The sequence below is a fragment of the Rhizobacter sp. genome, assembly GCA_019635355.1.
Classification (GTDB): Bacteria; Pseudomonadota; Gammaproteobacteria; order Burkholderiales; family Burkholderiaceae_C; genus Rhizobacter.
Window position 1 is genome coordinate 4,539,545 of sequence record JAHBZQ010000001.1, and the last position, 55,278, is coordinate 4,594,822.

The following is a 55,278-nucleotide window of genomic DNA, read 5'->3' on the forward strand; positions in this document are numbered from 1 at the left end:
AGTCGATGCCGAGGTCCTTCACCAGGAAGCTCGCCACCACCATGCGCAGGCGGTTGTGCATGTAGCCGGTCTGGTTGATCTGCGCCATCGCGGCGTCGACCAGCGGGTAGCCGGTGCGGCCTTCGCACCAGGCGGTGAAGAGGGCATCGGCGTGCTTGCCGTGCTCCCACTTGATGGCGTCGTACTCGGGCTTGAAGCTCGCGCCGACGACGTGCGGGTGGTGGTGCAGCACCTGGTGGTAGAAGTCGCGCCAGATCAGCTCCGAGAGCCACACCGCCGCGCCGCGCGAGCCGTGGTGCATGCGGCTTGCCGCTTCACGCGCCAGCTGGCGGATCGACACGGTGCCGAAGCGCAGGTGCGTCGACAGGTAGCTCGGCCCTTTCACAGCAGGGAAGTCGCGCGTGGTGTCGTAGCGGTCCATGCGCGGCAGGAAGTCGGCCAGCATCGCCTGCGCGCCGGTCTCGCCCACGCCCAGCTTCATCTCGTGCAGGTTGGTCGGCTCGAAGCCGATCTGCCGGAGCGAGGGCACGCCGGCCTCGATGCCCTCGGGCAGTAGTGCCAGGCTGTCGGCATATCTTTCGACGGGGTAGGCGCTCACGTAAAAGGGCTCGACCTTCTTGAGCCATGCGTTCTTGTACGGGGTGAACACGCTGTAGGGCGAGCCGCTGCCGGTGAGGACTTCCTGGCGCTCGAAGACCACGTGGTCCTTGCTGGTGTGCAGCGAGATGCCGAGGTCGGCGAGCGCACCGCGCACGCGTGCATCGCGGGCCAGGGCGGCGGGCTCGTCGTCGTGGTTGGCGTACACCGCCTGCACGCGCAGCCGGTCGGCGAGGCGGGGCAACTCGTCCACCGCCAGGCCGTGGCGCACGATCAGGCCACCGTGCGGCTGCCATTGCCGCAAGGCCTCGTCGAGCCCCTGCAGGCTGTCGCGGATGAACTCCACCCGCCGATCCGCGCGGGGCAGCGGGTCGAGGATGGCGGTGTCGAAGACGAACACGCACCACACCTTGCGGGCGGCTTTGAGCGCGTGGAAGAGCGCGGCATGGTCGCTGCTGCGCAAGTCGCGGCGAAACCAGACGAGGGCGGTGTCCAAGACCTTTTCCATCGGCGCGAGTGTGCCGCAGGAATAAAATCGCGCCCATGCCCGGCTCGTCCATCGACCTCACCAACCAGTTCCTCATCGCCATGCCCGGCATGGCCGACGAGACCTTTGCGGGCGCGGTGGTCTACATGTGCGAGCACACCGACAAGGGCGCGTTGGGCCTGGTCATCAACAAGCCCATCGACATCAAGCTCAAGAACCTCTTCGAGAAGGTCGAGCTCACGCTCGACCGGGCCGACCTCGCCGACGAGCCGGTGTATTTCGGCGGCCCGGTGCAGACCGAACGCGGCTTCGTGCTGCACGAGCGGCTGGGCAGCGGGGAGGGTGGCGAAGGCGGGCACTACAACTCCTCGCTGCAGATCCCCGGCGGACTGGAGATGACCACCAGCAAGGACGTGCTGGAAGCGCTCTCCCACGGCGCCGGCCCGAAGAAGATCCTGGTCACGCTCGGCTACAGCGGCTGGAGCGCCGGCCAGCTCGAAGAAGAGATCGGCCGCAATGGCTGGATCACCGTCAGCGCCGAGCCCGGCATCATCTTCGACACGCCGGTCGAGCAGCGCTACGACAAGGCGCTGTCGCTCTTGGGCATCGATCCGCGCATGCTGAGCCAAGAGGCGGGGCACGCATGAGCCTGTCGGCTCTGCCGCCCAATTCCCCTCGCTCCTTCCTCGCATTCGATTTCGGAACCAAGCGCGTGGGTGTGGCCAGCGGCAACACCCTCACGCGCACGGCCACGCCCCTGAAAACCATCGCCGCCGAAGGCGACGCGCGTTTTGCCGCGCTGGGTGTGCTCATCAAAGAGTGGCAGCCCGAAGCCCTGGTGGTGGGCGTGCCCTATCACCCCGACGGCGCCCCGCACGACAATACGGCCCGCGCACAGCGATTCGCCCGCCAGCTGCACGGCCGCTTCGGGTTGCCGGTGCACGAGGTGGACGAGCGCTACACGACCACCGAAGCCCATTCACATGGCGCGTCTGACGTCGATGCGGCCTCGGCCGCGATCATCCTGGAGCAATTCTTGAAAGCATTGCCATGAGCACGCTGCACCTCGACGCTGAAGCGCTGTACACCGACCTGCTGAGTGGCGTGCGCAGCTTGCTGCGACCTGAATCCGTGCTGGTCGGCATCTGGTCGGGCGGCGCGTGGCTGGCCGAGCGCCTGCAGCGTGACCTGAAGCTCGCCGGCGAGCACGGCGTGATTTCGAGCGCGCTGCACCGCGACGACTTCTCCTCGCGCGGCATGTCGTCCGCCGACCCCACGAAGCTGCCCTTCGAGATCGAAGGCTCGCACATCGTGCTGGTCGACGACGTGCTCTACACCGGCCGCACCACGCGCGCCGTGATCAACGAACTCTTCGACTTCGGCCGCCCTGGGAGCGTGACGCTCGCGGTGCTGGTCGACCGCGGCGGGCGCGAGCTGCCGATCCAGCCGGCCTATGCGGCTGCACGCATCACCCTGCCCAAGGCGTCCCGCCTGCGCCTCGCGCGTGGCGACGATGGCCGCTTCAGTTTCGACATCCAAGAAAAAGGAGAGGGTTCGTGACACGAAACCCCCAACTCAACAAGCACGGCGAGCTGATCCACCTGCTCTCCATCGAGGGCCTGCCGCGCGCGGTGATCCACCACATCCTCGACACGGCTGGGACCTTCCTGAGCGTGAACGACCGCGAGGTGAAGAAGGTGCCGCTCCTGCGCGGCAAGAGCGTGTTCAACCTCTTCTTCGAGAACAGCACGCGCACCCGCACCACCTTCGAGATCGCGGCCAAGCGCCTGAGCGCCGACGTGATCAACCTCGACATCGCGAAGTCGAGCGCCGCCAAGGGCGAGAGCCTGCTCGACACCATCGCCAACCTCTCGGCCATGCACGCCGACATGTTCGTGGTGCGCCACAGCGAGAGCGGGGCGCCGTACCTCATCGCCCAGCACTGCGCGCCGCACGTGCACGTGGTCAACGCGGGCGACGGCCGGCATGCGCACCCGACGCAGGGCCTGCTCGACATGTACACCATCCGCCACTTCAAGCACGACTTCACGAACCTGAGCGTGGCCATCGTCGGCGACATCGTGCATTCGCGCGTGGCCCGCTCCGACATCACGGCACTCGCCACGCTGGGCGTGCCCGACATCCGAGCCGTCGGCCCGAAGACGCTGGTGCCCGGCGACCTGAAGGAGATGGGCGTGCGCGTGTGCCACGACATGATCGAGGGGATCCGCGGCGCCGACGTGATCATCATGTTGCGCCTGCAGAACGAGCGCATGAGCGGCGCCATGCTGCCGAGCGCCGGCGAGTTCTTCAAGAACTACGGCCTCACGCTTGAGAAGCTGGCCCACGCCAAGCCCGATGCGATCGTGATGCACCCGGGGCCGATCAACCGCGGCGTGGAGATCGACTCGTCGGTGGCCGATGGCAAGCAGAGCGTGATCCTGCCGCAGGTCACGTTCGGCATTGCGGTGCGCATGGCGGTGATGTCGACCATCGCCGGCAACAACGCCTGACCGGAGCCAGAGACCCTCATGAAACTGCTGATCAAGAACGGACGGTTGATCGACCCGGCTTCCGGCCGCGATGAAGTGGCCGACGTGGCCATCGCCGCCGGCCGCATCGTGACCCTCGGGAAGGTGAACCCCGACTTCAAGCCCTCGCGCACGATCGATGCGCAGGGGCTCATCGTGGTGCCGGGTCTGGTCGACCTCGCCGCACGCCTGCGCGAGCCGGGCCACGAGCACGAAGGCATGCTCGAGTCGGAGATGGCCGCCGCGGTGGCCGGGGGCGTGACGAGCCTCGTCTGCCCGCCCGACACCGACCCCGCGCTCGACGAGCCGGGTCTCGTCGAGATGCTCAAGTTCCGCGCGCGCAACCTCAACCAGTCGCACCTCTACCCGCTGGGCGCACTCACCCGCGGCCTGGCCGGCGAGGTGCTGACCGAAATGGCCGAGCTGACCGAAGCCGGCTGCGTGGGTTTCTCGCAGGCCGACGTGGCGCTCGCCGACACCATGGTGCTGCAGCGCGCGCTGCAATACGCGTCGACCTTCGGCTACTGCGTGTGGCTGCGCCCGCAAGACGCCTACCTCGGCAAGGGCGTGGCCGCCAGCGGCCCGCTGGCCACGCGCCTGGGCCTGTCGGGCGTGCCGGTGATCGCCGAGACCATCGCGCTGCACACCATCTTCGAGCTGATGCGCGTGACGGGCGCACGGGTGCACCTGTGCCGCCTGAGCAGCGCGGCCGGCATCGCGCTCGTGCGCACCGCGAAGGCCGAGGGCCTGCCGGTCACTTGTGACGTGAGCGTGAACCACCTGCACCTCATCGACGTCGACATCGGCTACTTCAACGCCGCCATGCGCCTCACGCCGCCGCTGCGCCAGCAGCGCGACCGCGATGCGATCCGTGCCGGTCTGGCCGACGGGACCATCGACGCGCTCGTCAGCGACCACACGCCGGTCGACGAAGACGCGAAGAACCTGCCCTTCGCAGAAGCCGAACCGGGGGCGACCGGGCTGGAGCTGCTCTTGAGCCTCGCGCTCAAGTGGGGCACCGAACACAAGCTCGGGCTGGCGCAGTCGCTCGCCAAGGTGACCTGCGAGCCGGTGCGCGTGCTGGGCGAGGCTTTGGGCTCGCTGGCGTCGAGTGCGGGGCGCCTCGTGGAAGGCGGCGTGGCCGACGTCTGCATCTTCGACCCGACCACCCACTGGACGGTGCGGCCGCAGGCGCTCAAGAGCCAGGGCAAGCACTCGCCGTTCGCGGGCTACGAAGTGCCGGGCACCGTGAAGTACACGCTCGTGGCCGGCAACGTCGCCCACGAAGCAGCCTGAAACGGATTCGAGCAGCGTGCGCAGCCTCATCGCGTTGTGGCGGCTGGCCTGCGTGGGCTGGCTGATCGTCGCGGGTCTGCTGCGCTGCGCGTTCATCTTCCCGTTCATCACCCCGGCGAAGCGCCTGCAGCAGACCGGTCGCTGGTGCGGCCGGGTGGCACGCGCGCTGGGCGTTGCGATCGAAAGCGAAGGCCGCTCGCATGACGGCCCGGCCTTGCTGGTCGCCAACCACATCTCCTGGCTCGACATCCTGGCCATCAACGCCGTCCACCCGGCGCGCTTCGTCTCCAAGGCCGACGTGAAGCACTGGCCGGTGCTGGGCTGGATGGTCGGCAGCGGCGGCACGCTCTTCATCGAGCGCGAGCGCAAGCGCGATGCGCTGCGCGTGGTGCACCAGATCGCCGCGGCGCTGAAGCAGGGCGACACCATCGCGATGTTTCCCGAAGGCACCACCGGCGACGGCAGCACGCTGCTGCCCTTCCACGCCAACCTGATGCAGGCGGCGATCTCGACCGATGCCCTGCTGCAGCCCATCGCGCTGCGCTATGCCGACGACGACGGCTCGCCCAGCCAGGCGGTGGTGTGGGTCGGCAACTCGACGCTCGCCGAGTCGCTGTGGAAGGTGGCCACGGCGCGCGGCCTGCGGGTGCGGGTCACCCAGCTGGCCACGGTGGCGTCGGCTGAACAGGACCGCCGGGAACTGGCGTCAAGGGTGCGTGGCCAGATCGGCGCTGCGCTGGGGATCGAGGTGTCGGCGCTCGAGGCCGGGCACTGAACGCCCTCGGCTAGAGGCAATTCACCGGGAGATGCTGGCGCTCGATGTCGGTGCGGTTGGCACCGAAGGGCTTCATCTGATCGGGCGCCTTGGCGAAGGCGCAGACCCAGGCCACGGGCACCACAGGCGCGTCTTCCACCACGGCGGGGCGCAGCGTGAGGGTCTTGCCTTGCAGGGCGCCGTTGGCCCGGTTGCCGAACACGATGTGGATGGCGCCGCCTTCGACGGTGATCGACTTGACCACGTTGTTGACGATCTTCTCGGGTGCGGGCAGGCCCGCTTCGGCGTTGTCGGCCGGCAGGGCCTTGGTGGTGGCCCACACGGCGGCCACGTGGTCCTTGGCCAGCTTGGCGAGCGTCACGCCTTCGGCGATGTTCTCGCGGATGTACTTGCCCTGCAGACTGGGGACGGCCATCAGGGCCAGGATGGCGAGGATGGCCATCACGACCAGGACCTCGATGAGCGTGAAGCCGCGGCGGCAGGCAGAGGTTTTCATGGCGGCGTGCAGTGTGTCACAGCTCGCGGGGCGTTCCGCACGGTTCGCATCCCCCAGGTGACAGCGCTGTCATCGGTGCGGCGCTATGGTGCTTGTGCACAGGTCGTGTCAGCCCTTTGAGCCTCTCCTCCATTTCCACCAGCCACCGTTGGCGCTGGATCCGCTTCCAGGTGCGGCGCCGCTTTGCGCGGCCGCGCGGGGTGTGGTCGCTGGCCGGGCCGGTGCTGCTGCAGGAGTTTGCGCTGGTGCTCACCGGCACGGTGGTGATGGCGATGGCCAGCCACCTGGGTCCGGCCTCCGTGGCGGCCATCGGCATGATGGACGCGCTCAACTTCCTGCTGATCGCGATCTACGGCGGCCTGGCCATCGGTGCCACGGTGACGGTGGCGCATTGCGTGGGCGCCGGCCGGCGCGACGACCTGCGTTCCGTGGCCTTCAGCGCCCTGGCGCTCGCGCTGTGTGCCGGTGTGCTGGTGGCGCTGCTGCTGTGGAACACCCGCGGCCTCTGGATCGCGATGGTCCTACCCGGCGCCGAAGAGGCGGTGAAGGTGCAGGCCGACCGCTACTTCCGCTGGGTGATCGTGGCCGGCATGGCCACCTCGATCGTGCTCACCAGCTGCGGCGTGCTGCGCGGCATGGCGCGCACCGACACCGCCATGCGGGTGCAAGTGGTGATGGCGGTGTCGCAGATCGTCATGGCGGCCATCTTCATGCGCGGCGCGGACGGTAGCGTCAACGGCGCCGGCGCGGCGCTGCTGCTGGCGCGCTGTGGTGGTGTGGCGCTCGTGCTGCTGGCGCTGTGGCCCACGCTGCGGCAAGGGGTGGAGCACGCGGGCGGCTGGCCGGTGCGCAAGGCCTTCATGCAATCCATCCTCAAGGTGGGTTGGCCGGCGGCGCTCGAATCGTCGTTCTTCCACCTCGGCAAGATCGTCACGCAGACCATCGTGGTGGGCCTGGGCACCACCGCGATGGCGGCGAACTTCATCGCGTTCTACGTCAGCAACTTCGTCAACACCCCGGGCACGGCGCTCGGCGTGGCGGCCACCACCCTCGTGGGCATGCGCCTCGGGGCCGGGCGGGTGAAGGCAGCGCAACTCGTGCTGCGGCGGGTGATCCGCAGCGCCAACTGGTCGCTGTCGACGATGGCGGCCATCGTGCTGCCGTTCTCGTGGTGGCTGGCCGGGCTCTTCGGCAACAACGCCGAGGTGACGGCGCAGGCCGCCTGGCTGATCGCGCTCAGCTGCGTCTTCATGCCGGCCTGGGCGGGCTCGTGGGTGCTGCCGGCCGGCCTGCGCGGAGCCGGCGACACCCGCTACGGCCTGGTGGTCGGCAGCTCCACCATGTGGGGGCTGCGCATCGGCGCGGGCTACCTGCTCGGCATCGTGTGCGGGCTGGGCGTGATCGGCGTGTGGCTGGGCATGTTTGCCGACTGGATCGTGCGCAACATCCTCTTCCGCAAGCGCATGCGCGGCACGGCATGGACACGCCATCGCCTGCTCGGTTGATCTGCTGAAAAAATAGGCAGAAAAACGCTCCTTTTGCACTGTGCACCCCGCCGGGCTCGGCTTACATTGGGCCATTGAAGCTGCGGAGGTTCGTCATGGCCTGGGTCAAGATGGATCGACATCTGGTGCAGTTCGGCGTGCCCTCTCCGCTGGAGGTGCGAGATGCCGAGGGGCACCTCCTGCTCGCCAAGGGCGCCATCGTCGAAAACGACGAGCAGCTCGGCGCCTTGCTTGCGCATGGCGCGATGGTCGAGTCCGACGAAGCCAAGGCCGTGCTCGCCGCGCAAAACGGTGGCCGCGCTCCTGAGCCTGAAACCCGCCCGACCAGCGTCTTCGGCCTGTGGGACCAACTGCGCTGGCGCCTGGAGCGCATCGTCAAGGGCCTGGCCGACGACCCGGCGCATTTCGCCGCCCGCATCGACGAGCTGGCCCAGCACTTGGTCCTGCTCACCGAGAAAGACGCCGACGTGGGCATCTTCCTCGCCGTGCGGCAAGACACCCGCAAGCTCTCGATCTACGGCCTGAGCCACGCCGTCTACACCGGGATGATCTGCTTCCTGATGGCGCAGCGCATGGGCTGGCCGCGCGAGCGTTGCCTCACGCTCGTGAAGGCGGCGCTGACGATGAACATGTCGGTCTTCGAGCTGCAGGGCCGGCTCGCCGCGCAGGGCGTGCCCATGCTGGCCGAGCAACGCGTGGTGCTGCACGAGCACCCGCTGGAGAGCGCCCGCATGCTGCGCGAAGCCGGCGTCACCGATGAAGAGTGGCTCACCGCAGTGGAACAGCACCACGAATGGACCGACGGCAAAGGCTATCCGCGCGGGCTCACCGAGATGAGCGAGATGGCCAAGGCCCTGAAATACGCCGACAACTTCATGGCCAAGATCAGCCCCAAGGCGATCCGCAAGCCGCTGCATGCGCAAGAGGCCGCCCGAGACCTCTTCAAGACCGACGGCGGCGGGCCGATGGCGATGGCGATCATCAAGGAGTTCGGCATCTACCCGCCGGGCGAGCTGGTGAAGCTCAAGACCGGCGAGCTGGCGGTGGTGATCCGCCGTACCGCGAGTGCCAGCACGCCGATGGCCGCGAGCATCACCGACCGCACCGGCGTGCCGGTGCTCAACATCGTGCGCCGCGACACCAGCCGCCCCGAGCACGCCATCGTCGGCTTCGTGGCCGACAAGTCGCTGCTCGACCGCGTGCCGCCGGAGCGGCTCTACGGCCTGCCCGGCTGAGCCGGTCAGGCCTTCTTCTCTTCGAGGTAGTAGTACGGCTTGATCGGCTTGAGGTCGGCGTCGAGCTCGTACACGAGCGGCGTGCCGTTGGGGATGTTGACGCCCACGATCTCATCGTCGCCGATGTTGCTCAGGTACTTCACGAGCGCGCGGATGCTGTTGCCATGCGCCGCGATCACCACGCGCTTGCCCGACTTGATGGCCGGTGCGATGGTGTCGTTCCACGCCGGCAGCACGCGGGCCACGGTGTCCTTCAGGCACTCGGTCAGCGGGATGTCTTCCGGCTTGAGCTTGGCGTAGCGGATGTCGTTGCGCTGGCTCAGCGGCGCGTCGGCGGCCAGCGGCGGCGGCGGCGTGTCGTAGCTGCGGCGCCAGATCAGCACCTGCTCGTCGCCATATTGCTTGGCGGTCTCGGCCTTGTTGAGGCCTTGCAGGCCGCCGTAGTGGCGCTCGTTGAGGCGCCACTGGTGCACCACCGGCAGCCAGGTGCGGTCCATCTGGTCGAGCGTGTGCCAGAGCGTCCAGATGGCGCGCTTGAGCACCGAGGTGTAGGCCACGTCGAAGTCGTAGCCGTGGGCCTTCAGCGTGCGGCCGGCTTGCTGTGCCTGCGCCACGCCCGTGGGGGTGAGGTCCACGTCGACCCATCCGGTGAAGCGGTTTTCCAGGTTCCAGGTCGATTCGCCGTGGCGGATGAGCACGAGTTTGTACATGGCGCGAGCAGAGGGGATGAAGAAGTGGGGCCGGTCGGCAAAGGGTCGAATTCTATAATTCGCGTTTGCCTTCCCCAGCCGGGCCTTCGGCCCGCACACACCCCGTGAACTTCTTCACCAACCCCGAAAACCTGCTCCTGATCGCGATGGCGATCGTCTCCGGCGGCCTGCTGGTCTGGCCGCGCTTGCGAGGTGGCGGTGGCAACGGCGCCGTGACCGCCGCCGAAGCGGTGCAGCTCATCAACCGCGAGCGTGCCGTGCTGGTCGACGTGAGCGAGCCTGCCGAGTTCGCGGCCGGCCATGCCGGCGGCTCGAAGAACATCCCCTTCGGCAGCCTGGAAACGAGCACCGACCTGCCGAAGAACAAGGCCTTGCCGGTGGTGGTGGTGTGCCCGAGCGGCGCACGCGCCTCGCGCGCAGCGGGTATCTTGCGCAAGCTGGGTTTCGAGAAGGCCCGGCCACTCGCCGGGGGCCTGCGCGCATGGCGCGAGGCCAACCTGCCGGTCGAGAAATCCGCCTGACGACAGGAGGTTCCGTTCATGCAGCCGGTCAAGATGTACACGACCCTGGTGTGCCCGTTTTGCATTCGCGCCAAGGCCCTGCTCAAGCAGCGCGGGGTGAACGACATCGATGAAGTGCGGGTCGACCTCGACCCGTCGCAACGCACCACGATGATGGAGATCACCGGCCGCCGCACGGTGCCGCAGATCTTCATTGGCGACACGCACGTGGGCGGCTGCGACGACCTGATCGCGCTCGACCAGCGCGGCGGGCTCATGCCCTTGCTGCAGGGCAGCTGAAAACCGTCATCGTCACTGGCACATAATCCCCGGCCCGCACCACTCGAGGTGGCGGGCCTTCTTTCTTCTTCCATCAGCGAGACTTCCATGGCCGACGACAACAACGCTCCCGTGTTCCAGATCCAGCGCGTGTACCTGAAGGACTTGTCGCTCGAGCAACCGAACTCGCCGCAGATCCTGCTCGAGCAGGCGCAGCCGCAGGTCGACATCAACCTCAACCTCGCCGCCCAGCCGGTGGCCGACGGTGTCTACGAAGTCTCGGTCACCGCCACCGTGACCACCAAGGTCAACGACAAGACCCTGTTCCTGGTCGAGGCCAAGCAGGCCGGCATCTTCGAGATCCGCAACATCCCCGACGAGCAGCTGCAGCCCATCATCGGCATCGCCTGCCCGCAGATCGTCTACCCCTACCTGCGCGCCATCGTCTCCGACGTCTGCACACGCGCGGGCTTCCCGCCGGTGGTGCTGGCCGAGGTGAACTTCCAGGCGATGTACGAAGCCCAGCAGCAACAGCAGGCTGCCGGCGGTGCCAACCTCAACTGATCGTTCGTCGACCACGATGAACCTGACCGTGCTCGGCGCAGGGGCGTGGGGCACGGCCGTGGCCGCGAGCACGGCCGCGCGGCACAGCACGGTGCTGTGGGCACGCGACGCCGCGCAGTGCCGGCAGATGCAGGCCGCGCGCGAGAACCTGCGCTACCTGCCCGGCGTGCCGCTGCCCGCCGCGCTGGCGCTGACCGACGACTTCGATGCCGCGCTGGCGCACGCGCGTGGCGACGGCCTGATCGTGCTGGCCACGCCGATGGCCGGCCTGCGCGAGATGCTGCAGCGCCTGCCGGCCGATGCACCCGGCGTGCTGTGGCTGTGCAAGGGTTTCGAAGAAGGCACGGGCCTCCTGGGCCACGAGATCGCGCGGGCCGTGCGGCCGGACGCGGTGCAGGTCGGCATTCTCTCCGGCCCAAGCTTCGCGCTCGAAGTGGCGCGCGGCCAGCCGGTGGCGCTCGTCGTCGCCAGCCAGGACGACGCGCTGTGCCGTCGCGCCGTCGACGCCTTCCATTCCGACGCGATGCGCATCTACGCGTCGAACGACCCGGTGGGTGTGGAGGTCGGCGGTGCGGTGAAGAACGTGATGGCGATCGCCACCGGCATCGCCGATGGCCTGCAGCTCGGCCTCAACGCGCGCGCCGCGCTCATCACGCGCGGCCTGGCCGAAATGACGCGCCTGGGCCTGGCGCTCGGCGCACGCGTCGAAACCTTCATGGGCTTGAGCGGGCTTGGCGATCTGGTGCTCACCGCCACCGGCGACCTGTCGCGCAACCGCAAGGTGGGGCTGTTGCTGGCCCAGGGCCTGCCGTTGCCGCGCATCCTGCAGGAGCTGGGCCATGTGGCCGAAGGCGTGGCCTGTGCGGCCACGGTGCTCAAGCGTGCGCAGGCAAGTGGGGTCGACATGCCGATCACCGAGGCGGTGGTGCGGGTGCTCGAAGGCCGTCTGCAGCCGCCGCAGGCGATCCAGGAACTGATGTCGCGCGACGCGCGGCGCGAAGGCGCCTGACCCGGATCAGGCGCCGCCCTGGTAGCCGTTCTGCCGCCAGGCTTCGAAGACGGTGACCGCCACGGCATTGCTCAGGTTGAGGCTGCGCTGTTCGGGCTTCATGGGCAGCCGCACCCGCTGGGGGAGCGGAAAGCTTTCGCGCAGCTCGGGTGCGAGGCCTGCCGTTTCCGACCCGAAGACAAACCAGTCTCCTGGCTGCCACGACACCTGCGAAAAGGGCTGGCTGCCGCGTGTGGTGAAGGCGAAGAGCCGCTGCGGGGCAGGGCGCGCCGTGTCGAGAAAGGCCTGCCACGACGTATGGCGCTGAACGGGCGCGTACTCGTGGTAGTCGAGGCCCGCGCGCCGCAGCAGGCGGTCGTCCATCGAGAAGCCGAGCGGCTCGATGAGGTGCAAGGCGCAGCCGGTGTTGGCCGCGAGGCGGATCACGTTGCCGGTGTTGGGGGGAATCTCCGGCTGCACGAGGACGATGTTGAACATGGCGAAGGGGGTCAGGAGGCGTCGCGCGGCGTGCGGGCCAGGGCCCAGGCCGACACGCGTGTCGCGCCCGCCTGCTTGAGCACGCGGGCGAGTTCGGCGCAGGTGGCGCCGGTGGTCATCACGTCGTCGATCACGGCTACGTGCAAACCCTGCAGCTGTGCGCGGCGCAAGGGCTCGACGGCGAAGACGCCGCGCACGTTGGCGGCGCGCTCCTCGGGCGGCAGGTCGAGCTGGTGGGGGCTGTCCTTCACGCGCAGCAGCAGGTAGGCGTCGCAGCGGATCGCCAAATCGCGCGCGAGCCGGCGGGCGGCCTCCCAAGCCTGGTTGTAGCCACGTTCGCGCAGTCGCTCGCGGCTCAGCGGAACCGGCACCAGCAGGTCGGGCGGGGGGGCGCTGTCGTGTTGAAGCGCGGTGCGAAGCGGCGCGACCAGCGCATCGGCGAGTTCCAGCGCGTCACGAAACTTGAAGCGGGCGATGAGTGTGGACCAGGGGTAGGCGTAGTCGAGTCCGGTGCGTGCGGCATCGAAATCGGGCGGGTGCGTCAGGCACTGCCCGCAGACCGCCACCCCTTCCGGTACCTGCAAGGCGCAGCGTTCGCAACGTGGCACCACGCTCGCGTAGCGCTGCTGGCAATGGCCGCACAGCGCGCCGTCTCCCCACCCCCGGCACACGGCGCAGAGGCTGGGCAAGGGCTGAAGCAGACGGCTGAACAACATCGGCTCAATATACTGCCCCACCTCATGAGCACGCCCTCTGCATCGACCGCTCGACAACTCGACCCGGCGAGCGTGCAAGCCTGGTTGCGCCGCTTGGCACGCGCGCCCGAAGCGCCCTGGCTGCATGCCGAAGTGGCGAGGCGCATGGCCGATCGGCTCGCGTTCATCCGTGTGCAGCCGCAGGTCGTGCTGGACTGGTGGGCGTTCGGCGGCGCCAGCACGGAGCTGTTGCTGAAGACCTACCCGCAGGCGCGCCATCTGGCGGTGGAACCGACCCAGGCCTTGCAGGCACGCAGCCAGCAGGCGATGGCGGCGCCGTGGTGGTCACCCCGTCGCTGGCGCGGGGCGCCGGTCTCCGTGATGGCGCCCGAGGCGGTGGCGCCGGCCAGCGTGCACCTGCTCTGGGCCAACATGATGCTGCACGCAGTGGTCGACCCCGCCCGGCTGGTGGCCCAGTGGCAGCAGTTGCTCGCGGTCGATGGCTTCGTCATGTTCTCGGGTCTCGGGCCTGGCAGCCTGCGAGCGCTGAACGAGATCTACGCCCGCATGGGCTGGGGTGCGCCGCTGGCCGACTTCGTCGACATGCACGACCTGGGCGACATGCTGGTGCAGGCGGGCTTTGCCGACCCGGTGATGGACCAGGAGGTCCTCACCCTGAGCTGGGACAGCGCCGAGGCACTCTTGAAGGAGCTGCGCACCCTGGGTCCGAACGCGTCGCCGCAGCGCTTCGCCGGGCTGCGCACGCCGCGTTGGCGCCAATGCCTCCTGGCGGAACTCGAAAGCCTGGCTCGACCCGACGGCCGCATCCACCTCGACTTCGAGATCGCCTACGGGCATGCCTTCAAGGCCACGCCGCGCGCGCCGCTGGCGGCCGAGACCCGCGTCTCGGTCGACGACATGCGTGCCATGGTGCGCAACAGGCCGCCCAGAGGGTGAGCCCGGTTTGAGGCACCTCAATCGGGTGCGCTAAACTTGTGGGCTTGAAAAATGCAGGTCCGCCCGGGGGTGCTTGCGTGTCGTAGGTCGCTCGGGGTCTCACGGAAACGGGGACAACGGCCCGTTTCGACTTCCACCCCATGCGATGCCTCGACGACCCAGGCAAGTCGTCGATGCGATGGCTCGATGTGATTCTTGAAAACTGAAACGACCATGATGAAGACGACGAAATCACTGTGGCAGTCTTTTGCCCGGAGGGCGGGGCAGACCTGTGTGGCGGCGTGCACCGCGCTGGCCGGCACGGCCGCGATGGCCGTCAACAGCCTGCCGGGTGGCCCGGCGGTGAACCAGCTGGACCTGCATCCCCCGGTCACCAAGATCGCCGCCGAACAGCAGTGGTTGCACAACTTCATGCTGATCGTCTGCCTGGTGATCTTCGTCGCCGTCTTCGGCGTCATGTTCTATTCCATCTTCAAGCACCGCAAGTCCAAGGGTGCCAAGGCCTCGAACTTCCATGAAAGCGTGAAGGTCGAGATTGCCTGGACGGTGGTGCCCTTCATCATCGTGATCCTGATGGCGCTGCCCGCCACCAAAGCCGTGGTCGCCATGAAGGACACCAGCTCCGCCGACATCACCATCAAGGCCACCGGCATCCAGTGGAAGTGGGGCTACGACTACCTGAAGGGCGAAGGCGAGGGCATCGGCTTCCTCTCCACGCTCGACGTCGCCCAGCGCGAGATGTCCGACTCCGGCAAGCCCTCCGGCGACGACTACCTGCTCAAGGTCGACAACCCGCTCGTGGTGCCGGTCGACAAGAAGATCCGCATCATCACGACCGCTTCCGACGTGATCCACGCCTTCATGGTGCCGGCCTTCGGCATCAAGCAGGACGCGATCCCCGGTTTCGTGCGCGACACCTGGTTCCGTGCCGAGAAGACCGGCGACTTCTACGGCCAGTGCGCCGAGCTGTGCGGCAAGGAACACGCCTACATGCCGATCCACGTGAAGGTGCTGTCGCAGGCCGACTACACCAAGTGGGTCGAAGGCAAGCAGAAGGAAATGGCCGCCAAGGCCGACGATCCGACCAAGGTCTGGGCTCAGCCCGAACTGGCCGCGCGCGGCGAGAAGGTCTACGCCGCCAACTGCGTGGCCTGCCACGGTGCCCAAGGGCAGGGTGGCGCAGGCAAGAAGCTCGACGGTTCGCCCATCGTGCTCGACGCCGACAAAGGCAAGCAGGTCGCCATCCTGCTGAACGGTGCGGCCAACGGCGCCATGCCCGCGTGGAAGCAGCTCAGCGACACCGAGATCGCCGCGGTCATCACCTACACGAAGAACGCCTGGTCCAACAAGACCGGCCAGCTCGTGCAGCCGGCTGACATCGCCGCCGCCCGCAAGTAATTCCCAGAACACCGCGCCCCAAAGGAACACACATGAGTGCTGTACTCGATCCCCACGGCCACGCGGCCGGCGACCACGGCCATGACCACGCGCATGACGACCACCACCCGCATGGCTGGCGTCGCTGGGTGTTTGCCACCAACCACAAGGACATCGGCACGCTGTACCTGCTGTTCAGCTTCACGATGTTCCTGTTCGGTGGCGTGCTCGCACTGCTGATCCGAGCCGAGCTGTTCCAGCCTGGCCTGCAGATCGTGAACCCGCAGCTGTTCAACCAGCTGACCACCATGCACGGCCTGATCATGGTGTTCGGCGCGATCATGCCGGCCTTCGTCGGCTTCGCGAACTGGATGATCCCGCTGCAGATCGGCGCCGCCGACATGGCCTTCGCGCGGATGAACAACCTGAGCTTCTGGCTGCTCATCCCCGCCGGCATCATGCTCGTGGCCTCGTTCTTCATGCCTGGTGGCGCCCCCGCCGCCGGCTGGACGTTGTATGCGCCGCTCACGCTGCAGATGGGCCCATCGATGGACGCCGGCATCTTCGCGATGCACATCCTCGGCGCCTCGTCGATCATGGGCTCGATCAACATCATCGTGACCATCCTCAACATGCGCGCCCCCGGCATGACGCTGATGAAGATGCCGATGTTCTGCTGGACCTGGCTGATCACGGCCTACCTGCTGATCGCCGTGATGCCGGTGCTCGCTGGCGCCATCACGATGACGCTGACCGACCGCCACTTCGGCACCGCCTTCTTCAACCCCGCAGGCGGCGGCGACCCGATCATGTACCAGCACATCTTCTGGTTCTTCGGTCACCCCGAGGTGTACATCATGATCCTGCCGGCCTTCGGCATCGTGAGCCACATCGTGCCGGCCTTCGCCCGCAAGCGCCTCTTCGGCTACACCTCGATGGTGTACGCCACCTCGTCGATCGCCATCCTGTCGTTCATCGTGTGGGCCCACCACATGTTCACGACCGGCATGCCGGTGACGGGCCAGCTCTTCTTCATGTACGCGACGATGCTGATCGCGATCCCGACGGGCGTGAAGGTGTTCAACTGGATCGCGACCATGTGGCGCGGCTCGATGACCTTCGAGACGCCGATGCTCTTCGCGGTCGGCTTCATCTTCGTGTTCACGATGGGTGGCTTCACCGGCCTGATCCTCTCGGTGGCGCCGATCGACATCCAGCTGCAAGACACCTATTACGTCGTGGCGCACTTCCACTACGTGCTGGTGGCCGGCTCGCTGTACGCCATGTTCGCCGGCTACTACTACTGGGCGCCCAAGTGGACAGGCGTGATGTATTCCGAGACGCGCGGCAAGATCCACTTCTGGGGCTCGTTGATCTTCTTCAACGTCACCTTCTTCCCGATGCACTTCCTCGGCCTGGCCGGCATGCCGCGTCGTTATGCCGACTACCCGATGCAGTTCGCCGACTTCAACGCCTTGGCGACCGTGGGTGCCTTCGGCTTCGGTCTGATGCAGGTGTACTTCCTGCTCTTCGTCGTGCTGCCGGCCATGCGCGGCAAGGGCGAGAAGGCCCCGCAGAAGCCGTGGGAAGCCGCTGAAGGCCTGGAGTGGGAAGTGCCGTCGCCGGCCCCCTTCCATACCTTCGAGACGCCCCCGAAGCTGAACGCGTCGGCCACCAAGGTGATCGGCTGATCGCCACCGCGTTGTTGAGCTGAGTCCTCCGCCATGACGCCAGAGCAGAAGAAGAGCAACCGCAAGCTGGGTCTGATCCTGGCCTCGGTGGTGCTCGTGTTCTTTCTCGGTTTCATGGCGCGCATGGTCTTCCTGGGCCATTGAGATGAGCCACGGCCGCCGCGCTTCGCTGCTGCTCGACAACCGCCGCATGGTGGGCAAGCTGGCCGTGGTCGCGGTGCTGATGTTCGGCTTCGGCTATGCGCTGGTGCCGATGTACCGCGCGATCTGCACAGCGCTCGGCATCAACGTGCTGTCGGTCAGCGAGAAGGCCGTGCCCGGCAACTCGAAGGCCACGCCGGCCAACACGCAGGTCGACACCTCGCGCACCGTCACGGTCGAGTTCGATGCCAACGCGCGTGGCCCCTGGGACTTCAAGCCCGCCAAGCGTTATGTGGATGTGCACCCCGGTGAATTGACCACCGTGATGTACGAGTTCAAGAACATCCAGAACCGCACGATGGCGGCGCAGGCCATCCCGAGCTATGCGCCCAAGCAGGCCACGCCGCACTTCAACAAGCTCGAGTGCTTCTGCTTCAACGAATACACCCTCAAGCCGGGCGAGTCGCGCCAGTGGCCAGTGGTGTTCGTGATCGACCCGAAGCTGCCGAAGGACGTGAAGACCATCACCTTGTCGTACACCTTCTTCGAGGTCGGCGGCAAGGTGGCGGGGCAGGTGAAGGCACAAGCGAAGGAGCCGCAGTCATGACGTCCGACGGACTGAAAGACGCGGTCAAGCGAAAAGGTTCGTTCGGCCAGACGCTGCGTGCGGTGGGCTGGTCGTTTTTCGGCGTTCGCAAGTCCGCCGAGCATGAGAAGGACATGGCGCAGTTGAACCCAGTGCACGTCATCATCGCGGGCGTGATCGCCGCGGTGGTGTTCATCGTGGCACTGGTGTTGATCGTGCGTTGGGTGCTGTCGAGCGGGGTCGCTGCCTAGTCGGCGCCGTGCTCAAGAAGAGTCAAGATTCACAAGAGATCCGATCCGTAGGAGAAAACATGTCGGCAGCGACAACCCCCGGGCAAGCCCCTCACTACTTCGTTCCCGCCCCCTCGCGGCACCCCGTGATGGCCTCGATCGGCCTGTTCATGGTGATCCTCGGCGCGGGCCAGTGGATCAACGGCCACGGCTGGGCTGCCTACGTGCTGCTGTTCGGCTTGCTGTGGTGGGCCTTCGTGCTCAAGCAGTGGTTCGGTGACGCCATCCGCGAAAGCGAAGGCGGCCTCTACAGCGACCGCATCGACGTGTCGTACCGCTGGAGCATGAGCTGGTTCATCTTCTCGGAAGTGATGTTCTTCGGCGCCTTCTTCGGCGCGCTGTACTGGGCCCGAATCCACTCGGTGCCGAGCCTGGGCAGCCTCGAGAACGCGCTGCTGTGGCCTGACTTCAAGGCCTTCTGGCCGAGCAGCGTGGCGGGTGCCACCGCGGCGCCGGCCGGCACGGTCGAACCCTTCTCGGTGATGGGCCCGTGGCCGATCCCGACGATCAACACCGCGCTGCTGCTGACCTCGGGTGTCACGCTTACGATCGCGCACCACGCGCTGATCGCCGGCAACCGTGGCAAGACCATCGTGTGGATGTGGATCACCGTGCTCCTGGGCGCCACCTTCCTCGGCTTCCAGGCCTACGAGTACATGCACGCGTACAAGGACCTGAACCTCAAGCTCAACTCGGGCGTCTACGGTTCGACCTTCTACATGCTGACTGGCTTCCACGGCTTCCACGTGTGCGTGGGTGCCCTGATGCTGCTCTTCATCACACTGCGCCTGCACAAGGGGCACTTCACGCCGCAGCGCCACTTCGGCTTCGAAGGCGCCGCGTGGTACTGGCACTTCGTGGACGTGGTGTGGCTCGGCCTGTACATCGTGGTGTACTGGCTCTGAGCCCAGAGTCCATCCCGATGCGAAAAGAGCGCCTCGCGGCGCTCTTTTGCTTTGTCTGGAACCGAAGCGCTCAGCGTTCGATCGGAATGCCGGTGGGCTTGATCCAGCCCATCTTGTAGGCGAGCAGGATGCACAGGAACAGCAGGACCGAGAGCCCGACACGCACCGCCAGCGCGCGCATCATGTTCGAGGTCTTGGGTTTGCCATCCCGCCCGTCGCGCATCATGAACACGCCCGCTGATGCGAGCGCAGCGACGATGAACACCAGGGCTGCCGCAATGAAGTACTTCATGGTCGACGATTATTCCACCCGGTGCTGCGGCGATGGCCCGATGGCTGGCTGACCCCCGACGCCGCGCGGCGATCGTGCTGGTGGCCACGCTGGTCGGCATGGCCGTGACGGCGCGCCTGGGTGTGTGGCAGTTGAGCCGTGCATCGCAGAAGGAAGCGCTGCAGGCCTCGCTCGACACACGCGGCACGCTGCCGCCCTTGCGCGTGGACTCGCTGCCGCAAAGCGATGTGCAGGTCGAGGCCGCGCTGCATCGGCCCGTGGCGCTGCGTGGCGAGTGGCTGCCCCAAGCGACCGTCTTCCTCGACAACCGCCAGATGAACGGCCGGCCCGGCTTCTTCGTGATGACGCCGCTGCTGCTCGCGCCGGGCGATGCGGTGCTCGTGCAGCGAGGCTGGGTGCCCCGCGATGTGAAGGACCGTACCAAGGTCCCGGCGGTGCCCACGCCGCCCGGCCCGGTCGAGCTCAACGGTTGGCTCGCCCCGGCGCCGGGCCGTCTCTTCGACTTTGCCCCTGGGGCGCCGGCCTCGGGGCCGATCCGGCAAAATCTCGTGCTCGCCGATCACTCGCGCGAGATCGGCGTGACGCTGCGTCCCTGGACGGTCTTGCAGAGCGGCGAGGGCGCATCCCCGAGCGACGGCCTCTTGCGCCAATGGCCGCGGCCCGCGGCCGATGTTCACAAGCACTACGGCTACGCCTTCCAGTGGTTCTGTCTGTGCGCCTTGATGGCAGGTTTGTATGTCTGGTTCCAACTCCTCCGCCCCCGCTTCCAGCGACGCCGGTGAAGCCTTCAGCTTCACCGTGCACTCGATGCCCACGCCCTCGCTCGACGAGAAGCGCACGTCGAGCGGCCGGCTCAAGATGCTGCTGGTGCTGCTGGTGTGTGCGGCGCCGGTGATCGCGTCGTACTTCACCTATTTCGTGATCCGCCCCGAGGGCCGCACCAACTACAGCGAGCTCATCCAGCCGCAACGTTCCATCCCGGCCGATCTGCCCTTGACCGACGCGCAGGGCAAGGCGGTCTTGCCGGCCTCGCTGAAAGGGCAGTGGCTGCTCGTGACGGTGGCCGGTGGCGCATGCGACGACGCCTGCGAGAAGCGGCTGTGGTTGCAGCGCCAGCTGCGCGAAGCGCTCGGCCGCGAGAAAGACCGGCTCGACAAGGTCTGGCTCGTGCCCGACGGTGTGCCACCGCGTGCGCAGACCGTGCAGGCGATGCAGGCCGCCGGCGCCGCCACGGTGTTGGCCGTGCCTGCCGAGGCGCTCTCGAAGTGGCTGGAACCGGCCGCGGGCCAGCGGCTGGAAGATCACTTCTACATCGTCGACCCGCTCGGCAACTGGATGATGCGCGTGCCGCCGAACCCCGACGCCGCCAAGCTCAAGCGTGACCTCGAGAAGCTGCTGCGCGCCTCGGCGTCGTGGGACAACGCGGGTCGTTGAGCGCCGTGTCGCCGCAACCGCTCTACAACCTCGACCCCGTGTTGTGGCTGGCCGGCGTGGGCCTGCTGCTCGGGGGCGGCGCGCTCGCCTGGAACTGGTGGCGGCATCGTCATGCGACGCCGGCCGTGCGACTGCGCGCCCTGACCTGGCTCACGCTCTTCCTCACCTTCGACCTGGTGATCTTCGGCGCCTTCACGCGCCTCACCGATTCCGGTCTCGGCTGCCCCGACTGGCCCGGCTGCTACGGCAGCGCCAGCCCACTGGGTGCGCATGCCGACATCCAGGCCGCGCAAACGGCGATGCCCACCGGCCCCGTCACGCACGGCAAGGCCTGGGTCGAGATGGTGCACCGCTACCTCGCAACCGGCGTCGGCGTGCTGATCATCGCGTTGGCCGCGGGCAGCTGGCGTGCACATCGGCGGGGCGATGCGGCGCTGTCGCCTTGGTGGGCCACGGTGACGCTGGTGTGGGTGTGCCTGCAGGGCGCCTTTGGGGCCCTCACGGTGACGATGAAGCTCTACCCCGCCATCGTGACCCTGCACCTGCTCGGTGGCATGGGGCTGCTCGTGCTGCTGGCGGTGCAGGGTGAAGCCTACGAACGCAAGCCGCTGCGGCTGTCGCCTGCCTTGAAGGCCGGTGTCTGGGCGCTTGCCCTGTTGAGCGTCTTGCAGATCGCACTCGGCGGCTGGGTCAGCACCAATTACGCCGTGTTGGCGTGCCGCGACTTCCCCACCTGCCAAGGCGAGTGGTGGCCGCCGATGGACTTCGAGCACGGCTTTGCCGTGCTGCGCGAGCTCGGGGCCGGAAAGGACGGCGGCTACCTGCCGTTTGCCGCGCTGACGGCCATCCATGTGACGCACCGCCTGGGCGCGTTGATCGTGCTCAGCCTGATGCTGCTCGTCGCCTGGGGCCTGCGCCAGGCCGGTGGCCTCGCCCATCGCCGCTTTGCGGGCGCCTTGCTGGCGATCGCGGTGTGGCAATTCATGAGCGGCCTGAGCAACGTCGTGCTCGGCTGGCCGCTCGTCGCGGCGTTGGCGCACACCGCGGGTGCCGCCGCGCTCATCACCGTGATTTCGGTGGTGGTGGTGCGCGCCCGGCAGGCGAGCCTCGCCTCGTAAAATCGCGAATTCCCCTCCTGCCATGCCCGAAACCCTCAGCTCCCCCGCACCGGCCGCCGCACAGGCGTCGGTGGTCCGCCAGTTCTACGCGCTGACCAAGCCGCGCGTGGTGCAGCTCATCGTCTTCTGTGCCGTGATCGGCATGCTGCTGGCCGTGCCGGGCGTGCCCGACTGGCGCGTGGTGCTGCCCGCCACCGCCGGCGTCTGGCTGGTGGCCGCGGCGGCGGCGGCGTTCAACTGCCTGGTCGAGCAGCACATCGACGCCAAGATGGCCCGCACCGCCTGGCGGCCCACCGCCAAGGGCGAGCTGACCAACACGCAGACGCTCGTCTTCTCGGCCGTGCTGTGCGCGATCGGCAGCGCGCTGCTGTACTGGCTCGTGAACCCGCTGACGATGTGGCTGACCTTCGCCACCTTCGTCGGCTACGCCGTCATCTACACCGTGGTGCTCAAGCCCATGACGCCGCAGAACATCGTGATCGGCGGTGCGTCGGGCGCCATGCCGCCGGTGCTCGGCTGGGCCGCGATGCGCGGCGAGGTGGGCCCCGAGGCGCTGATGTTGTGCCTCATCATCTTCCTGTGGACGCCACCGCACTTCTGGGCGCTCGCGCTCTACCGCGTCGAAGACTACCGCCGTGCCGGCCTGCCGATGCTGCCCGTGACCCATGGCAACGAGTTCACCCGCCTGCAGGTGCTGCTCTACACCTTCGTGCTCTTCGCCGCGACGCTGCTCCCGTTCATCTTTGGCATGAGCGGGGTGATCTACCTCGTGTCGGCGGTGCTGCTGGGCGGCGGTTTCATCGGCTATGCCTGGCGGCTCTGGCGCCACTACTCCGATGCGTTGGCGCGCAGCACCTTCCGTTTCTCGATCCTGCACCTGTCGCTGCTGTTCGCCGCGCTGCTGCTCGATCACTACCTGATGCCCCTGCTGTGACCACACGCCGCCACACCCTCATCGCGCTGGCTGCGCTGCTCGCCGGCTGCGACAAGCTCGCGGGTGGCAAGCCCAGCTTCAAGGCCATCGACATCACCGGCGCCGACTACGGCAAGGCGCTCTCGCTGCCCGACCAGGACGGCAAGGTCCGCACCCTGGCCGACTTCAAGGGCAAGGTGATCGTGGTCTTCTTCGGCTACACGCAGTGCCCTGACGTGTGCCCCATCACGATGGGAGAGCTGGCTCAGGTCAAGAAGGCGCTCGGCGCCGATGGCGACAAGGTGCAGGGCGTGTTCATCTCAGTCGACCCCGAGCGCGACACACCCGAGCGCCTGAAGGCCTACATGCAAGGCTTCGACCCGAGCTTCGTCGCGCTGCGCGGCACGCCCGAGCAGACGGCCGCCACGGCCAAGGACTTCCGCGTGTACTACTCGAAGGTGCCCGGCAAGACCGAAGGCAGCTACACGATGGACCACACCGCCGGCTCGTACATCTTCGACACCACCGGCCGCTTGAGGCTCTTCACGCGCTATGGCGAGAAGGACGGTGCGGCCAACCTGACCGCCGACATCAAGGCCCTCCTCGCCAACGCCTGATCGCCAACGCCTGATAAAGAAAAACGGCCCCGAGGGGCCGTTTTGCATGGGGCGTGCCGCAGCGGCTCAGGCGTCCTGCGCCAGCGCCTTGCGCATCTTCTTCATCGCCGCCACTTCGATCTGGCGAATGCGCTCGGCGCTCACGCCGTATTCGCTCGCCAGGTCGTGCAGCGTCATGCCGCCGGAGCTGTCGTCGTTCACCTTGAGCCAGCGCTCTTCGACGATGCGGCGGCTGCGCGCGTCGAGCGCGTCGAGTGCCTGGGCGATGCCGTCACCGGCCAGCCAGTCGCGGCGATGCGCTTCGATCACCCGTGTGGGCTCGGTGCTGTCGTCGGCCAGGTAGGCGATCGGGGCGTAGCTCTCTTCGCCGTCGTCGGTCTGCGGCTCCAGCGCCACGTCACCGCCCGACATGCGGGTTTCCATTTCCAGCACTTCCTCGCGCTTCACGTTCAGGCGCTCGGCGACGGTGTCGACCTCGCCTTGGGTGAGCGTGCTGCGGTGCGTGGCGCCGTCGGCCGAGTCTTCCTTCAGGCTCTGCTTCATCGAGCGGAGGTTGAAGAAGAGCTTGCGCTGGGCCTTGGTGGTGGCCACCTTCACCATGCGCCAGTTCTTGAGGATGTACTCGTGGATCTCGGCCTTGATCCAGTGCATGGCGTAGCTCACCAGGCGCACACCCTGGTCGGGGTCGAAGCGCTTGACGGCCTTCATCAGGCCGACGTTGCCTTCCTGGATCAGGTCGCCGTGCGGCAGGCCGTAGCCGAGGTACTGGCGCGAGATCGACACCACCAGGCGCAGGTGCGACAGCACCAGCTTCCCGGCAGACTCGACGTCGCCGTGCTCGCGCAGGCGGCGGGCGAAGTTGACCTCTTCCTCCTGGGTGAGCAGGGGGACGCGATTGACGGCCGAAATGTAGGCGTCGAGGTTGCCGAGCGACGGCACCAGCGACCACGGGTCACGGACGGTCAAGGCAGAAGCGGTAGCGTTCATGGACATCTCAGACACCCTCCAGTGGAGTTCGTTCCGCAAATATTAGCACTCGTGGATCGAGAGTGCTGATCGCGGGTCAGGATGATCTGAATGTGAGCGAATACTCTCGTGAAAGTTCTGTCGGAATCAGCCGAATTTGGTCTCGGCGCCTTCCAGCACGGTATCGACGACCGAGAGCAGCTCCGCCACGCTGACCGGCTTGGTGAGGTAGTGGAAGGCACCGGCCTGCATGGCCGCCTCGATCTGCGAGGCCAGGGCATCGGCTGACACCACCACCACCGGGATGTGTTCGGTCGTCGGGTCGGATTTCAGGTGGCGCAGCAGCTCCAGGCCGTCGATGTCAGGCAGGTGCATGTCGAGCAGCACCAGGTCGGGCTGCTGGGCGCGGATGGCTGCCAGCCCGTCGAGCCCGGTGATCGACACGTCGAACTGCACCTGCGGACGCCGCAGCAGGATGCCCCGCATCACCTCGACGTTGGTCTCGTTGTCTTCGACGTAGTGCACCCGGCGCTGGTGGTACTGGCTGGATCCTTCGTTGAGTGCATCGAGTGGCCCGGGTGCGGTGTCGGGCCGTTCGGCGCGTGGCAGGGTGAGGATGAACGACGAGCCGGCGCCGGCCGTGCTGCGCGCCCGCAGCGACCCCCCCATGAGTTCGGCCAGGCGCTGGCTGATGACGAGGCCGATGCCGGTGCCTTCCAGCGCGGAGCGCTCGCGGCCGAGGCGGTTGAAGGGCTGGAAGAGCTGTTCGAGCTGCTGGGCCGTCATGCCCAGGCCGGTGTCCGACACCACCAGCTCCACCGCGTCGGGCTGGATGCAGCGCGCGGTGACGTGGATGCGCCCGCCCTCGCTGTTGTATTTGACGGCGTTGGACAGCAGGTTGATGAGGATCTGCTTCACGCGCGTCGCGTCGCCGATCACCCGGGCGGCGTCGTCCGGCACGTCTTGCGTGACCTGCAGGTGGCGGCGCCGGGCTTCCTGCTCGAGCAAGGGCAGGGCGGCGGCGATGAGCTCGCGCAGGTCCAGCGGGTCGGGCTGCAGGTTGAGCGTGCCCGACTCGATGCGCGACAGGTCGAGCACGTCGTTGATCATGTCGAGCAGGTGCCAGCCTGCCCCCTGGATCTGCGCCACCCACGGCCGCTGCGCCGCGGGCAGCGGGTGGTTCTGGTCGAGTTCGAGCAGTTGCGCGAAGCCCAGCATCGCGTTGAGCGGCGTGCGCAGCTCATGGCTCATGCGCGAGAGGAACTCGCTCTTGGCCAGGTTGGCCGCTTCGGCGATCTCGCGCGCGCGCTCGGCTTCGGCCAGGCGCAGGTGCTCGGTGATGTCTTCCACCACGCCGACGATGCGGTGCGGTGCGCCCTGCACGTCGCGCAGCAGCGTCACCACCGCCTGCGCCCACACCATGCGCTTGTCGCGCGTGAGGAAGCGGCTCTGCCGGCGGTACATCGGGATGTCGCCGCGCACGAGTTGTGCCGAGAGCTCGGCGTTCTGGGCCCGGTCTTCGGGGTGGGTGAGGGTGCCGAGGTCCACGCCCATCAGCGCGTCGGCGCTGTAGCCGGTGAGTTCGCAGAAGCGGGGGTTGACCTGCTGCACGTGGCCTTGCAGGTCGGTGTAGACCACGCCGATGGGCACGTTGTTGAGGATGTTGCGGAAGCGCTGCTCGCTCTCGCGCAGGTCGACCTCGGTGCGCTCGCGCTCGGCGATCTCGCGTTGCAGCGCGGCGGTGCGGTCTTGCACGGCGGCCTCGATGCGGCGGGTGCGGCCCGTCACCGTGAGCAGCAGCGCGCCGAGCATCGCGGTGGCCAGCAGGCCCACCAGCGAGAAGAGCAGGGCGTCGCGCTCGTGGGCATCGGGCATGTCGCTGCGCTGGGCCGAGATGCGCAGGTCCCACTGGCGGCCGGCGAACGCGAGCGGGCGCACGTGCGTGAGGTCGTAGGTTTGCGCATCGCAGCCGGCCGGGCCGGCCAGGCGGCGGCGCGTGGCGAGGGGGTCGGTATCGACCACGCACACCGTGAGGTAGTGCGGCAGGCTGGCGCGGAAGGCGGCGAGCGCCGCGTCCATGCGCAGCGTGACGAAGACGACGCCGCGTGCACTCACCAGGCGCTCGCTCACCGTCGTGGGGGCGCCCTGGTAGAGCGCCTGGTAGATGACGACGATGGTCTCGTCGCCGAGGTGCTGGGTCGCGCGGAAGCCCGCAGTGGCGGCCGGGCTGTCGGTGCGCACGCTGGCGTCCACCGCGGCGCGGGCTTCGGGGATCGACCGGATGTTGACGCCGAGCGCGCCCGTGTTGGCATCGAAGGGTTCGATGTAGCGCATCACCGCGAGCCGGTCGTCGGGCTGCTGCGGCAGCGGTGAGTCGGCCCGGTCGAAGACGCTGAAGCTCGGGAAGTCGGTCGCACGCACGCGCGCCTCGTAGGCCGGCACCTCCGCGCGCGACAAGAACTCGCCGTAGCCCATTGCCTGCAACTGGCTGCCCGGGGTGAGCCAGGACTGGGTGGCACGCCGCATCTCGTTGCGCGTCACCTCATCCGAGGCGAGGTACGCGCCCCGCACGGCCTCGAGCGCGTGCAGCGGGTACTGCATGCGCGCGGCGAGGTTCGACGATGCGTTCACCGCATCGCGGTCGAAGCCGGCCAGCAGCCGCACCTCGGCCCAGTGCGCGACCTGCCGCACGCCGAGCGCCATGAGCACGGTGGCCACGGCGAGCGTCAGGCCGACGTTGAGGCGGCGAGCCGCCCACTCGCTGCGCGGCTGGCCGATGAGCGTGAGCACCATCGGTGCCGCAACCAGCACGCCGAGGGTGTCGCCCGAGGCCCAGACGGTCCAGGTGAACCAGAGCGAGTCGGGCAGCGGGCCGCGCAGCCCGTGGAGCGCGGCGGTGCCGACGGTGGCGCTGATCAGGCACGACGCCACCCCGCCCAGCCCGAAGAACACCACGATGTCGTGTGGCTCGCTGAGCGTGAGCGGCTGGTTCGCAAAACGCCGCACCAGCAGCGCGCCCACCCACGCCTGCAGCGTGGCGCCAAGCGCCACGCTGGCGGGCAGCAAGACGGTGGTGCCCAGCGCCACCGCGCCGTGGTCGAGCGCGGTCAGCGCATTGACGGCAAAGGCCCCGAGCGCCACGCCCGGCAGCATGCGCCAGCCGAAGGTGAGCACGCAGGCCAGCGCGATGCCGGCGGCAGGGTAGAGCGGGGAGGCGTAGCCGGGCGGGATGGCCAGCCAGAGCGAGGCCCAGCCGGTGATGCCATACGCCAGCGCCGTGCCGACCAGCGCGATCAGCCAGTGGGGCGTTTGTCGAAAAGGCGCGGCAGGCGTCATCGGGCGGTCACTGGCGTGGGGGGTGCGGCACGCGGGGCGCCGCGGGGCACGTTGCGGCGGAGCCTACCACCCGAAGCCTCGCGCCGGCAGGCGGCAAGCGAGAGGGCGAACCTTCAGTGAACGCCGCCTGACGCCGGTCAGACGTTGAAGAGGAAGTTCATCACGTCGCCATCCTTGACGACGTATTCCTTGCCTTCCGCGCGCATCTTGCCGGCGTCCTTCGCGCCCTGTTCGCCCTTGTAGGCGACGAAGTCGTCGAAGGAAATGGTCTGCGCCCGGATGAAGCCACGCTCGAAGTCGGTGTGGATCACGCCGGCCGCCTGGGGGGCGGTGTCGCCGACGTGGATGGTCCAGGCGCGCACCTCCTTCACGCCAGCGGTGAAGTAGGTCTGCAGGCCCAGGAGCGAGAAGCCGGCGCGGATGAGCCGGTTCAGGCCCGGCTCGCTCTGGCCCATGTCGGCGAGGAAGATCTCCTTGTCTTCATCGCTCATCTCGGCCATCTCGGCTTCGGTCTTGGCGCAGATTGCCACCACCGGCGCCTTCTGGCTCTCGGCGTAGGCGCGCAGGCGGTCGAGGTAGGGGTTGTTCTCGAAGCCGTGCTCGTCGACGTTGCCGACGAACATGGCCGGCTTGGCGGTGATGAGGCACAGTGGCTTCAATACCACCAGCTCTTCCTTGCTGAAGGCGATGCTGCGCACCGGCTTGGCCTCGTCGAGCGCGGCCTGGCACTTCTGCAGCACGGCCACCAGCTTGGCGGCTTCCTTGTCGTTGCCCGACTTGGCGGCCTTGATCGAGCGCTGCAGCGTCTTTTCCACCGTGCCCAGGTCGGCCAGGCACAGCTCGGTCTGGATGACCTCGATGTCGGCGATCGGGTCGACGCGGCCCGCCACGTGGATCACGTTTTCGTCATCGAAGCAGCGCACCACGTTGACGATGGCGTCGGTCTCGCGGATGTGCGCGAGGAACTGGTTGCCCAGGCCTTCGCCCTTGGAGGCGCCGGCCACCAGGCCCGCGATGTCGACGAACTCCACGATCGCCGGCACGATGCGCTCGGGCTTCACGATCTCGGAGAGTTTGCTCAGACGCGGGTCTGGCAGCTCGACCACGCCCACGTTGGGCTCGATGGTGCAGAAGGGGTAGTTCTCGGCCGCAATGCCGGCTTTGGTCAGCGCGTTGAAGAGGGTGGACTTGCCGACGTTGGGCAGGCCCACGATGCCGCATTTGAGGCTCATGGTGTGCAGGGCGAAAAGTGGGGCCCCGCACGAGGGGCGCGGAGCAGGGGCGGGATTTTAGTTCCCGGCCAGTTTCCGGCTAGTTCTGGGCAGAGGCGGCCCGGGCTTCCAGCGCCTGCTGCACCGTCTGCAGGAGCCGCATGCGGCCCACAGGCTTGACCAGCACCTCGTCCATGCCCGCTTCCAGGCAGGCGGCGCGGTCTTCCGCGTAGGCGTTGGCGGTGAGCCCCACCACCGGCAGCTGGCGTGCGGCCTCGCCCGCTTCGCCGGCGCGCAGGCGGCGGGTGGCTTCCAGGCCGTCCATGTCGGGCATGCGCCAGTCCATCAGCACGAGGTCGAAGCCGCCACGGGCGAGCTGGTGCAGCGCTTCCACGCCCGAGCTCGCGGTGTGGACCTCGATGTCGGCCGTCTCCAGCATCTGCGTGGCGATCATGGTGTTGACGGCGTCGTCGTCGACCAGCAGCACGCGCAGGCCGGCCAGGCCGACCGAGAGCGGTGCCATCGCCGAGTTCGTCGCCGGCGGCAGCACGGGCGCCTCGCACGGGGCGAGCGGCAGCCGCAGCGTGACGCGGGTGCCGATGCCGGGCTCGCTTTGCAGCGCCAGCGTGCCGTGCATGAGGCCGACGAGCTGCCGCGTGATGGCCAGGCCCAGGCCGCTGCCGGCGTGGCGACGGGTGTCGCCGCTGTCGGCCTGGTGGAAGGCGTCGAACACCAGCGGTTGGTGCGAGCGCTCGATGCCGATGCCGGTGTCTTCGATGTGGATGTGCAGCTGCTTCACGATCGGCTCGTAGCGCAGCGCGAGGCTCACGTGGCCGCTGTCGGTGAACTTCACCGCATTGCCCAGCAGGTTGATGAGGATCTGCTTCAGGCGGAATTCATCGCCGCGCAGCCAGGCCGGCACGCTGTCTTCCACCGCCAGCCGGCACTGCAGCGACTTGGCCGCGGCCTGCGGCTCGATCGTCTCCATCACGCGCCCGATGCAGGCGCGCAGCTCGAAGGGCTGGTTGAGCAGCTCCAGTCGGCCGGCCTCAATGCGCGAGAGGTCGAGCACGTCGTTGATGAGGTGCAGCAGGTGGGTGCCACCGCGGCGCACCGTCTCCACCAGCTCGCGCCGGTTGGCTTCCGGCAGCGACGGGTCGCGCAGCAGGTCGGCCGCGCCCAGCACGCCGTGCAGCGGCGTGCGCAGCTCGTGGCTCATCACCGCGAGGAAGCGCGACTTGGCTTGCGAGGCCTGCTCGGCCTGGTCGCGGGCGGATTCGAGGTCGCGCATGCGGCGGGTCACCACGTCGTCGACCGTCAGCGGCTGGCTCACCGGGTCGTCGACGTTCGAGTCGGCCGCGGGGGCCAGCACCGACAGCTTGCGCAGCTGGCGCGCAATGCCGAAGAGCGCGCCGATCACGAAGAGCTGCGCGAAGAAGCCGTTCACCACCAGCGGCCAGATGGTGTGGTTCCATTCCGGTGGATTGCCGCCGCGCAGGTGCACGATCACGGCCGGCAGTGCGGTGAGCGTGAGCACGGCGAGGCAGAGGAAGAGCGCGCGCCACAACGACCAGGTGGCGTAGACCAGCAGGTGCACGCCCACCAGCCAGTACGACATCGACGCGGCGGCGTAGGTGCTGAAGTTCTGCGCCACCAGCAGCATGTAGCCCACGCTGCCGATGAAGTAGAGGCTCAGCGTGAGCGAGCCCAGCCCCTGCGCCAGCACGAGATGGCGGCCGCGCCAGCGCACCAGCGCGGCCAGGCCGAGCAGGCAGACGATCAAGAGCGGGTAGGCGTAGCGGTCCTGCTGCGAGATCTGGCCGAGCACTGCTTCGGTCCACCACACGACCGCGATGCTCGCGGCGATGAGAACGAAGAGCCACAGCGCCGTGCCCCGCGCGACCAGCGTGATGGTGGGCGTGGGCCTGGGCAAGCGCGTGGCGGAGGGGTCGGGGGCCAGGAGAGGGTCCTTGCGCATGGCAGGCGCGGCAAAGGGCAGGTGGTGCGGCCTATTATCAAGGTCGCCTGCCGTTCCAGTACAAGCCACGCCAAGGAATCACGACCCATGGACCTGCTCCGACTCACGCCGCACACCAAAGACCTGGGTGGCGGCTTCACCGTGCGCCGCGTGCTGCCCGCTGCCCAGCGCCAGGCCGTCGGCCCCTTCCTGTTCTTCGACCACTTCGGACCGATGACGGCGCACCCGAGCGACAACCACGACGTGCGTCCCCATCCGCACATCGGCCTCGCGACCGTGACCTACCTCTTCGAGGGCGCGATGATGCACCGCGACAGCACCGGCGTCGTGCAGCGCATCGAGCCCGGCGCGATCAACTGGATGACGGCCGGTCGCGGCATCGTGCACTCAGAGCGCACGCCCGACGACCTGCGTGGCGTGGACCGCCGCAGCCACGGCCTGCAGCTGTGGTGCGCGATTCCGGCCGAGCACGAGGAAGACGAGCCCTCGTTCTCGCACACACCTGCGTCGGCCATTCCGTCGGCCACGCTGCCCGGCGTGAGCCTGCGCGTGATGATCGGCGAGGCCTTCGGCCTGCGCTCGCCGGTGCCCACGCTGTCGCTCACGCTCTACGTCGATCTTCAGCTCGCGGCCGGCGCCTCGATGCAGGTGCCCGCCGCCGCGCGAGAACGGGCGCTCTACGGCGTCGACAACGGCTTCGTGCTCGACGGCGAGCCGGTGCCGCCCGCCACGATGGTGGTGCTGCCCGAAGGGGCCACGCCCACGCTCGCCGCCACCCAAGGCACGCGCGTGGTGATGGTCGGGGGCGAGCCGCTCGGCCACCGCCACATGTGGTGGAACTTCGTCTCCAGCCGCAAGGAGCGCATCCTGCAGGCCGCCGACGACTGGGCGGCGCAACGATTCCCTCAGGTGCCCGGCGAAACCGAGTTCATTCCCTTGCCGGAGAAGCGCCCTTGATCGCTGCCGGCTTGCGCAGGATGAGCACGTTGCCGGCCACCGCGAGCAGCACGCCCAGGCCGGCCAGCGCGTCGGGCCGGTAGCCCTCGAAGAGCGTCGAGATCACGAGCGCGAGGATCGGCGTCATCACGCCGATGGTGCCGGCCGGGCCCGCGCCCAGCCGCGACAGCAGCGTGAGGTAGCACGCGAACGACAGCACCGAGCCGGCAAGCGCCAGGTAGAGGAGGGCGATCCACCACGAGGTGGTGCCCGGCAGCGTGACCGACTGCCCGCTCGCGAGCGCGATGAGCAGCACCGCGCCGCCGCCGTAGAGCATGCCGAAGCCGAGGCTCGGCCACATCGACAGGCCGCGCTCGCCGTTGCGGCTGGCGAGCAGGCTGCCCACCGTCGACAGCAGCACCGAGCCGGCGGTGAAGAGCACGCCGAGCGCGGTGTCGCCGCCCACGTGCGTCTTGCCGAACTCCGGCCAGAAGATCAGCGCCACGCCGGCCAGCCCCAGCACGGCGCCAAGCAGGAAGCGGCGGGTGAGCGGCGTGCCGAAGCACCACGCCGCGCCGATGCCGCCCGCCAGCGGCGAGGCCGAATAGCCCACGGCCACAACCCCCGAAGGCAGGTAACGCTCGGCGTGGTACACGCAGATGTACGACACGCCGTAGAGAAACACCCCCTGTAGCGCGAACCACGCATGTGCCCGGCGGCCGAAGCGCAGCGTGTCACCACGCATGGCGCGCCAGGCCAGCACGCACACGCCGGCCAGCATGAAGCGCAGGGCCACGCCGAGTTCCGGTGTGCTGCCGCCGATCTGGAAGGTGATGGCGTACCAGGTCGTGCTCCACACGAGCACGCAGATGGTGAAGAGCAACGAAACCGGCAGGCGCTGCATGCGGCAGCGCTCAGTCGAAGCGGTAGCTGGCCGTGCCCGTCTGCCCCACACGCAGCCCGCACTCGATGCCCTTCACGATCACCGCGTTCATCGCGAAGGTGATGGCGCCGTCGAGGCGCGCGTCGGCGCGGTAGGTGGCGAGCGTATCGCTCGGCTCGTGGCCTTGCTCGCCGGACGCCGGGTCGACGCTTGGGATGGTGCAGCGCGAGCACGGCTTCACGAGCTTCAGCACCACCTCGCCTTCTGGCGTGTCGAAGCGGATCTCGTCGAGGTGGTCTTCGCCGTAAGCGTCGAGCCCTGAGAGCACGAGGTTGGGCCGGAAGCGGTTCATGCCGACCGGTGCGGCGCCGCGCTTGGCGAGCCGCTCGTTGAGGTCGGCGAGCGACGCGTCGGAGGTCACGAGCACCGGATACCCGTCGCTGAACGCGTTTTCCGCATCGATGTCGCCGGTCCATCGCTTGTTCGACAGCCGCTTCTGCTCGGGGTCGAAACGCGCAAGCCGGCATTTCTGCCCGAGGAAATCGCTGAACCACTGCGCGGCCAGGTCGCCCATGTCGTAGGCGGCGACTTCGTCTTTCCAGACCGTCACACGTGTCGGTGCTTCCACCGCGTCGAGCGCGAGGTGCAGCGCCAGCATGCCGGGGGCGCGCAGCACGAGTTCGGTGTGCTTGAGCGTGGGCACGATGAGCGCCATGCGCGGCAGCTCGCGTTGCGTGAGGAAGCGCCCCTGGGCATCGACCACCATCCACGCGCGGTCGAACTCCAGGCCGGTCTCGATCAGCAGCGCCTCGCGCACGGCGATGCCGGCGCAGCTCTTGATCGGGTGCAGGTACAGCGCCGAGATCGCCAGGTTCAGGTCGCTCACTTGAAGATCCCTTTCAGCTTGTCCTTGAGCTTGTCTTTGGCCACGTCTTCCAGGCGCTGGCTGCTGGCCGCACCGCTGGCTGCGCTGGCGGCCGAGGGCAGGCCGAGCTTGTCGCGCAATCGATCCTTGGCCTGCTGCTCGAGCTTGCCACCCACTTCGGTCTTGAGCGCCTGAGCTGCGATCGCCGACCAGCGGATGCGCCAGTCCATCGCCTCGAACGGGCCGGTGAGGTGCACCGGGATCGTGAGGCCCTTGAGCGCGGCGAGGTCGGCGCCGTCCTGCCCCTTCGACGTGCCGGTGACGGTGGCGCGTGCGGTGTAGTCGATGCGGCCCTTGCCGATGTCGAGCACGCCGTCGCCGCCCAGGCGCAGGAAGGGGCTCTTCATGTCGAGGTCGTTGTTGCTCGCCACGCCTTCGCGGATGGCGAATGTGGCGCTCAGCTCGGAGAAGTCGGTCTTCTCGGTGCGGTTGGCTTTCTGCACCTCGTCGCCGCCCTTGAGGCCGAGCGTGGCGCGGGCCTGGCGCAGGCTCTTGGCGAGGTTCACGCCCTTGATGGCACCGTCACGCAATTGCAGCGCGGCCTTGCCCTGCAGGCGCGACTTGAGTTCGTTGACGCTGCGGCCCGCGCTGTCGACGTCGACCACCACACGCCCCGTGCCTTCGAGGATGTCTTTCTGCGCCACGTCTTTCAGCAGCGCATTCACGTTCACGCCGCTCGCGTTGCCGGCGAGCGCCACGCGGCTCGCGCGCGCATCGGCAAACGCGTTGGCCACGAAGCTGCCGCCCCAGCCCTTGCCCGAGAGCTGGCTCACCCGCAGCATGCCGCCTTCGAGCGTGGCGGCGAACACCAGGTCGCTGAGGCGGTAGGTCTGGTAGGCGAACTGGCCGATCTTGAGGTCGAACTTGCCCTGCAGCGAGCGAAGCGCCGAGAGGTCGACCGGCGTGTCGGCCGCCGTGCTGCCGCCCGATGACGGGCCCGACGCGGCCGGCGCGGTGGCCGAGGGCGGCAGCAGCCGGTTGAGGTCGAGCGAGTCGAAGCGGGCTGCTGCGTTGAGCGTCATCGGCGTGGTCGCGAGGATGGCCTTGCCTTCGCTCGTGTACGGGTTGCCGTTGATCTGGCCCTTGAGCGCCCAGTGGGCCTGCTGGGCCGACGCGTCGGCCGCACCTTGCACGGTGATGGCCAGCGGCTGCAGCGAAGGCTCGTGCAGCTGCAGCTGGGTGTTGAGGCTTTCGAGGGCCACCGCGCCCTTGGCCGGCTGCAGCAGCAAGGTGGCGCGCACGCTGCCTTCCACATTGCGCGGGCCGCTGCGGCCCTTGAGCGTGCTCTCGACGTTGGGCACCACGATGCGCTCGAAGCTGCCGCTCGGCGCGGCGGTCTTGAAGCTCGCGTCGATCGAGGTCGGCCCGGCCAGGCTGAGCTGGCCGCTGAGCGGGCTGCCGGTGAGCGAGTCGCGCTGCACCACCAGCTCGGGCCAGTCGAGGTTGAGGTTCATCGGGTGGCCGCTGCTGGTGCCGCCGAGCTTGATGCGCAACTTGCCGAGCTGCAGGGCCTGGTTGCTCGGGTCGTAGGCAAACGCCTCAACGGTGAGCGACGACTTGACGAGCCGCAGCGTGCCCAGGCCCGCATCACCGGCCAGTTCGACCTTCTCGGCGCGCAGCGTGCCGTGGGCGGTGTCGAAGGCGAGCGTGCCGCGCAACGTGGCGTCGACCGCTTCGGCGCCGGGCAGCTTGCCTTTCCAGGCCAGTGCCATGTTCGACAGCGTCACGCCTTTCTTGGCCAGGTCGAGCTTGAGCTGCGTGCTGCCGTCGAGCTCGCCTTGCACGGCCGGCGCGGTGAGGCCGAGGCGGGCCTTGAGCTTGACGGGCGACTCCACGCCGTCGGCCAGCCGGCCGGTGGTCAGCGAGGCGAGCGAGACCTCGCCTGCGAGCTGGCCCTGCTCGTCGCGCAGGCTCAGTTGCAGGTCTTCGAGCTGGATGCTGCTCACGTCGAAGCGCAGCGGCGAGCTGCTCTTGTCGTCGGCGGGCTCGGGCTTCGGTTCGCCCTGCATGAAGTCGTCGATGTTGGAGCCGCCTTTGGCGTCGCGGTGGTAGGTGAGACGCAGGCCGCGGGCACGCACGCTGTCGACCACCACCTGCTGGCGCAGCAGCGGCAGCACCGCCACCGACAGCGCCGCTTCGTCGAGCTTCAGGAAGTCGTCGGGCCGGTTCTTCTCGGACAGCGTCACGCCCGACACCTGCACCGCCAGCCGCGGAAACACCGCCAGCTTGATCGGCCCGCCGATGGCCAGCGTGCGCTGTCGATGGGTTTTCATCCAGTCGACAGCCAGGCCCTTGTAGGCATTGGGGTCGAAGGTGGCGACGAGGTAGGTCAGCACGGCTGCGATCAGCAGCACGAACACGCCTGCGCCGATCAGCAGCTTGCGCATCCAGGGAGAAGTCATGCGTCGTGGCGTCCCTTGTGGGGATCGTGGGAAAAGTCCCAAAGGCCTTGGAAAGCCAGGGGGAGATGGGGGAAGAAACTGATTCTGCCTCGGGACTCCTGCCACGTTCGCGTCTCTACAATGAAACGCCATGAAACGCTTCGATGTCTGCGTGCTGGGTGCCGGTGTGGTGGGCCAGAGCTTGGCGCTGTCGCTGGCGCGCCAGGGCTTCCAGGTGGCGCTGGTGTCGGCGCCGGCCGAGGCCTCGCGCGTCGACGTGCGGGCCTATGCGCTCAACGCCGCCTCGGTCGAGCTGCTGCGCTCGCTGAAGGTGTGGGATGCATTGCCGCCGCATGCGGCAACGCCGGTGTACGACATGCACATCGAAGGCGATGCGGCCTCGGGCCTGCTCGAGTTCTCGGCCTGGCAGCAGCGCTTCGGCGAGCTGGCGTGGATCGTCGATGCACCGGTGCTCGAGCAGTCGATGGCCGCCGCTGTGCGCTATGCGCCCCATGTGACGCTCGTCTCCGAGAAGGTCGAGGCCACGCTCACTGCGCTGTGCGAAGGCAAGGCCTCGGCCGCGCGCGAGGCGCTCGGCGTGGGCTGGGATCGCCACGACTACGGCCACACCGCCATCGCCGCGCGCCTGCGTGGCGATGCACCGCATGGCAACACCGCGCGCCAATGGTTCCGCCAGCCCGACGTGCTGGCCCTGCTGCCTTTCGACACCCCGCAGCCCGGCCACTCGCATGCGCTGGTGTGGTCGATGCCCGAGGCGCGTGCGCAGGAATTGATGGCCCTCGACGGCCCGGCCTTCGAGCACGCCTTGAATGAAGCCACCGGCGGTGCCTGCGGCACGCTGCACCTGGCCAGCGAGCGCGCGGCCTGGCCGCTGATGCTGGCGCGGGCGCGCAGCTGGTGTGGCCCCGGCTGGGTGCTGCTGGGCGATGCCGCCCACGTGGTGCACCCGCTGGCCGGGCAGGGCCTCAACCTGGGCCTGGCCGACGTGGCCGCGCTCGCCACCGTCATCTCACAACGCGAAGCCTGGCGCGAGCTGGGCGATGCGCGTCTGTTGCGCCGCTACGAGCGGCAGCGCCAGGCGCCCACGATCGCAATGGGCCAGCTCACCGATGGCTTGTTGCGCTTGTTTTCACACGAGCAGCCGGCCCTGCGGGAACTCCGCAACCGTGGCATGACTCTCGTCAACCACCTACCACCGCTGAAACGCTGGCTCGCCTCGCGTGCGCTGGGTTCCTGAAAGAGATTCGTATGTCGATCCGCCACCTGTCCCGTACCACCGCCGCGCTGGCCCTGGGCGCCCTCCTGTCGCACGCCGCCCTGGCCGACGAAGCCGCCATTCGCAAGAACCTTGCCGAGCGCCTACCCAACCTGCCTGCCATCGACGAGGTCAGCAAGACCGCGATCCCCGGCATCTACGAGGTGCGCATCGGCACCGAGATCGTCTACGCCGACGAAAACGGCAACCACGTCTTCCAGGGCAACCTGATCGACACCAAGACGCGCACCAGCCTCACCGAAGCGCGCGTCAACAAGCTCACCGCCATCGACTTCGCGCAGCTGCCGCTGAAAGACGCCATCGTCTGGAAGAACGGCACCGGCGCCCGCAAGATGGCCGTCTTCGCCGACCCCAATTGCGGCTACTGCAAGCGGTTCGAGCAGGACCTGCAGAAGATCAAGGACGTCACCGTCTACACCTTCCTGCTGCCCGTGCTGGGTGGCGATTCGCCGCAGAAGTCGGAAGCCATCTGGTGCTCGAAAGACCAGGCCAAGGCCTGGCTGGCGTGGATGCTCGAAGGCAAGGCGCCGCAGCGCAACATCGGCCAGTGCGCCACGCCGATGGAGCGCAACCTCGAGTTCTCGCGCAAGTACCGCATCAACGGCACGCCGGCCATCATCTTCAGCGATGGCACGCGCATTCCCGGCGCGATCGGCGCCGAGCAGATCGAGAAGCAACTGGTGGCCAGCGCTGCGGCCACCAAGCCGGGCCTGACCACCATGCCCGGCGCGTCGACCACACGTTCGAGCAACTGATCACCGCTCGATGGTCACCTACCGCATCGAGATCGCCGACGCGCACGCCCACCTCTTCGCCGTCACCGTCACCGTGCCGCAGCCGGCGCCCGAGCAGCGCTTCAGCCTGCCGGCGTGGATCCCGGGCAGCTACCTGGTGCGTGAGTTCGCGCGGCACCTCTCGGCGGTGTCGGCGCGGCAGGGTGGCCGTGAGCTGCCCTTGCAGCAGCTCGACAAGGCGACCTGGGTCGCCCGCTGCACCGGCCGTGGGGCGCTCACGCTGACATACAAGGTCTACGCCTTCGACCCCTCGGTGCGGGCGGCCTACCTCGATGCGCAGCGCGTGTTCTTCAACGGCACCGGCGTCTTCGTGCGCGTGCATGGCCGCGAGGCCGAGCCACAGCGCCTCGAACTCAAGGCTTTGCCGAAGGGCTGGAAGGCGGCCACCGCGCTGCCGAGCGTGAAGGTCGATGCGCGGGGCCAAGGCACGTATGAAGCAGCCGACTACGACGAGCTGGTCGACCACCCGGTCGAGCTGGGTGATTTCTGGCGTGGCGAGTTCAAGGCGGCGGGCGTGCCGCACGAGTTCGTCGTCGCCGGGGCCTTGCCCGATTTCGACGGCGAGCGATTGCTTGCGGATGCACGCCGCATCTGCGAGGCGGCCATCGCCTTCTGGCATGGCAAGAAGAAGACCTTCCTCAAGCGCTACGTCTTCCTGCTCAACGCGGTGGACGACGGTTATGGCGGCCTCGAGCACCGCGCCAGCACCGCGCTCATCGCCGCCCGCCGCGACCTGCCGCAGCGCAGCCGCCGCGAAGCGCGGGATCTCTCCGACGGCTACGTCACGCTGCTCGGCCTCATCAGCCACGAGTACTTCCACACCTGGAACGTGAAGCGCCTGCGGCCGAGCGAGTTCACCCGCTACGACTACACGCAGGAGAACTACACCGAGCTGCTGTGGTTCTTCGAAGGCTTCACCTCCTACTACGACGACCTGCTGCTGCTGCGCGCCGGCCTGATCGACGAGCCGCGCTACCTCAAGCTCGTGGCCAAGACGCTCTCGGGCGTGCTGGGCATGCCCGGCCGCCACGTGCAGAGCGTGGCGCAGGCGAGTTTCGACGCCTGGGTGAAGTACTACCGCGCCGACGAGAACACGCCCAACAGCACCATCAGCTACTACACCAAGGGGTCGCTGGTCGCGCTCTCGCTCGACCTCACCCTGCGCCATGAAGGCCGCGGCTCGCTCGACGACGTGATGCGCCTGCTGTGGGCCCGCAGCGGCGGCGGCCCGGTGAGCGAGGGCGACATCGCCGCCGCGCTGGCCGAGGTGGGCGGCCGTTCGTATGAGAAGGAACTGAACGCCTGGGTGCACGGCACCGACGACCCGCCGTGGCGCCTGCAGCTGGCCCGTGCCGCCGTCGAGTGGGGCCAGCAGGCACCCACCGTGGCGCAGCGCCTGGGCCTGCGCGTGTCGGAGAGTGCGCTCACCGGCATCAAGGTCACGCATGTGCTGCGAGGTGGTGCCGGCGAAGCGGCGGGCCTCGCGGCTGGCGACGAGGTGCTGGGGGTCGGCGGCTGGCGCGTGCGCCGCCTCGACGAGCTGCCACGCCTCCTGCCCGAGTGCGGTGCCATGCAACTCCTGATCTCGCGCGACCAGCGCCTGCGCACGCTCGCGCTTTCGTTGCCCCCGGCACCTGAGGCCGGTGCGGTCTCGCTCACCCTGGCCGGCGCCGACAAGACCCCGCCGGCTGCCATGGCGCTGCGGCGCGCATGGCTCACCACCTGACACGCTGGCTCGCCGCGCCCCGTGCGTGGGCGGCGCTGGGGCTGGTGCTGCTGGTGATGTCGGTCCACATCGGCGTGGCCGACTGGATCGGCGAGCAGCTCGTCGCGTTCGAGGCCGCGTCGCCCGCGATGCAGCGCATCGAGGTGGCTTACGTGCGCGAGATGGCGTTCACTGCACCCGCCGCCCGCCCTGTCGCCAAGCCGGCAGCGGTGAAGCGGCGCAGCCCGGCGCCCGAGGCACCGGCACCTGCCGCCTCGGCCCCCGAGACACCTGCCGAGCCAGAGCCGGCGCCGGTGGCCGCCGTGCCAGAGGAGGGCGTGCCGCAGGCGCAGGCCGTCGCCTCGGCCCCGGAGCCGGTCGCCAGCGCCCCCGTTGGCTTCGAATGGCCGGTCTCCACCCGCCTGCGCTACCTGCTCACTGGCAACGTGCGCGGCGAGGTGCATGGCCAGGCGCAGGTCGAGTGGATCCGCGCCGGCCCGCGCTACCAGGTGCACCTCGACGTGCAGGTCGGCCCGAGCTTCGCGCCACTCGCCACGCGCCGCATGAGCAGCGAAGGCGAGCTCACACCCGACGGCCTGCTGCCGCGCCGCTACGAGCAGGAGACGCGGCTCGCGTTCGACCACCCCTACCGCGCGACGCTGCGCTTCGACGGCGGCCGCGTGTGGCTGGCCAACGGCACCCTCGTCGACCACCCGCCGGGCGTGCAAGACACCGCCAGCCAGTTCGTGCAGCTCGCCTACCTCTTCGACCGCGAGCCCGAGCGGCTGCGCGTGGGCGCCACGGTCGAGGTGCTGCTCGCGATGCCGCGCAACGTGTCGGTGTGGGTGTACGACGTGGTGAAGGAGGAGCTGCTCTACACGCCCTTCGGCGAAGTGCCGTCCTACCACTTGAAGCCGCGCCGCGAGCCGCGGGCCGGCGGTGACCTCGTCACCGAGCTCTGGATTGCGCCGCAACTGCGGCATTTGCCGATACGCTTTGTGATCCGCCAGGACGCCGAGAACTTCGTCGACCTGATGCTCGATCGGCGACCCGAGCTGGCCGCCTCCGACCCCTCCACCCGCACCCCGCCATGACTTACCAAAACATCCTCACCGAAACGCGCGGCACCGGCCCGCTGCGCACCGGCCTCATCACGCTGCACCGCCCCAAGCAGCTCAACGCGCTCAACGACACCCTGATGGACGAGCTGGGCGCCGCGCTCAAGGCCTATGACGCCGACGACGGCGTGGGCTGCATCGTCATCACCGGCAGCGAGAAGGCCTTCGCCGCGGGCGCCGACATCGGCGCGATGGCGAAGTGGGGCTACATGGACGTCTACAAGTCCGACTACATCACCCGCAACTGGGAGACGATCCGCAGCATCCGGAAGCCGGTGATCGCCGCGGTGGCCGGCTTCGCGCTCGGCGGCGGCTGCGAGCTGGCGATGATGTGCGACATCGTCATCGCGGCCGACAGCGCCAAGTTCGGCCAGCCCGAGATCAAGCTCGGCATCATTCCCGGTGCCGGCGGTACCCAGCGCCTGCCGCGCGCGGTGGGCAAGGCCAAGGCGATGGACCTCGTGCTCACCGGCCGCATGATGGACGCGGCCGAAGCCGAGCGCGCCGGGCTCGTGTCACGCGTCGTGCCCGCGGCCGAGCTGCTCGACGTGGCGTTCGCCGCCGCGCAGAACATCTGCGAATTCAGCGGCCCGAGCGTGATGATGGCCAAGGAGTGCGTGAACCGCGCCTACGAATCACCGCTGTCCGACGGCGTGATGTTCGAGCGCCGGGTCTTCCATTCGCTCTTCGCCACCGAGGACCAGAAGGAAGGCATGGACGCCTTCGTCAACAAGCGCAAGCCTGAGTTCAAGCAACGCTGAGGCCGCTCAGGCTGAGGTATCGAAGCCCCGCTCAGTAGCTCCGCCCGCCCTTGAACTGCGCCTTGGTCGTGCGTGTCCGCGATGTGGCCTTCTCGATCGCGGCGAACGAGCGGGCCGCATGCGCATGGCACACCGCGAGGCCGAGCGCATCGGCCGCGTCCTTGCCGGGCAGGCCGGGCAGCTTGAGCAGGCGCTTCACCATCTCCTGGATCTGCTCCTTGCGCGCGTGGCCGGCGCCGACGATGGCCTTCTTCATCTGAAGCGCGGTGTACTCCGACACCTCGATGTTGGAAGACACCAGCCCGGTGATCGCCGCGCCGCGCGCCTGCCCGAGCAGCAGCGTGCTCTGCGGGTTGACGTTGACGAACACGATCTCTATCGATGCGCAGGTCGGCTCGTAGCGCGCCGCCACCTCGCGCACGCCCTCATAGATGATCTTGAGGCGGCCGGGGAGGTCGCCCACGGCCGCGGCATCGGTCTTGATGGTGCCGCTGGCCACGTAGTGCAGCGCGCTGCCCTCGACATCGATCACGCCGAAGCCGGTGGTGCGCAGGGCGGGGTCGATGCCGAGGATTCGCATGCGCCCTTTATGCGCCGAAATACCAGCGCAGGGAGTGGAAGAACACCGGGGCCGCAAAACAAAGAGGTGCCACACGGTCCAGCAGCCCGACGGCACCCGTCACCGTGGCGCGGCCACCCCAGTGCCGCACGCCTGCATCGCGCTTGAGCGCCTGCATCACCAGCTCGCCGAGCGTGCCGCAGCCCCCGGCCACGAAGCCGATGAAGATGGCCTGCGGCGCCTTGAAGGGCGTGATCCAGAACAGCAGCCCACCCACCAGCCCCGCGGCCAGTGCGCCCAGCGCCCACGCACGCCACGAGAAGCTGCGGCTGATGTGGCGCGCGGCCGGCAGCGTGCGGATGCGGCGCTTGACGGCGTGCTGCGCGATCTGCGCCGTGACCACCACCACCACCAGGTAGAGCACCAGGAACGCGCCGCGGTCTTCGTAGTTCGGGAACTCGAGCAGCAGCAGGGCCGGCGCGTGGCTCATGCCGTACACGCACACCATCGTGCCCCACTGGATCTTGGCGGTGCGCTCGAGAAAGCGCGTCGCATCGTTGCCGAACACCGCGAGGATGGGCAGCGCCGCGAACGCATAGACCGGGATGAAGACGCTGAAGAGATCGAAGTAGCGACCGCCCGCCAGCCAATACTGCACCGGCAGCACGAAGAAGAAGGCCATCAGCAGCGCGCGGTGGTCGCCGCGGCGGGTGTGGGTGAGGGTGATGAACTCGCGTAGCGCCAGGAACGAGATGATCGCGAACAGCAGCGTCGAGACGACGGCGCCGGTCGCCCACGAGATCCAGAAGAGGACGGTGCCGATCCACAGGGCGCGCAGGTCCCACCACATGGCGTCGGTGGCGTCCTGCTTCTCGGGCGTGGCCTGCAGCGACTTCATGAACGCGGCCGCCGTGGCCAGCGACAGCACGCCGAAGATCAGCACGAACAACAGCCCGATCTGCTGCGAGATGGTGAGGCTTTGCAGCCAGTGGCCGACTTCTTTCATCAGGCCACCTTGTCGAGGGCGATCACCGCGTCGCGCGCGCGAGCGAGAAAGGCCCGCTTGTCCTCACCTGGCTGCAGCTGGATCGGCGCACCGAAGGTCACCGAGCAGAGGATGGGCACCGGCACCACTTCGCCCTTGGGCATGACACGCTGCACGTTGTCGATCCAGGTCGGGATCAGCTGCACGTCGGGGAACTGCTCCGCGAGGTGGAAGAGCCCCGCCTTGAACGCCTGCGGCTCGCCCTTGTTGCCGCGGGTGCCCTCGGGAAAGATCACCAGCGAGTCGCCGTTCTTGAGCGCCTCGACCAGCGGCTCCAGCGGGTCTTCGTCGGCGGTGCGCACGCGGCTCACGTAGACCGCGTTGAAGATCTCGCGGGTGATCCAGTGCTTCAGCTTCGACGAGGTCCAGTAGTCACGGGCGGCGATGGGCCGGGTGACGGCGCGCAGGTCGCGCGGCAACGAGGCCCAGATCAGCACCCAGTCGAAGTGGCTCTGGTGGTTGGCGAAGTAGATGCGCTGCTCGGCCTTGGGCGGGCTGCCGTACCAGTGGCCTTGCGCGCCGGTGATGAGGCGCGCAAGGAAGGCGAGAACGAGGCCTGCCAGTTCGGGCAGCGTCATCTTCAGTGTCTGAAGTGGCGGACGCCAGTCAACACCATGGCGATGCCATGTTCGTTCGCCGCACCGATCACCTCTTCATCGCGCACGCTGCCCCCCGGATGGATCACGCTGGTGGCCCCGGCCTTCACCAGCTCGTCGAGCGTGTCGCGGAACGGGAAGAAGGCATCGCTTGCCACGGCCGAGCCCTTCAGCGACAGGCCCGCGGCTTCGGCCTTGATGCCCGCGATGCGCGCCGAGTCGAGGCGGCTCATCTGGCCGGCACCCACGCCGAGCGTCATGCCGCCGGCGCAGAAGACGATGGCGTTGCTCTTCACGTACTTGGCCACCGTCCAGGCGAAGAGCATGTCTTCGAGCTGCTGCTTCGTCGGCTGCGCCTTCGTCACGACCTTCAGGTCCGACAGCTTCAGCTCATGGTTGTCGGCGCTCTGGATCAGGAGGCCCGAGCCGATGCGCTTCACGTCTTGCGCGTTGCGGCCTTGTTCCCAGGCGGTGGCGCCGCCCTTGGGCAGTGCGATCTGCAGCACGCGCACGTTTTTCTTGGCGGCGAAGATGGCCAGCGCATCGCTCGTGAATGACGGGGCGATCAGCACTTCCATGAACAACTTGGTGGCGTGCTCAGCGGTCGATGCATCCACCTCCGTATTGAAGGCAATGATGCCGCCGAAGGCCGAGGTCGGATCGGTCTTCAAGGCCTTGGCGTAGGCCTCGGCCGCGTTGGCACCGAGGGCCACGCCGCAGGGGTTCGCGTGCTTGACGATCACGCAGGCGGGTGTGTCGAAGCTTTTCACGCACTCCCATGCCGCATCAGCGTCGGCGATGTTGTTGTACGAGAGCTCCTTGCCCTGCAGCTGCTTGCCGGTGACGAGCGAGCCGGGGGCCGGGTGCAGGTCGCGGTAGTACGCGGCCGTCTGGTGCGGGTTCTCGCCGTAGCGCAGGTCCTGCAGCTTGACGAAGCGGCCGTTGCTCTGCGCCGGGTATTCGGCGCGCGAGCCGTCGGCCTGCAGCGAGGAGAGGTAGTCGCTGATGGCCGCGTCGTAGTTCGAGATGCGGTTGAATGCAGCGACCGACAGCGCGAACTTGGTTTCCTTGCTCACGCTCTTGTTCGCCTTCAGCTCGGCGACCACCTGCGCGTATTGCGACGCGTCGGTCAGCACTGCCACGTCCTTCCAGTTCTTCGCCGCCGATCGCACCATCGCCGGGCCGCCGATGTCGATGTTCTCGATCGCGTCTTCGAGCGTGCAGCCGGGCTTGGCGACAGTTGCCTCGAAGGGGTAAAGGTTCACGCAGAGGATGTCGATCGGCGCGATGTTGTGCTTCTGGATCGCGGCCACGTGCTCGGGCAGGTCGCGGCGTGCGAGCAGGCCGCCGTGGATGGTGGGGTGCAGCGTCTTCACGCGGCCGTCGAGCATCTCGGGGAAGCCGGTGTGGTCGGCCACCTCGGTCACGGGCAGGCCGGCGTCGGCCAGCAGCTTGGCGGTGCCGCCGGTCGAGAGCAGCTTCACGCCGAGCGCGTTCAGCTCGCGTGCGAAGTCGAGCACGCCGGTCTTGTCGGAAACGGAAATCAGGGCTTGCATGAGAACGGTCTCTTTTATTTAACGAGCTTGTGGTCGAGCAGCTTGCGCCGCAGCGTGTTGCGGTTGATGCCCAGCCATTCGGCGGCGCGGCTCTGGTTGCCGTCGGCGTGCTTCATCACCACGTCGAGCAGCGGCTTTTCAACCACCTTGAGGATCATGTCGTACATGGCGGTGGGCTCCACGCCGCGCAGGTCCTTGAAATAGGCCTCCAGGCTGTCGCGCACGCATTCTTCTATGTGCTTCTTGCTCATGACAGCACCCCGCTCGCCGAATACGTCGAGCGACCCTCCGAGAGGGTCGGGCCTTGCTTGGGGCGGCCCGGCGCTGCGGCCCGAATGTTGTTTGTCTTCTTGTAGCTCATGCTTCTTGTTCGATGAGGATGTCGTCTGCTGCGTGGCTCGTGGCTGGCAGTCGCTGATGGGTGTCGGCCAACTGGTCGAACCAGTCGGTCACGGCGCGGACCTGCGTGTCGCAGGTTTCCAGCTTGTTCATGAAGGCGCGGAAGTCTTCGCCGCCTGGCAAGGCGCGCACGGCCCAGCCAATGTGCTTGCGGGCGGTGCGCACGCCCGTGTATTCACCGTACAGGTCGTAGTGCTCGTGCAGGTGCTCGAGCAGCCACTGCTTGGCCTGCTGCACCTCGGGGGCGGGCAGGTGCTCGCCGGTGGCGAGGAAGTGCGCGATCTCGCGGAAGATCCATGGCCGGCCTTGGGCGGCGCGGCCGATCATGATGGCGTCGGCGCCGGTGGCGGCGAGCACCTCGCGCGCTTTCTCGGGGCTGTCGATGTCGCCGTTGGCGACGACCGGGATGCTCAGCGCTGCCTTCACGGCGGCGATGGTGTCGTACTCGGCGTGGCCGCCGTAGCCTTGCTCGCGGGTGCGGCCGTGCACCGTGACCATCGCGACGCCCACCGATTCGGCCACGCGCGCCAGCCGCACCGCATTGCGCTCGGCCTGGCACCACCCGGTGCGCATCTTCAGCGTGACGGGCACCTTGTGCGGGGCACAGGCCGCGACCACGGCGTCGATGATCGCGGTGGCGAGCGGCTCGTCCTGCATCAGCGCCGAGCCGGCCCATTTGGTGCACACCTTCTTGGCCGGGCAGCCCATGTTGATGTCGATGATCTGGGCGCCGCGGTCGATGTTGTAGGCGGCGGCCTCGGCCATCATCTGCGGCTCGGTGCCGGCGATCTGCACCGCAATCGGCGCCACTTCGCCGTCATGGTTGGCGCGGCGCGAGGTCTTGAGGCTGTTCCACAAGTCTTTGCGCGAGGTCACCATCTCGCTCACCGCGTAGCCCGCACCCAGCCGTTTGCACAGCTGCCGGAACGGCCGGTCGGTCACGCCGGCCATCGGCGCGGCGAACAGATTGTTCGCGAGGGAGATGTGGCCGATCTGCATGGTGAGAAGGGGGAAGAATCGGCCGGGCTGCTCAAAAAGGAGGCAGAGTATAAGCCCTGAAACCTACAGGTCTTGTGTGCAAAACCTGCTGCGGATAATGCCGCCCGATGCAGGAATGGATCGAATCGTTGCTCGCGCTTCTCGCCCTCCCGAAGTTCGGGCTGAGCACCGTCTTCGTCGTCGCCTTCATCTCGGCCACGCTGCTGCCTCTGGGCTCCGAACCCGCGGTGTTCGGCCTCGTCAAGCTCAACCCCGAGCTCTTCTGGCCCGCAGTGCTCGTGGCCACCGCCGGCAACACGCTCGGCGGTGCCGTGACCTACTGGATGGGCTATGGCGCCGAGCGGGCCTATGAAAAAGTCGCGCATCACGCACCGCACGAGGCGCGAGTGCTCACGTGGCTGCGCCAGTTCGGGCCCCGGGCCTGCTTGATGTCGTGGTTGCCCATCCTCGGCGACCCGCTGTGCGGTGTGGCCGGTTGGATGCGGCTGCCCTTCTGGCCCTGCGTGCTCTACATGGCGATCGGCAAGTTTGGCCGCTACCTCGTGATGACGGCGGTGCTGCTGTGGCTGTGGCCGGGGCAGTACGGCGGCTGAGCTTGCGGCCCGGCCGAGGGTTCGGCGGCCGGCAATCTGTCAGAAAGTCGACGCTTCGGGCCGGTGCTGTTGCGGCAGCATGCGTGGTGCATGGCACGATGAAACGATCGTCGTCCCGACCGCGAGGTGCCCATGTCCAGCAAGTCTCAGAAGCCTCGCGCCAGGCGCATCAACTGGTTTGACCGGCTCAAGAGCCTGTTCCAGAAGCCTGAGGCGACGCCGCCCAGCCTGAACCACGTGCTTGCCAAGGCCGGCTCACGCCGCAGCGCCAAGGTCGGCAAGAGTGGTGGCAAAAGCTCCACCAACGTGGCCCACATGCTGAAGGCGCTGAAGCTCGTGCTCGACCGGCATGGCGCGTCGCGCGCGGTGCTCGCCCACCTGAGCGTGGTCGAGCAGGCGCTCGGGCACGGTGGCTTGCAGGCCCTGGAAGACGTGCCGGCCGACGTGCTCGGCAAGGCCTTGTCGCAACTCGAGATGCTGGTGTCGGACTGGTCCGAGGCCGGTATTGCGGCGCTGCGGGCGCAGATCAAGGCCGCGATGGCCAAGCCCGGGCGCATCGACGTGCCGCGCGGTGGTCGCCCGGCCAAGCAATCGACCGATTTCGACAACAGCCGCATGCAGGTGAACGAAGCCAGCGTCTCCGTCTTCATGGACGCCCAGGCGCGCTGGGAGACCTCGCTCACCGGCGGCCGCTGACCAGCGGCGCGGGAATGCAAAAGGGCGCCGAGGCGCCCTTTTCTCATGTGCCGCCGAAACCGCTCAGGCGGTCTTGCGCGCGGCCTTCTTGGCGGCAGGCTTGGCCGCGGTCTTTGCGGCCGTCCTGGCCGTGGCGCGCGGCGCCGGCGACTTGCTGGCCTTGCCGAGCTGAGCGCTCAGCTCGTCGATGCGCTTGTGCAGGGCGGCCACGTCCTTCGCGCTCGGCACGCCCAGCTTCGCCAGCGCCTTGGCGGTGCGCTCTTCGAAGATCGACTCCAGCTTGTCCCAGTGCTGGCCGGCCTTGCTGGTCACGTCACCGGCCATGCCGGTCATCTTGCTGGCCATCTCGTTGAGCTTGCCTTCGGCCACGCTCTGCGTCTTCTTCTGCAGCGTCACGCCTTCCTTCACCAGCGCTTCGAAGACCTTGCCACCTTCTTCCTGCGCCTTGGAAAACGCGCCCAGGCCGGCGAGCCAGATCTGCTGGGCCGAGTCCTTCACCGTGGCGGCGAACTGGCTGTCGAGCAGGCTTGCGGGCGACGCGGCCTTCTTGTCGGCCATCTGCTTGAGTTTCTTGACCATGGTCTCGTTCCTGTGAGTGGTGGATGAAAGACGGCGCGCCGTCGCGGCACGAGGCGCCACTATAGGAGCGTGCGGCGCGCATCGCACCCGCTTTCTCTAGTGAGAGCCCCCAAGGGCTCGGGAAACTTCGCAGGGCACGCCCTTGCCTTTGGAGAAGAATGCGCCGGTCATCCACAGGAGGAACGCATGCAGTATTTCGTGACCGGAGCCACCGGCTTCATCGGCAAACGCCTCGTCAAGACCTTGCTGCAGCGTCGCGGTGCGACCGTGCACTTTCTGCTGCGCGAGGGCAGCGAGGGCAAGCTGCCGGCACTGCTGGAGTACTGGGGCGTCGACGCGCGCCGTGCCGTGCCGGTCTACGGCGACCTGACGGCCAAGAAGCTGGGCGTCTCGGCCGAGGCGGTCAAGAAGCTCAAAGGCCACATCGACCACGTTTACCACCTGGCCGCGGTGTACGACCTGAAGGCCGACGAAGAGTCGCAGGTGCATGTGAACGTGGAAGGCACGCGCAACCTCGTCGAGTTCGCGAAGGCCATCGACGCCGGGCATCTGCACCACGTGAGCAGCATTGCCGCCGCCGGCCTTTACGAGGGCGTGTTCCGCGAAGACATGTTTGACGAGGCCGAGAACCTCGACCACCCCTACTTCATGACCAAGCACGAGAGCGAGAAGATCGTGCGCACCGAAAGCAAGGTGCCGTGGACGGTCTACCGCCCCGCGCTCGTGGTGGGCGACTCGCAGACCGGCGAGATGGACAAGGTCGACGGGCCGTACTACTTCTTCAAGCTCATCCAGCGCATGCGGCAGCTGCTGCCGCCGTGGATGCCCAGCATCGGCCTGGAAGGCGGGCGCATCAACATCGTGCCGGTCGACTTCGTGGTGAGCGCGCTCGACCACATCAGCCACCAGAAGACCGATCTGAACAAGAAGTGCTTCCACCTCGTCGACCCCGAGGGCTACCGCGTGGGCGACGTGCTCGACGTCTTCAGCAAGGCCGCGCACGCGCCGAAGATGAATCTCTTCATCAACGCCGCGCTGCTCGGCTTCATCCCCAAGGGCATCAAGAAGGGTCTCATGGCCCTGGCCCCGGTGCGCCGCGTGCGCCACGCGGTGATGAAGGACCTGGGCCTGCCGGAAGACATCCTCACCTTCGTCAACTACCCCACGCGCTTCGATTGCCGCGAGACCACCGCGGCGCTGAAGGGCAGCGGCATCGCCTGCCCCAAGCTCCCCAACTACGCCTGGCGCCTGTGGGACTACTGGGAGCGCAACCTCGACCCGGCGCTCTTCGTCGACCGCAGCCTGCGCGGCACGGTGGGCGGCAAGGTGGTGCTGGTGACGGGCGGCTCCTCGGGCATCGGCCTGGCGGCGGCGATCAAGTTTGCCGAGGCGGGCGCGATCACCATCATCTGCGCGCGCGACGAAGCCAAGCTCGCCGAGGCGAAGAAGGAGATCATGGCCGCCGCCGGCAAGGGCGCGAACGTGGCGACCTACTCGGCCGACATTGCCGACGAGGCCAGCTGCGCCGGGCTCATCGCCTGGCTGACCGAGACCTACGGCGGGGTCGACTTCCTCATCAACAACGCGGGTCGTTCGATCCGCCGCGCCATCGAAAGCAGCTACGACCGCTTCCACGATTTCGAGCGCACGATGCAGCTCAACTACTTCGGCTGCCTGCGCGTGACGATGGGTTTGCTGCCGGGCATGGTGGCGAAGAAGAAGGGGCACATCGTCAACATCAGCTCGATCGGTGTGCTGACGAACGCGCCGCGCTTCTCGGCGTATGTGGCGAGCAAGGCGGCGCTGGATGCGTGGACGCGCTGCGCGTCGAGCGAGTACGCCGACACCGGCATCACGTTCACGACCATCAACATGCCGCTGGTGCGCACGCCGATGATTGCGCCCACCAAGATCTACAACAACGTGCCGACGCTCGCGCCCGAGGAAGCCGCCGACATGATCGCGGAGGCGTGTGTGGACAAGCCGGTGCGGATTGCCACCCGGCTCGGCGTCACCGGGGAGGTGTTGCATGCGCTCTTGCCGCGGGTGGCGCAGATCGTGATGAATACGAGCTTCCGGATGTTTCCGGACAGCTCTGCGGCGAAGGGGGACAAGAGTGGGAAGCCCTCTCTTTCTCCGGAGGCGATGGCGATGCAGCAGATGATGAGGGGGATTCACTTCTGAGCACTGCGTGGTGGCTTGCCGGGATTTCGCCCCGGCGGGCGACCTACTTTCTTTTGCTTCGCCAAAAGAAAGTAGGCAAAGAAAAGGCGACCCCGTTCGCCGGTCCGCCTAGGGCGGACTGCTCTGCGCTGCTCGGTCTTTGTGGGTCGGGCAGAACTCACTACGCGAGCTTCGCTCGCTGCGTTCAGACAGCTGCCCGAAGCTAGAGGACGAAGCGCGCTTGCGCGCGCCCCACAAAGCCCTGCGCTGCTCGACGGCTCTCAAGGGCCCCGGGAAACCGCCGCCCGCTTCGCGGGCATCACACTCTCGACTCGCTTCGCCTCGTGCTGGATCTCCACTCCGTTCGGGCTGAGCCTGTCGAAGCCAGCGCATGGCACCGGCCCTTCGACAAGCTCAGGGCGAACGGGAGCGATGGGGAATGAGGCGATGCGAAGCGAGCCGAGTCGCACAGCTTCCCGTGGGTGGCGTCGAGGAGCGCAAGGCTTGAGGGGCGCGCGCGTCAGCGCGCATCGTCAACTGACTTCGCGCCGCCTGTCTGAACGTAGCGCCCTACGGGCGCGAAGTGAGTTCGGCGCGGCCCCTCAAGACCGAGCACCGCAGAGCAGTCCGGCCTCCGGCCGGACCGCCACCGTCGGGTCGCCTTTCTTTGATTACTTTCTTTGGCGAAGCAAAGAAAGTAATTCGGCCGCCGGGCCGAGACCCGGCAAGCAGCCACGCAGTGCCCCACCCGCCAGAGGCAAAGACGACAATCGCGCCATGCGCATCCACGACATCCGTCAGCGACTCGCCGCCCTCGGCGCCGGCCCCAAGCACACCGCCCGTGTGCTCCGCCTCTGGTCGCAAGCGATGCCCCAAGACAGCGGCAAGCGCCGCCTCGAAGACTTCATGCCGCAGGGCGTGCGCGAAGCCCTCCCCACGCTCAGCGCAGAGCTGCAAGCCCTGGCCACACTGCGCGCCGAGCACATCGGCGAAGACGGCTCCTCCCGCCTCCTCGTCGAGCTGGCCGACGGCCAGACCGTCGAAAGCGTGCTACTCCCCCGCGACGGCCTGTGCGTCTCCACGCAAGTCGGCTGTGCCGTCGGCTGCGTCTTCTGCATGACGGGCCAGAGCGGCCTCCTGCGCCAGCTCGGCAGCGCCGAGATCGTCGCCCAGGTCGCCCTCGCCCGCACGAAACGCGTGGTGAAGAAGGTCGTCTTCATGGGCATGGGCGAGCCCGCTCACAACCTCGACAACGTGCTTGAAGCCATCGACCTGCTCGGCACTGGCGGCAACATCGGCCACAAGGAGCTGGTGTTCTCCACCGTTGGCGACGCGCGTGTCTTCGAGCAACTGCCGCTGCAGACCGTGAAGCCGGCGCTCGCGCTGTCCTTACATTCCACGAAGCCTGAGCTGCGCGCCGAACTGCTGCCGCGCGCCCCGCGCATCGATCCGGCCGACCTGGTGGAAGAGGGCGAGCGCTACGCCCGCCTCACGCACTACCCGATCCAGTACCAGTGGACTCTGCTCGACGGCATCAACGACGGCGACGACGAACTCGACGGCATCGTGCGCCTGCTCAAGGGCAAGTACGCGGTGATGAACATGATCCCGTACAACCAGATCGACGGGCTGCCCTACCAGCGGCCCTCGTGGGAGAAGGCCGCTTCGATCGCCCGCCGCCTTCACCAGCGCGGCGTGCTGACCAAGCTGCGCCATTCGGCGGGTCAGGACGTCGACGGCGGCTGCGGCCAGCTGCGCGCCCGAATCAGCGCGACGGAAGAGCCGGTCGCACCAAGGGCGCGGCGCGTCGTGCCGCTGCGCCCGGTCGCGAGCTAAAACCTCAGCCCCGTGCCGCCAGCGAGCGGCTGGCCCGCAGTGCGAGCAGCGTGCACACGCAACCCGACAGCAGGTAGACGGTGAGCGCGATCAGCCCGAAGCGGGCCGACAGGCCCAGCGCCACCAGCGGTGCAAACGCCGCGCCGATCAGCCACGCGAAGTCGGAGGTGAGCGCCGCGCCGGTGTAGCGGAACTTCGAGGCGAAGTTGGCCGTCACCGTGCCGGCTGCCTGGCCATACGACAGGCCCATCAGCACGAAGCCGACGAGGATGAAGAGGTCTTGCCCCAGCGTGCCGCCGTCGAGCAGCAGCGGCGCGAAGAGGCTGAACACGGCAATCAACACCGCCAGCAGCGCGAGCGTGCGGCGGCGGCCGATGCGGTCGGCGATCAGGCCCGACACGGGCATGGCGGCGGCGGCGAGCACCGCGCCGACGACCTGCACCGCGAGGAACTCGCCGGTCACCTGGTCGGAGTACAGCAGGATCCACGACAGCGGAAACACCGTCACGATGTGAAAGAGCGCGTAGCTCGCCAGCGCGGCAAACGCGCCAATCACGATGTGCCGGCCCTGCTTGCGGAACAGCTCGCGCTCGTTGCACGGCTCGAGCTCACGGGCATGCAGGTCGCGCTCGTACTCGTGGGTGACGACGAGCCGCAGCCGCGCGAAGAGCGCCACCACGTTGATCGCGAAGGCGGCGTAGAACGGGTAGCGCCAGCCCCAGGTGAGGAAGTCGGCGGCGTCGAGGTTCTTCCACAGGTAGGCGAAGAGGCTGCAGGCGATCAGGAAGCCGAGCGGCGCGCCCAGCTGCGCGAGCATCGCGTACCAGCCGCGGCGGTGCTTCGGCGCGTTGAGCGCCAGCAGCGAGGGAAGGCCGTCCCACGAGGCGCCCATCGCCAGGCCCTGGCCGATGCGACAGACGGCCAGCAGCACGATCGAGAGCTCGCCCCAGGTGTCGTAACCCGGGAGCAGCGCCATGCTCACGGTGGAGGTGCCGAGCAGGAAGAGGGCGATGGTCAGCTTGGTGCTGCGGCCGAAGCGGCGCTGGATTTCCATGCCGGCCAGCGTGCCGATGGGGCGCACGACGAAGGCGAAGGCGAACAGCGCAAACGCGTAGAGGATGCCTTCGAGCCGCCCCGCGAACGGAAAGAACACCGCCGGGAAGACGAGCGCCGAAGCGATGCCGTAGACGAAGAAGTCGAAGTATTCGGAAGCCCGCCCGATCACCACGCCGACGGCGATGTCTCCCGGGGCCACGCGCTCGTGCTGCGAGCTGCCGGGGGCGTGGTGGATGCTGCTGGTCCGGTGGGCGGGGAAGGCGGGGGTGGCGGTGCTCGACATCGGTTTACGGGGCAGAGGCGGGACAGGGTGGGGGCAGGGTGCGGATGAGGATACGCCACCCAAGACCGGGACGGCAGAGGTGTAACTCTCGCCAGAGGGGTGGGACAAATTGTCCAATGGTTGATCTGGGTCAACCTGTCTACATTGCGGCCTCATGCGCAAGTGTGGTTTCCCCTGCGCCTCACGAGCCCCTACGACACCGTGCCCTCGAACCCTGTGCTCTCCTTCACGAACCGCCTGCCGCGCTGGGGCCGTGCCCTCGGCGGCCTGGTGCCTGCCGCGCTTTTGCCCACGCTGCTGGCCGGCTGCGACACCGTGGTGATGAACCCCTCGGGCGACATCGCCTCGCAGCAGGCCGACCTCATCGTCTCGTCCACCGTGCTGATGCTCCTGATCATCGTGCCGGTGATCGTGCTCACGCTGGTCTTCGCGTGGCGCTACCGCGAGAGCAACACCGAGGCCACCTACGACCCCGAGTGGGACCACTCCACCAAGCTGGAACTGGTGATCTGGGGCGCGCCGCTCCTGATCATCATCGCCCTTGGTGCGCTCACCTGGATCAGCACCCACAAGCTCGACCCGTGGCGCCCGCTGCAGCGCATCGACGCGCAGCGCCCCATCAACCCGCAAGACCCGAAGACCAAGCCGCTGGTGGTGCAGGTCGTCGCGCTCGACTGGAAGTGGCTCTTCGTCTACCCCGAGCAGGGCATCGCCACCGTCAACGAGCTGGCCGCGCCGGTCGACCGGCCGATCCAGTTCCGCATCACCTCGTCGACGGTGATGAACTCCTTCTATGTGCCGGCGCTCGCCGGCCAGATCTACGCCATGCCGGGCATGGAAACCAAGCTGCACGCCGTGATCAACCGCGCCGGCGTGTACGACGGTTTCTCCGCCAACTTCAGCGGTGACGGTTTCTCGCACATGCGCTTCAAGTTCCACGGCCTGTCGGACGCCGGCTTCGCGCGCTGGGTCGAGAGCCACAAGGCCTCGAAAGACGAGCTGACCCGCGCCGTCTACCTGACGCTCGAGCAACCGAGCGCGCGTGAGCCGGTGCGGCGCTATGGCCGCGTCGACCCGAAGCTCTTCGACGCGGTGCTCAACCGCTGCGTCGACACCGCCAAGATGTGCATGAACGAGATGATGGCCATCG

At 68.0% G+C, this 55,278-nt stretch carries 56 protein-coding genes (2 of these 56 only partly in view); 35 read left to right on the forward strand and 21 right to left on the reverse strand.

What is annotated here, in order from left to right; all coding sequences use genetic code 11:
* Positions 1–1,105, reverse strand: the 5' portion of a protein-coding gene (locus tag KF892_21110; GenBank protein ID MBX3627522.1) for a deoxyribodipyrimidine photo-lyase. Its footprint begins 362 nt before the window's first position; 1,105 of the gene's 1,467 nt are visible here — the first part of the coding sequence; it begins with the start codon at positions 1,103–1,105; its stop codon lies off the left edge, out of view.
* Positions 1,106–1,140: 35 nt separating this feature from the next.
* Between KF892_21110 and KF892_21115 the strand changes: the two genes are divergently transcribed.
* Genes KF892_21115 through KF892_21140 form a run of 6 tightly spaced genes read left to right on the forward strand, consistent with a single transcriptional unit; the run spans position 1,141 to position 5,686 of the window.
* Positions 1,141–1,731, forward strand: a complete 591-nt coding sequence (locus tag KF892_21115) for a YqgE/AlgH family protein (protein MBX3627523.1) — start codon at positions 1,141–1,143, stop codon at positions 1,729–1,731.
* Positions 1,728–2,138, forward strand: coding sequence for a Holliday junction resolvase RuvX (ruvX, locus tag KF892_21120; GenBank protein ID MBX3627524.1), 411 nt, complete (start codon positions 1,728–1,730; stop codon positions 2,136–2,138). Before KF892_21115 ends, ruvX begins: the two co-directional genes overlap by 4 nt.
* Positions 2,135–2,644, forward strand: a complete 510-nt coding sequence (gene pyrR, locus KF892_21125) for a bifunctional pyr operon transcriptional regulator/uracil phosphoribosyltransferase PyrR (GenBank protein MBX3627525.1) — start codon at positions 2,135–2,137, stop codon at positions 2,642–2,644. The genes ruvX and pyrR overlap by 4 nt, the downstream gene beginning before the upstream one ends.
* Complete coding sequence (locus KF892_21130) at positions 2,641–3,597, forward strand: aspartate carbamoyltransferase catalytic subunit (protein MBX3627526.1); 957 nt, start codon at positions 2,641–2,643, stop codon at positions 3,595–3,597. The genes pyrR and KF892_21130 overlap by 4 nt, the downstream gene beginning before the upstream one ends.
* A gap of 18 nt (positions 3,598–3,615) precedes the next feature.
* Positions 3,616–4,911, forward strand: coding sequence for a dihydroorotase (locus KF892_21135; GenBank protein ID MBX3627527.1), 1,296 nt, complete (start codon positions 3,616–3,618; stop codon positions 4,909–4,911).
* A 16-nt stretch (positions 4,912–4,927) separates the two neighbouring features.
* Positions 4,928–5,686, forward strand: coding sequence for a 1-acyl-sn-glycerol-3-phosphate acyltransferase (locus KF892_21140; protein ID MBX3627528.1), 759 nt, complete (start codon positions 4,928–4,930; stop codon positions 5,684–5,686).
* Between the two features lie 10 nt (positions 5,687–5,696).
* Here the strand turns inward: KF892_21140 and KF892_21145 are convergent, their stop codons facing one another.
* On the reverse strand, positions 5,697–6,182 hold the full coding sequence (locus tag KF892_21145; GenBank protein MBX3627529.1) for a pilin: 486 nt from the start codon (positions 6,180–6,182) through the stop codon (positions 5,697–5,699).
* Between the two features lie 116 nt (positions 6,183–6,298).
* On the opposite strand from KF892_21145, the gene KF892_21150 reads away from it, so the two are divergent.
* Together KF892_21150 and KF892_21155 are read left to right on the forward strand one after the other, a co-directional pair.
* On the forward strand, positions 6,299–7,687 hold the full coding sequence (locus KF892_21150; protein ID MBX3627530.1) for an MATE family efflux transporter: 1,389 nt from the start codon (positions 6,299–6,301) through the stop codon (positions 7,685–7,687).
* Between the two features lie 95 nt (positions 7,688–7,782).
* Entirely contained in the window at positions 7,783–8,922 is a 1,140-nt protein-coding gene (locus KF892_21155; GenBank protein ID MBX3627531.1) for a phosphohydrolase, read from the forward strand.
* Positions 8,923–8,927: 5 nt separating this feature from the next.
* Here the strand turns inward: KF892_21155 and gpmA are convergent, their stop codons facing one another.
* Entirely contained in the window at positions 8,928–9,632 is a 705-nt protein-coding gene (gene gpmA / locus KF892_21160) for a 2,3-diphosphoglycerate-dependent phosphoglycerate mutase (GenBank protein MBX3627532.1), read from the reverse strand.
* A gap of 146 nt (positions 9,633–9,778) precedes the next feature.
* On the opposite strand from gpmA, the gene KF892_21165 reads away from it, so the two are divergent.
* From KF892_21165 to KF892_21180, 4 genes are all read left to right on the forward strand, one after another.
* Positions 9,779–10,153: a rhodanese-like domain-containing protein gene (locus tag KF892_21165; GenBank protein MBX3627533.1), complete on the forward strand. Its 375-nt coding sequence runs from the start codon at positions 9,779–9,781 to the stop codon at positions 10,151–10,153.
* 18 nt (positions 10,154–10,171) lie between these two features.
* Entirely contained in the window at positions 10,172–10,432 is a 261-nt protein-coding gene (gene grxC / locus KF892_21170) for a glutaredoxin 3 (GenBank protein ID MBX3627534.1), read from the forward strand.
* Between the two features lie 87 nt (positions 10,433–10,519).
* A complete protein-coding gene (gene secB, locus KF892_21175) occupies positions 10,520–10,975 on the forward strand; it encodes a protein-export chaperone SecB (protein ID MBX3627535.1) in 456 nt (151 codons plus the stop codon).
* 16 nt (positions 10,976–10,991) lie between these two features.
* Positions 10,992–11,984 (forward strand): NAD(P)-dependent glycerol-3-phosphate dehydrogenase, encoded by a 993-nt coding sequence (locus tag KF892_21180; GenBank protein MBX3627536.1) that lies wholly within the window; start codon positions 10,992–10,994, stop codon positions 11,982–11,984.
* Positions 11,985–11,990: 6 nt separating this feature from the next.
* Here the strand turns inward: KF892_21180 and trmL are convergent, their stop codons facing one another.
* Positions 11,991–12,461 (reverse strand): tRNA (uridine(34)/cytosine(34)/5-carboxymethylaminomethyluridine(34)-2'-O)-methyltransferase TrmL, encoded by a 471-nt coding sequence (gene trmL / locus KF892_21185; protein ID MBX3627537.1) that lies wholly within the window; start codon positions 12,459–12,461, stop codon positions 11,991–11,993.
* Between the two features lie 11 nt (positions 12,462–12,472).
* Positions 12,473–13,177: a ComF family protein gene (locus KF892_21190; protein ID MBX3627538.1), complete on the reverse strand. Its 705-nt coding sequence runs from the start codon at positions 13,175–13,177 to the stop codon at positions 12,473–12,475.
* 24 nt (positions 13,178–13,201) lie between these two features.
* Between KF892_21190 and KF892_21195 the strand changes: the two genes are divergently transcribed.
* From KF892_21195 to KF892_21225, 7 genes are all read left to right on the forward strand, one after another.
* On the forward strand, positions 13,202–14,113 hold the full coding sequence (locus KF892_21195; GenBank protein MBX3627539.1) for a biotin synthase: 912 nt from the start codon (positions 13,202–13,204) through the stop codon (positions 14,111–14,113).
* 216 nt (positions 14,114–14,329) lie between these two features.
* Positions 14,330–15,511, forward strand: a complete 1,182-nt coding sequence (gene coxB / locus KF892_21200; protein MBX3627540.1) for a cytochrome c oxidase subunit II — start codon at positions 14,330–14,332, stop codon at positions 15,509–15,511.
* A 32-nt stretch (positions 15,512–15,543) separates the two neighbouring features.
* Complete coding sequence (gene ctaD, locus KF892_21205) at positions 15,544–17,181, forward strand: cytochrome c oxidase subunit I (GenBank protein ID MBX3627541.1); 1,638 nt, start codon at positions 15,544–15,546, stop codon at positions 17,179–17,181.
* A gap of 33 nt (positions 17,182–17,214) precedes the next feature.
* Positions 17,215–17,325: a cytochrome oxidase small assembly protein gene (locus tag KF892_21210; GenBank protein ID MBX3627542.1), complete on the forward strand. Its 111-nt coding sequence runs from the start codon at positions 17,215–17,217 to the stop codon at positions 17,323–17,325.
* A gap of 46 nt (positions 17,326–17,371) precedes the next feature.
* Complete coding sequence (locus KF892_21215) at positions 17,372–17,929, forward strand: cytochrome c oxidase assembly protein (protein ID MBX3627543.1); 558 nt, start codon at positions 17,372–17,374, stop codon at positions 17,927–17,929.
* The gene (locus KF892_21220; GenBank protein ID MBX3627544.1) at positions 17,926–18,159 is read left to right on the forward strand and encodes a DUF2970 domain-containing protein; all 234 of its coding nucleotides are present in this window, start codon (positions 17,926–17,928) and stop codon (positions 18,157–18,159) included. Before KF892_21215 ends, KF892_21220 begins: the two co-directional genes overlap by 4 nt.
* Before the next feature lie 59 nt (positions 18,160–18,218).
* Positions 18,219–19,103: a cytochrome c oxidase subunit 3 gene (locus KF892_21225; GenBank protein ID MBX3627545.1), complete on the forward strand. Its 885-nt coding sequence runs from the start codon at positions 18,219–18,221 to the stop codon at positions 19,101–19,103.
* 70 nt (positions 19,104–19,173) lie between these two features.
* Here KF892_21225 and KF892_21230 read toward each other — a convergent pair whose 3' ends face one another.
* On the reverse strand, positions 19,174–19,395 hold the full coding sequence (locus KF892_21230; protein MBX3627546.1) for a twin transmembrane helix small protein: 222 nt from the start codon (positions 19,393–19,395) through the stop codon (positions 19,174–19,176).
* A gap of 32 nt (positions 19,396–19,427) precedes the next feature.
* Here KF892_21230 and KF892_21235 point away from each other — a divergent pair, with 32 nt between their 5' ends.
* Genes KF892_21235 through KF892_21255 form a run of 5 tightly spaced genes read left to right on the forward strand, consistent with a single transcriptional unit; the run spans position 19,428 to position 23,477 of the window.
* The gene (locus KF892_21235; protein ID MBX3627547.1) at positions 19,428–20,177 is read left to right on the forward strand and encodes an SURF1 family protein; all 750 of its coding nucleotides are present in this window, start codon (positions 19,428–19,430) and stop codon (positions 20,175–20,177) included.
* A complete protein-coding gene (locus KF892_21240; GenBank protein ID MBX3627548.1) occupies positions 20,131–20,829 on the forward strand; it encodes a hypothetical protein in 699 nt (232 codons plus the stop codon). Before KF892_21235 ends, KF892_21240 begins: the two co-directional genes overlap by 47 nt.
* Before the next feature lie 5 nt (positions 20,830–20,834).
* Entirely contained in the window at positions 20,835–21,947 is a 1,113-nt protein-coding gene (locus KF892_21245) for a COX15/CtaA family protein (GenBank protein MBX3627549.1), read from the forward strand.
* A 22-nt stretch (positions 21,948–21,969) separates the two neighbouring features.
* Entirely contained in the window at positions 21,970–22,881 is a 912-nt protein-coding gene (locus tag KF892_21250) for a heme o synthase (protein ID MBX3627550.1), read from the forward strand.
* Positions 22,878–23,477 carry an SCO family protein gene (locus KF892_21255; protein MBX3627551.1) on the forward strand — a complete coding sequence of 200 codons (600 nt, stop codon included), beginning with the start codon at positions 22,878–22,880 and terminating at the stop codon, positions 23,475–23,477. The genes KF892_21250 and KF892_21255 overlap by 4 nt, the downstream gene beginning before the upstream one ends.
* A gap of 66 nt (positions 23,478–23,543) precedes the next feature.
* Here KF892_21255 and rpoH read toward each other — a convergent pair whose 3' ends face one another.
* The 4 genes from rpoH to KF892_21275 form a co-directional block, all read right to left on the reverse strand.
* Entirely contained in the window at positions 23,544–24,464 is a 921-nt protein-coding gene (gene rpoH / locus KF892_21260) for an RNA polymerase sigma factor RpoH (GenBank protein MBX3627552.1), read from the reverse strand.
* A 126-nt stretch (positions 24,465–24,590) separates the two neighbouring features.
* Positions 24,591–27,779, reverse strand: a complete 3,189-nt coding sequence (locus KF892_21265) for a PAS domain S-box protein (GenBank protein MBX3627553.1) — start codon at positions 27,777–27,779, stop codon at positions 24,591–24,593.
* A gap of 137 nt (positions 27,780–27,916) precedes the next feature.
* On the reverse strand, positions 27,917–29,011 hold the full coding sequence (gene ychF / locus KF892_21270; protein MBX3627554.1) for a redox-regulated ATPase YchF: 1,095 nt from the start codon (positions 29,009–29,011) through the stop codon (positions 27,917–27,919).
* Positions 29,012–29,090: 79 nt separating this feature from the next.
* On the reverse strand, positions 29,091–30,968 hold the full coding sequence (locus KF892_21275; protein ID MBX3627555.1) for a response regulator: 1,878 nt from the start codon (positions 30,966–30,968) through the stop codon (positions 29,091–29,093).
* Positions 30,969–31,055: 87 nt separating this feature from the next.
* On the opposite strand from KF892_21275, the gene KF892_21280 reads away from it, so the two are divergent.
* Positions 31,056–31,925, forward strand: a complete 870-nt coding sequence (locus KF892_21280; GenBank protein MBX3627556.1) for a pirin family protein — start codon at positions 31,056–31,058, stop codon at positions 31,923–31,925.
* On the opposite strand, the gene KF892_21285 is transcribed toward KF892_21280, so the two are convergent.
* From KF892_21285 to KF892_21295, 3 genes are read right to left on the reverse strand one after another with little or no spacing between them, the layout of a single operon-like run.
* The gene (locus tag KF892_21285; protein MBX3627557.1) at positions 31,897–32,808 is read right to left on the reverse strand and encodes an EamA family transporter; all 912 of its coding nucleotides are present in this window, start codon (positions 32,806–32,808) and stop codon (positions 31,897–31,899) included. The two genes, KF892_21280 and KF892_21285, sit on opposite strands and share 29 nt — an antisense overlap.
* A gap of 10 nt (positions 32,809–32,818) precedes the next feature.
* The gene (locus tag KF892_21290; GenBank protein ID MBX3627558.1) at positions 32,819–33,673 is read right to left on the reverse strand and encodes an MOSC N-terminal beta barrel domain-containing protein; all 855 of its coding nucleotides are present in this window, start codon (positions 33,671–33,673) and stop codon (positions 32,819–32,821) included.
* Positions 33,670–36,114, reverse strand: a complete 2,445-nt coding sequence (locus KF892_21295) for an AsmA family protein (GenBank protein ID MBX3627559.1) — start codon at positions 36,112–36,114, stop codon at positions 33,670–33,672. The genes KF892_21290 and KF892_21295 overlap by 4 nt, the downstream gene beginning before the upstream one ends.
* Positions 36,115–36,244: 130 nt before the next feature.
* Between KF892_21295 and KF892_21300 the strand changes: the two genes are divergently transcribed.
* Genes KF892_21300 through KF892_21320 form a run of 5 tightly spaced genes read left to right on the forward strand, consistent with a single transcriptional unit; the run spans position 36,245 to position 41,768 of the window.
* Positions 36,245–37,351 carry an FAD-dependent monooxygenase gene (locus KF892_21300; protein ID MBX3627560.1) on the forward strand — a complete coding sequence of 369 codons (1,107 nt, stop codon included), beginning with the start codon at positions 36,245–36,247 and terminating at the stop codon, positions 37,349–37,351.
* Positions 37,352–37,362: 11 nt separating this feature from the next.
* Positions 37,363–38,145 (forward strand): DsbC family protein, encoded by a 783-nt coding sequence (locus KF892_21305; GenBank protein MBX3627561.1) that lies wholly within the window; start codon positions 37,363–37,365, stop codon positions 38,143–38,145.
* Positions 38,146–38,155: 10 nt separating this feature from the next.
* Complete coding sequence (locus KF892_21310) at positions 38,156–39,910, forward strand: M61 family metallopeptidase (protein MBX3627562.1); 1,755 nt, start codon at positions 38,156–38,158, stop codon at positions 39,908–39,910.
* Positions 39,895–40,983 carry a DUF3108 domain-containing protein gene (locus KF892_21315; GenBank protein ID MBX3627563.1) on the forward strand — a complete coding sequence of 363 codons (1,089 nt, stop codon included), beginning with the start codon at positions 39,895–39,897 and terminating at the stop codon, positions 40,981–40,983. Before KF892_21310 ends, KF892_21315 begins: the two co-directional genes overlap by 16 nt.
* Positions 40,980–41,768 (forward strand): enoyl-CoA hydratase, encoded by a 789-nt coding sequence (locus KF892_21320; protein MBX3627564.1) that lies wholly within the window; start codon positions 40,980–40,982, stop codon positions 41,766–41,768. Before KF892_21315 ends, KF892_21320 begins: the two co-directional genes overlap by 4 nt.
* A 31-nt stretch (positions 41,769–41,799) precedes the next feature.
* On the opposite strand, the gene ruvC is transcribed toward KF892_21320, so the two are convergent.
* From ruvC to dusB, 6 genes are all read right to left on the reverse strand, one after another.
* Positions 41,800–42,348: a crossover junction endodeoxyribonuclease RuvC gene (gene ruvC, locus KF892_21325; GenBank protein ID MBX3627565.1), complete on the reverse strand. Its 549-nt coding sequence runs from the start codon at positions 42,346–42,348 to the stop codon at positions 41,800–41,802.
* A 7-nt stretch (positions 42,349–42,355) separates the two neighbouring features.
* A complete protein-coding gene (locus KF892_21330) occupies positions 42,356–43,333 on the reverse strand; it encodes a phosphatidate cytidylyltransferase (GenBank protein MBX3627566.1) in 978 nt (325 codons plus the stop codon).
* Positions 43,333–43,950, reverse strand: coding sequence for a 1-acyl-sn-glycerol-3-phosphate acyltransferase (locus KF892_21335; protein ID MBX3627567.1), 618 nt, complete (start codon positions 43,948–43,950; stop codon positions 43,333–43,335). The genes KF892_21330 and KF892_21335 overlap by 1 nt, the downstream gene beginning before the upstream one ends.
* 2 nt (positions 43,951–43,952) lie before the next feature.
* The gene (purH, locus tag KF892_21340) at positions 43,953–45,524 is read right to left on the reverse strand and encodes a bifunctional phosphoribosylaminoimidazolecarboxamide formyltransferase/IMP cyclohydrolase (protein MBX3627568.1); all 1,572 of its coding nucleotides are present in this window, start codon (positions 45,522–45,524) and stop codon (positions 43,953–43,955) included.
* Positions 45,525–45,538: 14 nt separating this feature from the next.
* Positions 45,539–45,775, reverse strand: a complete 237-nt coding sequence (locus KF892_21345) for a Fis family transcriptional regulator (protein MBX3627569.1) — start codon at positions 45,773–45,775, stop codon at positions 45,539–45,541.
* A gap of 106 nt (positions 45,776–45,881) precedes the next feature.
* Positions 45,882–46,922, reverse strand: coding sequence for a tRNA dihydrouridine synthase DusB (gene dusB, locus KF892_21350; protein MBX3627570.1), 1,041 nt, complete (start codon positions 46,920–46,922; stop codon positions 45,882–45,884).
* Between the two features lie 107 nt (positions 46,923–47,029).
* Here dusB and KF892_21355 point away from each other — a divergent pair, with 107 nt between their 5' ends.
* Both KF892_21355 and KF892_21360 read left to right on the forward strand, forming a co-directional pair.
* Positions 47,030–47,515, forward strand: coding sequence for a DedA family protein (locus KF892_21355; protein ID MBX3627571.1), 486 nt, complete (start codon positions 47,030–47,032; stop codon positions 47,513–47,515).
* 132 nt (positions 47,516–47,647) lie between these two features.
* On the forward strand, positions 47,648–48,211 hold the full coding sequence (locus KF892_21360) for a hypothetical protein (GenBank protein MBX3627572.1): 564 nt from the start codon (positions 47,648–47,650) through the stop codon (positions 48,209–48,211).
* 63 nt (positions 48,212–48,274) lie between these two features.
* Here KF892_21360 and KF892_21365 read toward each other — a convergent pair whose 3' ends face one another.
* On the reverse strand, positions 48,275–48,790 hold the full coding sequence (locus KF892_21365; protein ID MBX3627573.1) for a phasin family protein: 516 nt from the start codon (positions 48,788–48,790) through the stop codon (positions 48,275–48,277).
* A 186-nt stretch (positions 48,791–48,976) separates the two neighbouring features.
* Here KF892_21365 and KF892_21370 point away from each other — a divergent pair, with 186 nt between their 5' ends.
* Both KF892_21370 and KF892_21375 read left to right on the forward strand, forming a co-directional pair.
* Positions 48,977–50,974, forward strand: a complete 1,998-nt coding sequence (locus KF892_21370) for an SDR family oxidoreductase (protein ID MBX3627574.1) — start codon at positions 48,977–48,979, stop codon at positions 50,972–50,974.
* Positions 50,975–51,730: 756 nt separating this feature from the next.
* Positions 51,731–52,789, forward strand: coding sequence for an RNA methyltransferase (locus tag KF892_21375; protein MBX3627575.1), 1,059 nt, complete (start codon positions 51,731–51,733; stop codon positions 52,787–52,789).
* A gap of 4 nt (positions 52,790–52,793) precedes the next feature.
* Here the strand turns inward: KF892_21375 and KF892_21380 are convergent, their stop codons facing one another.
* Positions 52,794–54,128 carry an MFS transporter gene (locus KF892_21380; protein ID MBX3627576.1) on the reverse strand — a complete coding sequence of 445 codons (1,335 nt, stop codon included), beginning with the start codon at positions 54,126–54,128 and terminating at the stop codon, positions 52,794–52,796.
* Between the two features lie 321 nt (positions 54,129–54,449).
* Between KF892_21380 and cyoA the strand changes: the two genes are divergently transcribed.
* Positions 54,450–55,278 carry the 5' portion of a ubiquinol oxidase subunit II gene (gene cyoA / locus KF892_21385; GenBank protein ID MBX3627577.1) on the forward strand. Its footprint extends 161 nt past the window's final position, so 829 of the gene's 990 nt are visible here — the first part of the coding sequence; the start codon lies at positions 54,450–54,452; its stop codon lies off the right edge, out of view.

Excerpts from the sequence above, each read along its gene's own strand:
- KF892_21115 (MBX3627523.1), top strand. The coding sequence starts at position 1,141 with ATGCCCGGCTCGTCCATCGACCTCACCAACCAGTTCCTCATCGCCATG.
- ruvX (MBX3627524.1), top strand. The coding sequence starts at position 1,728 with ATGAGCCTGTCGGCTCTGCCGCCCAATTCCCCTCGCTCCTTCCTCGCA.
- pyrR (MBX3627525.1), top strand. The coding sequence starts at position 2,135 with ATGAGCACGCTGCACCTCGACGCTGAAGCGCTGTACACCGACCTGCTG.
- KF892_21135 (MBX3627527.1), top strand. The coding sequence starts at position 3,616 with ATGAAACTGCTGATCAAGAACGGACGGTTGATCGACCCGGCTTCCGGC.
- KF892_21145 (MBX3627529.1), bottom strand. The coding sequence starts at position 6,182 with ATGAAAACCTCTGCCTGCCGCCGCGGCTTCACGCTCATCGAGGTCCTG.
- KF892_21155 (MBX3627531.1), top strand. The coding sequence starts at position 7,783 with ATGGCCTGGGTCAAGATGGATCGACATCTGGTGCAGTTCGGCGTGCCC.
- gpmA (MBX3627532.1), bottom strand. The coding sequence starts at position 9,632 with ATGTACAAACTCGTGCTCATCCGCCACGGCGAATCGACCTGGAACCTG.
- KF892_21165 (MBX3627533.1), top strand. The coding sequence starts at position 9,779 with ATGGCGATCGTCTCCGGCGGCCTGCTGGTCTGGCCGCGCTTGCGAGGT.
- grxC (MBX3627534.1), top strand. The coding sequence starts at position 10,172 with ATGCAGCCGGTCAAGATGTACACGACCCTGGTGTGCCCGTTTTGCATT.
- secB (MBX3627535.1), top strand. The coding sequence starts at position 10,520 with ATGGCCGACGACAACAACGCTCCCGTGTTCCAGATCCAGCGCGTGTAC.
- KF892_21180 (MBX3627536.1), top strand. The coding sequence starts at position 10,992 with ATGAACCTGACCGTGCTCGGCGCAGGGGCGTGGGGCACGGCCGTGGCC.
- trmL (MBX3627537.1), bottom strand. The coding sequence starts at position 12,461 with ATGTTCAACATCGTCCTCGTGCAGCCGGAGATTCCCCCCAACACCGGC.
- KF892_21190 (MBX3627538.1), bottom strand. The coding sequence starts at position 13,177 with ATGTTGTTCAGCCGTCTGCTTCAGCCCTTGCCCAGCCTCTGCGCCGTG.
- KF892_21195 (MBX3627539.1), top strand. The coding sequence starts at position 13,202 with ATGAGCACGCCCTCTGCATCGACCGCTCGACAACTCGACCCGGCGAGC.
- coxB (MBX3627540.1), top strand. The coding sequence starts at position 14,330 with ATGAAGACGACGAAATCACTGTGGCAGTCTTTTGCCCGGAGGGCGGGG.
- ctaD (MBX3627541.1), top strand. The coding sequence starts at position 15,544 with ATGAGTGCTGTACTCGATCCCCACGGCCACGCGGCCGGCGACCACGGC.
- KF892_21210 (MBX3627542.1), top strand. The coding sequence starts at position 17,215 with ATGACGCCAGAGCAGAAGAAGAGCAACCGCAAGCTGGGTCTGATCCTG.
- KF892_21215 (MBX3627543.1), top strand. The coding sequence starts at position 17,372 with ATGGTGGGCAAGCTGGCCGTGGTCGCGGTGCTGATGTTCGGCTTCGGC.
- KF892_21220 (MBX3627544.1), top strand. The coding sequence starts at position 17,926 with ATGACGTCCGACGGACTGAAAGACGCGGTCAAGCGAAAAGGTTCGTTC.
- KF892_21225 (MBX3627545.1), top strand. The coding sequence starts at position 18,219 with ATGTCGGCAGCGACAACCCCCGGGCAAGCCCCTCACTACTTCGTTCCC.
- KF892_21230 (MBX3627546.1), bottom strand. The coding sequence starts at position 19,395 with ATGAAGTACTTCATTGCGGCAGCCCTGGTGTTCATCGTCGCTGCGCTC.
- KF892_21235 (MBX3627547.1), top strand. The coding sequence starts at position 19,428 with ATGGCCCGATGGCTGGCTGACCCCCGACGCCGCGCGGCGATCGTGCTG.
- KF892_21240 (MBX3627548.1), top strand. The coding sequence starts at position 20,131 with ATGTCTGGTTCCAACTCCTCCGCCCCCGCTTCCAGCGACGCCGGTGAA.
- KF892_21250 (MBX3627550.1), top strand. The coding sequence starts at position 21,970 with ATGCCCGAAACCCTCAGCTCCCCCGCACCGGCCGCCGCACAGGCGTCG.
- rpoH (MBX3627552.1), bottom strand. The coding sequence starts at position 24,464 with ATGAACGCTACCGCTTCTGCCTTGACCGTCCGTGACCCGTGGTCGCTG.
- KF892_21265 (MBX3627553.1), bottom strand. The coding sequence starts at position 27,779 with ATGACGCCTGCCGCGCCTTTTCGACAAACGCCCCACTGGCTGATCGCG.
- ychF (MBX3627554.1), bottom strand. The coding sequence starts at position 29,011 with ATGAGCCTCAAATGCGGCATCGTGGGCCTGCCCAACGTCGGCAAGTCC.
- KF892_21275 (MBX3627555.1), bottom strand. The coding sequence starts at position 30,968 with ATGCGCAAGGACCCTCTCCTGGCCCCCGACCCCTCCGCCACGCGCTTG.
- KF892_21280 (MBX3627556.1), top strand. The coding sequence starts at position 31,056 with ATGGACCTGCTCCGACTCACGCCGCACACCAAAGACCTGGGTGGCGGC.
- KF892_21285 (MBX3627557.1), bottom strand. The coding sequence starts at position 32,808 with ATGCAGCGCCTGCCGGTTTCGTTGCTCTTCACCATCTGCGTGCTCGTG.
- KF892_21295 (MBX3627559.1), bottom strand. The coding sequence starts at position 36,114 with ATGACTTCTCCCTGGATGCGCAAGCTGCTGATCGGCGCAGGCGTGTTC.
- KF892_21300 (MBX3627560.1), top strand. The coding sequence starts at position 36,245 with ATGAAACGCTTCGATGTCTGCGTGCTGGGTGCCGGTGTGGTGGGCCAG.
- KF892_21305 (MBX3627561.1), top strand. The coding sequence starts at position 37,363 with ATGTCGATCCGCCACCTGTCCCGTACCACCGCCGCGCTGGCCCTGGGC.
- KF892_21310 (MBX3627562.1), top strand. The coding sequence starts at position 38,156 with ATGGTCACCTACCGCATCGAGATCGCCGACGCGCACGCCCACCTCTTC.
- KF892_21315 (MBX3627563.1), top strand. The coding sequence starts at position 39,895 with ATGGCTCACCACCTGACACGCTGGCTCGCCGCGCCCCGTGCGTGGGCG.
- KF892_21320 (MBX3627564.1), top strand. The coding sequence starts at position 40,980 with ATGACTTACCAAAACATCCTCACCGAAACGCGCGGCACCGGCCCGCTG.
- ruvC (MBX3627565.1), bottom strand. The coding sequence starts at position 42,348 with ATGCGAATCCTCGGCATCGACCCCGCCCTGCGCACCACCGGCTTCGGC.
- KF892_21330 (MBX3627566.1), bottom strand. The coding sequence starts at position 43,333 with ATGAAAGAAGTCGGCCACTGGCTGCAAAGCCTCACCATCTCGCAGCAG.
- KF892_21335 (MBX3627567.1), bottom strand. The coding sequence starts at position 43,950 with ATGACGCTGCCCGAACTGGCAGGCCTCGTTCTCGCCTTCCTTGCGCGC.
- purH (MBX3627568.1), bottom strand. The coding sequence starts at position 45,524 with ATGCAAGCCCTGATTTCCGTTTCCGACAAGACCGGCGTGCTCGACTTC.
- KF892_21345 (MBX3627569.1), bottom strand. The coding sequence starts at position 45,775 with ATGAGCAAGAAGCACATAGAAGAATGCGTGCGCGACAGCCTGGAGGCC.
- dusB (MBX3627570.1), bottom strand. The coding sequence starts at position 46,922 with ATGCAGATCGGCCACATCTCCCTCGCGAACAATCTGTTCGCCGCGCCG.
- KF892_21355 (MBX3627571.1), top strand. The coding sequence starts at position 47,030 with ATGCAGGAATGGATCGAATCGTTGCTCGCGCTTCTCGCCCTCCCGAAG.
- KF892_21360 (MBX3627572.1), top strand. The coding sequence starts at position 47,648 with ATGTCCAGCAAGTCTCAGAAGCCTCGCGCCAGGCGCATCAACTGGTTT.
- KF892_21365 (MBX3627573.1), bottom strand. The coding sequence starts at position 48,790 with ATGGTCAAGAAACTCAAGCAGATGGCCGACAAGAAGGCCGCGTCGCCC.
- KF892_21370 (MBX3627574.1), top strand. The coding sequence starts at position 48,977 with ATGCAGTATTTCGTGACCGGAGCCACCGGCTTCATCGGCAAACGCCTC.
- KF892_21375 (MBX3627575.1), top strand. The coding sequence starts at position 51,731 with ATGCGCATCCACGACATCCGTCAGCGACTCGCCGCCCTCGGCGCCGGC.
- KF892_21380 (MBX3627576.1), bottom strand. The coding sequence starts at position 54,128 with ATGTCGAGCACCGCCACCCCCGCCTTCCCCGCCCACCGGACCAGCAGC.